The 57,671-nt window shown below is 69.8% G+C and carries 47 protein-coding genes and 1 tRNA gene (1 of these 48 running past the window's edge); 31 read left to right on the top strand and 17 right to left on the bottom strand.

Going from position 1 to position 57,671, the window contains the following annotated elements:
- Positions 1-493 precede the first annotated feature (493 nt).
- Together pyk and LPA41_RS33920 are read left to right on the top strand one after the other, a co-directional pair.
- On the top strand, positions 494-1,930 hold the full coding sequence (pyk, locus tag LPA41_RS33915) for a pyruvate kinase (RefSeq protein ID WP_229075230.1): 1,437 nt from the start codon (positions 494-496) through the stop codon (positions 1,928-1,930).
- Positions 1,927-2,805: an acyl-CoA thioesterase II gene (locus LPA41_RS33920; RefSeq protein WP_229075231.1), complete on the top strand. Its 879-nt coding sequence runs from the start codon at positions 1,927-1,929 to the stop codon at positions 2,803-2,805. Before pyk ends, LPA41_RS33920 begins: the two co-directional genes overlap by 4 nt.
- Positions 2,806-2,964: 159 nt before the next feature.
- On the opposite strand, the gene LPA41_RS33925 is transcribed toward LPA41_RS33920, so the two are convergent.
- Complete coding sequence (locus LPA41_RS33925) at positions 2,965-4,035, bottom strand: hypothetical protein (protein ID WP_229075233.1); 1,071 nt, start codon at positions 4,033-4,035, stop codon at positions 2,965-2,967.
- A 313-nt stretch (positions 4,036-4,348) separates the two neighbouring features.
- Positions 4,349-4,422, bottom strand: a tRNA-Leu gene (locus LPA41_RS33930).
- Positions 4,423-4,602: 180 nt separating this feature from the next.
- On the opposite strand from LPA41_RS33930, the gene LPA41_RS33935 reads away from it, so the two are divergent.
- The 5 genes from LPA41_RS33935 (at position 4,603) to LPA41_RS33955 (ending at position 9,536) form a co-directional block, all read left to right on the top strand.
- Positions 4,603-5,217: an ANTAR domain-containing response regulator gene (locus LPA41_RS33935; RefSeq protein ID WP_229075234.1), complete on the top strand. Its 615-nt coding sequence runs from the start codon at positions 4,603-4,605 to the stop codon at positions 5,215-5,217.
- A gap of 224 nt (positions 5,218-5,441) precedes the next feature.
- Entirely contained in the window at positions 5,442-6,731 is a 1,290-nt protein-coding gene (locus LPA41_RS33940) for a branched-chain amino acid ABC transporter permease (RefSeq protein WP_229075236.1), read from the top strand.
- A gap of 10 nt (positions 6,732-6,741) precedes the next feature.
- Positions 6,742-7,731, top strand: a complete 990-nt coding sequence (locus LPA41_RS33945; RefSeq protein ID WP_229075238.1) for a branched-chain amino acid ABC transporter permease — start codon at positions 6,742-6,744, stop codon at positions 7,729-7,731.
- Positions 7,721-8,761, top strand: a complete 1,041-nt coding sequence (locus LPA41_RS33950) for an ABC transporter ATP-binding protein (protein ID WP_229075240.1) — start codon at positions 7,721-7,723, stop codon at positions 8,759-8,761. The genes LPA41_RS33945 and LPA41_RS33950 overlap by 11 nt, the downstream gene beginning before the upstream one ends.
- Positions 8,754-9,536, top strand: a complete 783-nt coding sequence (locus LPA41_RS33955) for an ABC transporter ATP-binding protein (RefSeq protein WP_229075242.1) — start codon at positions 8,754-8,756, stop codon at positions 9,534-9,536. Before LPA41_RS33950 ends, LPA41_RS33955 begins: the two co-directional genes overlap by 8 nt.
- 1,036 nt (positions 9,537-10,572) lie before the next feature.
- On the opposite strand, the gene LPA41_RS33960 is transcribed toward LPA41_RS33955, so the two are convergent.
- On the bottom strand, positions 10,573-11,841 hold the full coding sequence (locus LPA41_RS33960) for an ABC transporter substrate-binding protein (RefSeq protein WP_229075243.1): 1,269 nt from the start codon (positions 11,839-11,841) through the stop codon (positions 10,573-10,575).
- 233 nt (positions 11,842-12,074) lie between these two features.
- Between LPA41_RS33960 and polA the strand changes: the two genes are divergently transcribed.
- Positions 12,075-14,768: a DNA polymerase I gene (gene polA / locus LPA41_RS33965; RefSeq protein WP_229075244.1), complete on the top strand. Its 2,694-nt coding sequence runs from the start codon at positions 12,075-12,077 to the stop codon at positions 14,766-14,768.
- Between the two features lie 312 nt (positions 14,769-15,080).
- Entirely contained in the window at positions 15,081-15,476 is a 396-nt protein-coding gene (locus tag LPA41_RS33970; RefSeq protein ID WP_229075245.1) for a helix-turn-helix transcriptional regulator, read from the top strand.
- On the opposite strand, the gene LPA41_RS33975 is transcribed toward LPA41_RS33970, so the two are convergent.
- The 3 genes from LPA41_RS33975 to LPA41_RS33985 form a co-directional block, all read right to left on the bottom strand.
- Positions 15,466-15,795, bottom strand: coding sequence for a DUF3140 domain-containing protein (locus LPA41_RS33975; RefSeq protein ID WP_229075247.1), 330 nt, complete (start codon positions 15,793-15,795; stop codon positions 15,466-15,468). The genes LPA41_RS33970 and LPA41_RS33975 overlap by 11 nt on opposite strands.
- Entirely contained in the window at positions 15,788-16,006 is a 219-nt protein-coding gene (locus tag LPA41_RS33980) for a DUF2945 domain-containing protein (protein WP_229075249.1), read from the bottom strand. Before LPA41_RS33980 ends, LPA41_RS33975 begins: the two co-directional genes overlap by 8 nt.
- Positions 16,007-16,091: 85 nt before the next feature.
- Positions 16,092-16,922, bottom strand: coding sequence for a class I SAM-dependent methyltransferase (locus LPA41_RS33985; protein WP_229075251.1), 831 nt, complete (start codon positions 16,920-16,922; stop codon positions 16,092-16,094).
- Positions 16,923-17,118: 196 nt separating this feature from the next.
- Here LPA41_RS33985 and rpsA point away from each other — a divergent pair, with 196 nt between their 5' ends.
- The 3 genes from rpsA to uvrB all read left to right on the top strand — a co-directional run bounded on the left by rpsA (position 17,119) and on the right by uvrB (position 22,588).
- Positions 17,119-18,756: a 30S ribosomal protein S1 gene (gene rpsA / locus LPA41_RS33990; protein ID WP_374238242.1), complete on the top strand. Its 1,638-nt coding sequence runs from the start codon at positions 17,119-17,121 to the stop codon at positions 18,754-18,756.
- A gap of 113 nt (positions 18,757-18,869) precedes the next feature.
- On the top strand, positions 18,870-20,060 hold the full coding sequence (gene coaE, locus LPA41_RS33995; protein ID WP_229075255.1) for a dephospho-CoA kinase: 1,191 nt from the start codon (positions 18,870-18,872) through the stop codon (positions 20,058-20,060).
- Positions 20,061-20,470: 410 nt separating this feature from the next.
- Positions 20,471-22,588, top strand: a complete 2,118-nt coding sequence (gene uvrB, locus LPA41_RS34000; RefSeq protein WP_229075257.1) for an excinuclease ABC subunit UvrB — start codon at positions 20,471-20,473, stop codon at positions 22,586-22,588.
- Positions 22,589-23,986: 1,398 nt separating this feature from the next.
- Here the strand turns inward: uvrB and LPA41_RS34005 are convergent.
- On the bottom strand, positions 23,987-24,322 hold the full coding sequence (locus LPA41_RS34005; RefSeq protein ID WP_229075259.1) for an antibiotic biosynthesis monooxygenase: 336 nt from the start codon (positions 24,320-24,322) through the stop codon (positions 23,987-23,989).
- Positions 24,323-24,838: 516 nt separating this feature from the next.
- On the opposite strand from LPA41_RS34005, the gene LPA41_RS34010 reads away from it, so the two are divergent.
- Entirely contained in the window at positions 24,839-25,840 is a 1,002-nt protein-coding gene (locus tag LPA41_RS34010) for a TerC family protein (RefSeq protein WP_229075261.1), read from the top strand.
- A gap of 181 nt (positions 25,841-26,021) precedes the next feature.
- Here LPA41_RS34010 and LPA41_RS34015 read toward each other — a convergent pair whose 3' ends face one another.
- Positions 26,022-26,723, bottom strand: coding sequence for a hypothetical protein (locus LPA41_RS34015; RefSeq protein WP_229075262.1), 702 nt, complete (start codon positions 26,721-26,723; stop codon positions 26,022-26,024).
- A gap of 106 nt (positions 26,724-26,829) precedes the next feature.
- Positions 26,830-28,692 carry a translational GTPase TypA gene (typA, locus tag LPA41_RS34020; protein ID WP_229075263.1) on the bottom strand — a complete coding sequence of 621 codons (1,863 nt, stop codon included), beginning with the start codon at positions 28,690-28,692 and terminating at the stop codon, positions 26,830-26,832.
- A 148-nt stretch (positions 28,693-28,840) separates the two neighbouring features.
- Here typA and LPA41_RS34025 point away from each other — a divergent pair, with 148 nt between their 5' ends.
- Entirely contained in the window at positions 28,841-29,659 is an 819-nt protein-coding gene (locus LPA41_RS34025) for a lytic transglycosylase domain-containing protein (protein WP_229075264.1), read from the top strand.
- 185 nt (positions 29,660-29,844) lie between these two features.
- Positions 29,845-30,267: an uL11 family ribosomal protein gene (locus LPA41_RS34030; protein WP_229075265.1), complete on the top strand. Its 423-nt coding sequence runs from the start codon at positions 29,845-29,847 to the stop codon at positions 30,265-30,267.
- A 116-nt stretch (positions 30,268-30,383) separates the two neighbouring features.
- On the opposite strand, the gene LPA41_RS34035 is transcribed toward LPA41_RS34030, so the two are convergent.
- The 4 genes from LPA41_RS34035 to LPA41_RS34050 all read right to left on the bottom strand — a co-directional run bounded on the left by LPA41_RS34035 (position 30,384) and on the right by LPA41_RS34050 (position 33,400).
- The gene (locus tag LPA41_RS34035) at positions 30,384-31,013 is read right to left on the bottom strand and encodes an ATP-dependent Clp protease proteolytic subunit (protein ID WP_229075266.1); all 630 of its coding nucleotides are present in this window, start codon (positions 31,011-31,013) and stop codon (positions 30,384-30,386) included.
- Between the two features lie 237 nt (positions 31,014-31,250).
- Positions 31,251-31,643 carry a roadblock/LC7 domain-containing protein gene (locus tag LPA41_RS34040; protein WP_229075268.1) on the bottom strand — a complete coding sequence of 131 codons (393 nt, stop codon included), beginning with the start codon at positions 31,641-31,643 and terminating at the stop codon, positions 31,251-31,253.
- Positions 31,640-31,981, bottom strand: coding sequence for a hypothetical protein (locus LPA41_RS34045; protein ID WP_229075349.1), 342 nt, complete (start codon positions 31,979-31,981; stop codon positions 31,640-31,642). Before LPA41_RS34045 ends, LPA41_RS34040 begins: the two co-directional genes overlap by 4 nt.
- Positions 31,982-32,224: 243 nt before the next feature.
- A complete protein-coding gene (locus LPA41_RS34050; RefSeq protein WP_229075269.1) occupies positions 32,225-33,400 on the bottom strand; it encodes a hypothetical protein in 1,176 nt (391 codons plus the stop codon).
- A 159-nt stretch (positions 33,401-33,559) separates the two neighbouring features.
- On the opposite strand from LPA41_RS34050, the gene LPA41_RS34055 reads away from it, so the two are divergent.
- Positions 33,560-34,069 carry a SigE family RNA polymerase sigma factor gene (locus LPA41_RS34055; protein WP_229075271.1) on the top strand — a complete coding sequence of 170 codons (510 nt, stop codon included), beginning with the start codon at positions 33,560-33,562 and terminating at the stop codon, positions 34,067-34,069.
- 16 nt (positions 34,070-34,085) lie between these two features.
- Complete coding sequence (locus LPA41_RS34060; RefSeq protein ID WP_229075273.1) at positions 34,086-34,775, top strand: hypothetical protein; 690 nt, start codon at positions 34,086-34,088, stop codon at positions 34,773-34,775.
- Positions 34,776-34,859: 84 nt separating this feature from the next.
- On the opposite strand, the gene LPA41_RS34065 is transcribed toward LPA41_RS34060, so the two are convergent.
- Together LPA41_RS34065 and LPA41_RS34070 are read right to left on the bottom strand one after the other, a co-directional pair.
- Positions 34,860-35,462: an MBL fold metallo-hydrolase gene (locus LPA41_RS34065; RefSeq protein WP_229075274.1), complete on the bottom strand. Its 603-nt coding sequence runs from the start codon at positions 35,460-35,462 to the stop codon at positions 34,860-34,862.
- Positions 35,459-36,175: a maleylpyruvate isomerase family mycothiol-dependent enzyme gene (locus LPA41_RS34070; RefSeq protein ID WP_229075275.1), complete on the bottom strand. Its 717-nt coding sequence runs from the start codon at positions 36,173-36,175 to the stop codon at positions 35,459-35,461. The genes LPA41_RS34065 and LPA41_RS34070 overlap by 4 nt, the downstream gene beginning before the upstream one ends.
- Positions 36,176-36,362: 187 nt before the next feature.
- On the opposite strand from LPA41_RS34070, the gene rsgA reads away from it, so the two are divergent.
- From rsgA to LPA41_RS34135, 13 genes are all read left to right on the top strand, one after another.
- Complete coding sequence (gene rsgA / locus LPA41_RS34075) at positions 36,363-37,382, top strand: ribosome small subunit-dependent GTPase A (protein ID WP_229075277.1); 1,020 nt, start codon at positions 36,363-36,365, stop codon at positions 37,380-37,382.
- Between the two features lie 136 nt (positions 37,383-37,518).
- A complete protein-coding gene (locus LPA41_RS34080; protein ID WP_229075279.1) occupies positions 37,519-39,321 on the top strand; it encodes a hypothetical protein in 1,803 nt (600 codons plus the stop codon).
- A gap of 110 nt (positions 39,322-39,431) precedes the next feature.
- The gene (gene uvrA / locus LPA41_RS34085; protein ID WP_229075280.1) at positions 39,432-42,398 is read left to right on the top strand and encodes an excinuclease ABC subunit UvrA; all 2,967 of its coding nucleotides are present in this window, start codon (positions 39,432-39,434) and stop codon (positions 42,396-42,398) included.
- Positions 42,399-42,583: 185 nt separating this feature from the next.
- Positions 42,584-43,117, top strand: coding sequence for a Rieske (2Fe-2S) protein (locus tag LPA41_RS34090; RefSeq protein ID WP_229075281.1), 534 nt, complete (start codon positions 42,584-42,586; stop codon positions 43,115-43,117).
- 122 nt (positions 43,118-43,239) lie between these two features.
- On the top strand, positions 43,240-45,300 hold the full coding sequence (gene uvrC / locus LPA41_RS34095; RefSeq protein ID WP_229075282.1) for an excinuclease ABC subunit UvrC: 2,061 nt from the start codon (positions 43,240-43,242) through the stop codon (positions 45,298-45,300).
- 119 nt (positions 45,301-45,419) lie between these two features.
- Positions 45,420-46,322, top strand: coding sequence for an RNase adapter RapZ (gene rapZ / locus LPA41_RS34100; protein ID WP_229075351.1), 903 nt, complete (start codon positions 45,420-45,422; stop codon positions 46,320-46,322).
- Between the two features lie 17 nt (positions 46,323-46,339).
- A complete protein-coding gene (locus LPA41_RS34105; protein WP_229075284.1) occupies positions 46,340-47,419 on the top strand; it encodes a 2-phospho-L-lactate transferase CofD family protein in 1,080 nt (359 codons plus the stop codon).
- A 58-nt stretch (positions 47,420-47,477) separates the two neighbouring features.
- Positions 47,478-48,458 carry a DNA-binding protein WhiA gene (whiA, locus tag LPA41_RS34110; RefSeq protein ID WP_014441726.1) on the top strand — a complete coding sequence of 327 codons (981 nt, stop codon included), beginning with the start codon at positions 47,478-47,480 and terminating at the stop codon, positions 48,456-48,458.
- Between the two features lie 288 nt (positions 48,459-48,746).
- The gene (gap, locus tag LPA41_RS34115; protein WP_229075285.1) at positions 48,747-49,745 is read left to right on the top strand and encodes a type I glyceraldehyde-3-phosphate dehydrogenase; all 999 of its coding nucleotides are present in this window, start codon (positions 48,747-48,749) and stop codon (positions 49,743-49,745) included.
- Positions 49,746-49,751: 6 nt separating this feature from the next.
- Complete coding sequence (pgk, locus tag LPA41_RS34120) at positions 49,752-50,948, top strand: phosphoglycerate kinase (RefSeq protein ID WP_229075286.1); 1,197 nt, start codon at positions 49,752-49,754, stop codon at positions 50,946-50,948.
- The gene (gene tpiA / locus LPA41_RS34125; RefSeq protein WP_229075288.1) at positions 50,948-51,739 is read left to right on the top strand and encodes a triose-phosphate isomerase; all 792 of its coding nucleotides are present in this window, start codon (positions 50,948-50,950) and stop codon (positions 51,737-51,739) included. The genes pgk and tpiA overlap by 1 nt, the downstream gene beginning before the upstream one ends.
- Before the next feature lie 97 nt (positions 51,740-51,836).
- On the top strand, positions 51,837-52,088 hold the full coding sequence (gene secG, locus LPA41_RS34130) for a preprotein translocase subunit SecG (RefSeq protein WP_229075290.1): 252 nt from the start codon (positions 51,837-51,839) through the stop codon (positions 52,086-52,088).
- A 150-nt stretch (positions 52,089-52,238) separates the two neighbouring features.
- On the top strand, positions 52,239-52,580 hold the full coding sequence (locus tag LPA41_RS34135; RefSeq protein WP_229075292.1) for an RNA polymerase-binding protein RbpA: 342 nt from the start codon (positions 52,239-52,241) through the stop codon (positions 52,578-52,580).
- Positions 52,581-52,583: 3 nt separating this feature from the next.
- Here the strand turns inward: LPA41_RS34135 and LPA41_RS34140 are convergent, their stop codons facing one another.
- Together LPA41_RS34140 and LPA41_RS34145 are read right to left on the bottom strand one after the other, a co-directional pair.
- Complete coding sequence (locus LPA41_RS34140; protein WP_229075294.1) at positions 52,584-53,180, bottom strand: GNAT family N-acetyltransferase; 597 nt, start codon at positions 53,178-53,180, stop codon at positions 52,584-52,586.
- Positions 53,155-54,147: a BTAD domain-containing putative transcriptional regulator gene (locus LPA41_RS34145; protein WP_229075295.1), complete on the bottom strand. Its 993-nt coding sequence runs from the start codon at positions 54,145-54,147 to the stop codon at positions 53,155-53,157. The genes LPA41_RS34140 and LPA41_RS34145 overlap by 26 nt, the downstream gene beginning before the upstream one ends.
- 238 nt (positions 54,148-54,385) lie before the next feature.
- Here LPA41_RS34145 and LPA41_RS34150 point away from each other — a divergent pair, with 238 nt between their 5' ends.
- Positions 54,386-57,671, top strand: the 5' portion of a protein-coding gene (locus LPA41_RS34150; RefSeq protein ID WP_229075297.1) for a fibronectin type III domain-containing protein. 2,057 nt of this gene lie beyond the right edge of the window; the window shows 3,286 of its 5,343 coding nt (coding positions 1-3,286); the start codon lies at positions 54,386-54,388; its stop codon lies off the right edge, out of view.

Below are 57,671 nucleotides of genomic sequence, written 5' to 3' on the forward strand. Positions count from 1 at the left end.
CGAGCGCAAGATATGCCTCACGCTCGCGGGTCAGACGTCGACGGCCCTGATTGACCGACCGGTCCCGGACCTCGAAGTCCATCGCATCCCCTGAACTGGGGTGTTGCGACGACTCCTAGAACCCAAGTTCCACCGGCGGGCCGTTCCGCGTTCCGGCGGAGGGCTGTTCCGCGTTCCACCGGGGGCTGTTCCGCGTTTCCACCGGCGGTCACCGGAAAGGCGTATGTCGATGGGCGCGCCACCATTTTGCGCGCCGGTGAAGTTAATTACCGAGCGTTAAGTTCCGCGGTCGTCCCGGCGTACCCGTGCGGGGGTCGGGCATGTGCCGACGGGTGCCGCAAGGCGCCCGATAAGCTGAACCCGCGGTCGCCGATGCCCGCCGGACGACGCAGCCTGCCCGTGGTGACGCGGGTTGACCTCGCCGTCGACACCCGCAGTTCATGCCGTTGCCGGGGGTCGGCCGCCGAGCCGACCGGGGAGAAGGACTAGCCTGATGGCCGTGACACGCCGCGTAAAGATCGTCTGCACGATGGGCCCTGCCACCAAGTCTCCGGAGCGGATGCTCGGGCTTGTCGAGGCGGGCATGGACGTGGCCCGGATGAACTTCAGCCACGACACCCGGGAGAACCACAAGGAGATGTACGAGCTGGTCCGCTCCGCCGCGGAGCAGACCGGCCGTGCCGTGGCGATCCTCGCCGACCTCCAGGGTCCGAAGATCCGGCTGGGCAAGTTCGCCGACGGCCCGCACCGCTGGGAGACCGGTGACCAGGTGGTCATCACCGGCGACGAGATCCTCGGCACCAAGGAGCGCGTCTCCTGCACCTACACGAAGCTGCCGCAGGAGGTAAAGGTCGGTGACCGCCTCCTGATCGACGACGGCAAGGTCGCGGTCGAGGTGACGAACGTCGACGGCAACGACATCCACGTCCTGGTCACCGAGGGCGGCCCGGTCAGCAACAACAAGGGCGTCTCGCTGCCGAACGTCGCGGTGAGCGTCCCGGCCCTGAGCGACAAGGACGAGGAAGACCTGCGCTTCGCGCTCGGCCTCGGCGTCGACCTGGTCGCGCTCTCCTTCGTCCGCGCGCCGGAGGACATCCACCTCGTCCACAAGATCATGGACGAGGAGGGCCGTCGCGTCCCGGTCATCGCCAAGGTGGAGAAGCCGGAGGCGGTCGAGCACCTCGAAGCGATCGTCCTGGCCTTCGACGGCGTCATGGTCGCCCGCGGTGACCTCGGCGTCGAGCTCCCGCTGGACCAGGTCCCGCTGGTGCAGAAGCGTGCCGTGCAGCTCTGCCGGGAGAACGCGAAGCCGGTCATCGTGGCGACCCAGATGCTCGACTCGATGATCGAGAACTCGCGGCCGACCCGCGCCGAGGCCTCCGACGTCGCCAACGCGGTGCTCGACGGCACCGACGCCGTGATGCTCTCCGGCGAGACGAGCGTCGGCAAGTACCCGGTGCTCACCGTCAGCACCATGGCGAAGATCGTCAGCACCACCGAGGCCGGCAGCATCGGCGTCCCGCGCCTGCAGCACGACCCGCGCACCCACGGTGGCGCGCTGACCGTGGCCGCCTCGCAGATCGCCCGCAACATCGGCGCGAAGGCGCTCGTCGCGTTCTCACAGACCGGTGACACCGTGCGCCGGCTCGGCCGCCTCCACTGCGACCTGCCGCTCTACGCGTTCACCCCGGTCCCCGAGGTCCGCAACACCCTCGCACTCAGCTGGGGCGTCGAGACCTTCCTGACCGACTTCGTCGAGCACACCGACGACATGTTCCGGCAGGTCGACGCGAAGATGCTGGGTCTCGGCCTGGCCAAGCCCGGCGACTACGTCGTCGTCGTGGCCGGCTCCCCGCCGAACGCGCCCGGCTCCACCAACACCCTGCGGGTGCACCAGCTCGGCTCGCTCGTCGACCCGGCGACGGTGTGACCTTGCCGGAGTCGGGACAGGCCGCCGTCGACCAGCTTCTGGATCTCCTCGATCTGAAGCAGGTCGACGCGGCCACCTTCCAGGGCGAAAGCCCGCAGACCGGCGCCCAGCGCGTGTTCGGCGGCCAGGTCGCCGGGCAGGCGCTGGTGGCCGCCGGCCGGACGGTGTCCCCGGACCGGCAGGTCCACTCGCTGCACGGATACTTCGTCCGGGCCGGCGACCCCGGCGTGCCGATCACGTTCTCGGTGGAGAACATCCGGGACGGCCGCTCCTTCTCGGTACGCCGCTCCACCGCGAGCCAGCACGGCAAGACGATCTTCTTCATGTCGGCGTCGTTCCAGGTGCCCGAAGAAGGGCTCGACCACCACACCCCGGCACCGACCGACGTGCCGGCCCCCGAGGACGTGCCCACCATGCTCGACTGGGTGGAGCGCTACCCGGAACGCATGGGCCTGCTCCGCTCCTCACCGCAGGCCGTCGACGTGCGCTACGTCGGCGTCCCCGGCTGGGTGCCACCCGGCGACCGCGAGATCGACGCCGAACAGCGGGTCTGGATGCGGATCAACGGCACCCTGCCGGACGATCCGCTGATCCACGCGTGCGCCCTGACGTACGCGTCCGACCTCTCCCTGCTCGACGCGGTCCTCTCCACGCACGGCGAGGTGTGGGGCCCGGGCGGCGTGATCGGCGCAAGCCTCGACCACGCCCTCTGGCTGCACCGCCCGTTCCGCGCCGACGAGTGGTTCCTCTACGACAGTGCCAGCCCGTCCGCCAGCGGCGCCCGCGGCCTGGCAAGCGGCCGCATGTTCACCCGCGACGGCCGGCACATCGCCAGCGCCGTCCAGGAGGGCCTCCTGCGCCGCGTCGGCGCCTGACCCACCCGGGCGCCGGCCGCTCGGCGCCTGGCCCACCGGTTGCGCTCGGCCTGCTGTTCGGGTCGGCCGGGCTCGTTGGGCGGCACCCCGCCGGTCGCGGATCCCGGCCTGGCGACTGGCCGTGAACGGATCCACCACCGGCGGGGCCGGGGACAGAACTCAGATCTTGCGCGGCGTATCTCCGTCGCCGGACCGCCCGGACCGTCCGGCCGGCGCGGTCTCGGCCGCCGCCACACCCTCCGGTGTGTCCGGCACCGCCGGCAGGTTGCCCGGCGCCGGCCGCACGGCACCGGCTCGCGGTCCGGTGATGCCGGCGTGCGCCAGCATCGTGTCCAGGTCGGCCGTGGTCCGGACCACGTGCTCGTGGTACGTGACCCCGGGCGCGGCCGGCGCCGCACCGATCGCGTTGACCTGGTGCGCCCGCTCACCGCCGTCGGCCCCGTGCTGCGCCCGCCCACCGAGGCCTGCCGCCTGCCCACCGGAGGCGGTCCCGTGCTGCGTCCGCCCACCGAGGCCTGCCGCCTGCCCACCGGAGGCGGTCGCGTCGTGTGCCCGCCCGTCCGCGGTGTCCTCCGCCCGGTGCCGGGCCCGCGGTGGCCCGGCCTCGTAGTCCGCCCGCCCCGCCGAGTACCCGGTGAGCCCGGCAGCCCGTTCCGGCGGCAGGCTGAGGGCTTCCTTGGTGCGCGTGGTGGCGGCGATCTCACGCAGCCGCAGCGAGGTGACCAGGTCGGCGACCGCGCGCAGCAGCGCCAGCGCGCCGAGGGTCACGACGATCAGGTCGGCGGTGCGGGCGAACGGTCCCGCCGAGAAGTAACCGAGGCCGGTCTCCAGGACCCCGATCGTCACGATCAGGCTCCACACCCGGTCCGCGCCGCGCGTCATGATCCCTACGGCTACGTCGACCGCGCCGCGGACCATCAGGTACCACCCCACCAGCGAGGCCGGCGTGGTGAACGTCGAGTCCGAGGTTGTCAGCAGCACCGTGCCGGTCACCGCGAAGATCACCGTGAGGCCGGCGTTCAGCCACCAGGTCCGGGTGCCGGCGAGGGCGCGCAGCAGTTCGCAGACGGCCCCGAACAGGATCATCGCTCCGGCCACCGCGGCGATGTCCGGCGGTTCCAGCCGCATCACCGTCCAGGAGATCGCCAGCCAGGCCGCCGCCGCGAACATCAGGAAGCCCCACATGCCCCCGCGTGCGGCGGTCAGGGGCGATGGACCGGACGACAACATGAGGCCTCCCGCTGAAGCTGTCCCTGTCATGACAGCATCCGGGGCACGTCACGGCCGGGTGTTCGGCGAGATTTGCCAGCCTGGCGTACGGGCTCGGGGCCGGCTTTCACCACGTGCGCGTTTTTCTGCCGTTAACACGCATGTCACGATTCCGAAATGGGTGCCGGGGAATGGGAAAGCGCGCGCGGAATGGACACGGCGATACGAACGGGTGCCGCTGACGGTGCGACGCGGGTGTCAGGCCCGAGAGGGGCCGCAGGTCCCGGAGCAGGCGGCGAACCGTCGATCCGGACCGATGAATAACGCGGTTTTGTGCCCCCGGTGGGATTCGAACCCACACTGTATGGTGTTTGAGACCATCTTCTCTGCCGGTTGGAATACAGGGGCGCGGCCACTCATCATGTCATGACGACCGGGGTTGCGACACCGCCGGTCGGGGCATGACTGACACCGGCGTGAGAGGGTCACGCCAGGATGAGTCCCCGACAGCCTACCCACTAGGCTTAGGGCGGCGACACCCACATACCGGGGTGTCGCGACATCGACGTTCTGGGGGTAGGAGTTTCCGTGGCCGACACGCAGGCTGGTGCCGAGCGCAAGCGGGTGCTCATCGCCGAGGACGAGGCCCTGATTCGTCTTGACCTCGCCGAGATGCTGGTCGAGGAGGGCTACGACGTGGTCGGCGAGGCCGGCGACGGCGAGACCGCTGTGCGTCTGGCCGAGGACCTCAAGCCCGACCTGGTCATTCTGGACATCAAGATGCCGATCATGGACGGCCTGGCCGCTGCCGAGCGGATTGCGGGCGGCCGGATCGCGCCGGTGGTCATGCTCACCGCTTTCAGTCAGCGCGAGCTGGTCGAGCGGGCACGTGAGGCCGGCGCCATGGCGTACCTGGTGAAGCCGTTCCAGAAATCCGACCTGGTGCCGGCGATCGAGATCGCGCTCTCGCGGTACTCGGAGATCGCCGCCCTGGAGTCCGAGGTGGCCGGTCTGACCGATCGCCTGGAGACCCGTAAGTCGGTGGAGCGCGCCAAGGGTGAGCTCATGACGAAGTACTCGATGACCGAGCCGCAGGCGTTCAAGTGGATCCAGCGGACCGCTATGGATCACCGGATGACGATGCGTGAGGTCGCCGACCGGATCATCCAGGAGTCCGAGGAAGGCACTCCCGAGGCCGGCTGAGCTCTGCCTGGCCCGGGCGGTCGCAGCCCCTCTCGCAGGGCACCCGGAGCCGATCCGGCGGCCCTGTCGAGCCACTGAATCGCTATTGGCCCTTGACGAAAAGTTGAGGCTGCGTAACGGCTTTGTTACGGGCGTCACCTCCGCTCCTGAGCAAGCTATGATCCCCGCCAGTCCTTCGCGAGACGTCTGGCGGGGATTTCTGCTGCTAAACACAAGGAGCATCGTTGCGTAGAGCCGTGATCATCTTCACGGCCGTTCTCGGTTTTCTGTTCGCTTCCCTGGGTCTGGGTGCCACGAGCGCTCTGGCCGAGGGCGAGACGTTACAGGGCACGTTGATCAATGCCGGTCAGCCAGTGACCGGCGTAGTTATCAAGGTGGCGGACGAGGGCGGCACTCCGGCCGGTGAGGCAACTTCTGGGGCTGACGGCAAGTGGTCAGTCGCGGTCAGTGGGCCTGGCACCTACAAGGTCGACCTCGACACCGCGACGCTCCCGCAGGGTGTGGTCGTCACGACCGGCCGGTCCAGTCTGACGTTGCCGGTTTTCGAGGGCGCCGCACGTAACGTGCTGTTCCCGCTCGGCCCGGCGGCCGGCGCACCCGGCGCCCCCGACCCTGACGAAGGCGGGACCTCGAACCTTTCGCGGGTTCTCGACCTCGTCTACACCGGTATCCATTTCGGTCTGATCATCGCGCTGGCCGCACTCGGCCTCTCGCTGATCTTCGGCACCATGGGCCTGACCAACTTCGCGCACGGCGAGCTGGTCACGTTCGGTGCGCTGGCCGCCTTCCTGCTCAACGTGACCGTCGGGTTGCCGCTCGAGCTCGCGGCCGTACTCGCCGTGGTCCTCGGTGGCGCGTTCGGTTACTTCCAGGACAGATTCTTCTGGGGCTGGCTGCGCAACCGCCGCACCGGCCTGATCGGCATGATGATCATCTCGATCGGTGCCGCTCTGATCCTGCGCTACACGTACCTGTTCTTCTTCCGCGGTGACACGCGGCAGTTCGCGCAGTACGTCGCGCAGCCCGGCATCGACCTCGGCCCGATCTCGGTCGCGCCGAAGAACCTGCTGATGGACGCGATCGCAATCGTGGTCCTGGTCGTGGTCTCGCTGGCCCTGATCAAGACCCGGCTCGGCAAGGCGACCCGCGCGGTGTCGACCAACCCGGCACTCGCCGCCGCGTCCGGCATCAGCGTCGACTCGGTCATCCGGCTGGTCTGGACGATCGGTGGCGCGCTCGCCGCGCTCAGCGGTGTGATGCTCGCGGTCTTCCAGGGCATCAACTACCAGATGGGCTTCCAGATCCTGCTGCTGGTGTTCGCCGCGGTCACCCTCGGCGGTCTCGGCACGGCGTTCGGCGCCCTGCTGGGCAGCATGGTGGTCGGCCTGGCCACCCAGCTGTCCACGCTCTGGATCCCGACCGAGCTCAAGAACGTCGGCGCCCTCGCGGTGCTGATCGTGATCATCCTGATCCGGCCGCAGGGCATCCTGGGCCGCCGCGAGCGGATCGGCTGAGGAGGCCCCGATGAACTGGGACATCATCTTCGGCGTCTCCATCGAGTCGCTGATCAACGCAACAATGATCGCGTACGCACTGGCCGCGATCGGCCTGAACGTGCATTTCGGTTACACCGGCCTGCTGAACTTCGGTCAGTCGGCGTTCCTCGGTGTCGCCGCGTACGGCCTCGCCATGACGGTGTCGACCTTCGGTCTCCCGTTCTGGACCGGCATCCTGGTCGGTCTGGCCGGCGCGGTGGTGCTGGCGCTGCTGCTCGGTATCCCGACACTGCGCCTGCGAGCCGACTACCTGGCGATCGTGACCATCGCCGCCGCGGAAATCGTCCGCCTGCTGTTCCGCTCGGTATCCCTCAGCGAGTGGACCGGTGGTTCGGACGGTCTGCAGCGGTTCTCCGACGACTTCTTCACGATGAACCCGTACAGCTCCGCGCTGGAGATCGGGATCGTCAGCTTCGACGAGCGTGAGCTCTGGGTGATGACGGTCGGCTGGTTGCTGATCGCCATCTCGCTGCTCATCGTGTTCCTGTCCATGCGCAGCCCGTGGGGCCGGGTCATCAAGGCGATCCGCGAGGACGAGGACGCCGTGCGGAGCCTCGGCAAGAACGTCGTGTCGTACAAGATGCAGTCGCTCATCCTGGGTGGCGTGCTCGGCTCGCTCGGTGGCTTCATCTTCGCGCTCAGCCGCGCGGCCGTGCAGCCGGACACCTACGGCACCGAGTTCACGTTCTACATGTACACGATCGTGATCCTGGGCGGTGCCGCCCGCGTCTTCGGCCCGGTCGTCGGGTCGATGATCTTCTGGTTCCTGCTCGCGTTCATCAACGCGCTGCTGCCGTCCCTGATCTCGGAGGGTTACATCCCGAGCTGGTTCATGGACGCGAACCAGGCGGGTGCGGTCGGCTTCATCCTGGTCGGCCTCGGCCTCGTACTCTTGCTGATTTTCCGCCCGCAGGGCATCTTCGGCGACAAGAAGGAGGTCATGCTCGATGGCCGATGACGTCACCGTCCCGCCCGGCGTGGCCCGGGCGCGGGAAGCGCTCAAGGACGTTGCGCACGAACCCGGAGCCGCCAAGCCGGACCCGATCCTGATCGCCGACAAGGTGGTCCGCCGCTTCGGTGGTCTCACCGCCGTCTCGGTCGACCACATCGAGATCCAGCGTGGCGCGATCACCGCGCTGATCGGCCCCAACGGCGCCGGCAAGACCACGTTCTTCAACCTGCTGACCGGTTTCGACCGGCCGGACGAGGGCGACTGGAAGTTCAACGGCAAACCCCTCGCGGGTGTACCGGCGCACAAGGTCGCGCGGCAGGGCATGGTGCGGACCTTCCAGCTGACCAAGGCCCTGTCCCGTTTGTCGGTCATCGACAACATGCGGCTCGGCGGCACCGGGCAGAAGGGCGAGTCCTTCTGGCAGTCCCTGATCCCGGCGATCTGGAAGAAGCAGGAACAGGAGATCACCGAGCGGGCCGACGACCTGCTCGCCCGGTTCAAGCTCGACGCCAAGCGCGAGGACTTCGCGGGCAGCCTCTCCGGCGGCCAGCGCAAGCTCCTCGAAATGGCGCGGGCCCTGATGGTGCAGCCCGACATGGTCATGCTGGACGAGCCGATGGCCGGCGTTAACCCGGCCCTGACGCAGTCCCTGCTCGGCCACGTGAAGAGCCTGCGCGAGGACGGCATGACCGTGCTCTTCGTCGAGCACGACATGGACATGGTCCGCGACATCAGCGACTGGGTGATCGTGATGGGCCAGGGCAAGGTGATCGCCGAGGGTACGCCGGACACGGTCATGGCGGACCCGCGCGTGATCGACGCCTACCTGGGCTCGCACCACGACGGCACCGAGCACGACGCCGCCGAGGTGGCAGCCGAGGTGGACGCGCCCGCCGCGTCCCCGGCCGCTGCGGTGGCCGCGGATCAGGCGCCGGGCGCGGTGGACAAGCCGGGCACGGTCGACAAGCCGGGCGCGGTCGCGGCGGACAAGCCGGGCCCGGTCGCCAAACCGGAGGGAGACAAGGCCGATGAGTGACGCAACCTCCAGCAACGAGATCGAGGGCCGGGGCGAACACCTGGCCGCCGCCGAGGGCGCGCTGGTCCGCTGCGACGACCTGATCGCGGGCTACCTGCCCGGGGTCAACATCCTCAACAGCTGCGACCTGTACGCCAAGGAAGGCGAGCTCGTCGGCATCATCGGCCCCAACGGCGCCGGCAAGTCGACCCTGCTCAAGTCCCTCTTCGGCCTGGTGAACATCCGATCCGGGCAGGTCACCCTGCGCGGCGAGGACATCACCAACGTCAAGGCGAACAAGCTCGTCGCCAAGGGCATCGGCTTCGTGCCGCAGACCAACAACGTCTTCGGAACCCTCACCATCGAGGAAAACCTGGAGATGGGTACGTTCCTGCGGCCGAAGCGCTTCAAGGAGCGCTTCGACTTCGTGGCAGGCCTGTTCCCCGCCCTCGGCACCCGGCGCAAGCAGCGGGCCGGTTCCCTCTCCGGCGGCGAACGGCAGATGGTCGCGATGGGCCGGGCCCTGATGATGGAGCCCAGCGTCCTGCTCCTCGACGAGCCGTCCGCGGGTCTGTCGCCGGCCATGCAGGACGAGGTCTTCTTCCGCACCAAGCAGATCAACGACACCGGCGTGACCGTCATCATGGTCGAGCAGAACGCCCGTCGCTGCCTCCAGATCTGCGACCGCGGCTACGTCCTGGACCAGGGCCGCAACGCCTACACGGCAAGCGGCCGCGACCTGATCCACGACCCGAAGGTGATCGAGCTGTACCTGGGCACCCTCGCCCGGGCCTGACAGTTCACGGGGCCGTCGCAACAGGACGGCCAGGAGTTCGGCGAAAACGCCCGGCCGGGGTCATCCCGGTCGGGCGTTTCGCGTGGCCGGCCGTTTCCGGCTCCGGCAGCGAGACGTCCGGGGCTGCGCCTGAACTCCAGCGTGGCCGGGAACCCTGTCGCGCGGCTCACGACAGCAGGCGCCGCCTCCACCCCCACCACCACCACCGCCCACCGCCGCCGCCGCCGCCCGCCGCGGCCCTCAGTGCCGGCTGTCACTGGTGGTTGTTTGGGGGCGGTGGGGGCAGCCGTGGGTGACAGCTGGTTCGGTCGGCTGTCACCCACGGTTGTTCGAGAGCGGTTTTGGCAGCCGTAGGTGACAGCTGGCGGCGTTGACAGTTGGTCCGGGTCGGCTGTCGCTGGTGGTTGTTCGGGGGCGGTTCGGGCAGCCGTGGGTGACAGCTGGTTCGGTCGGCTGTCACCCACGGCTGTTTGGGAGCGGCCCCGGCAGCCGTAGGTGACAGCCGGCCCGGCCAGCTGTCACCTACGGTCGGGAAGGCCTGCGGCCACCGTGGACACCAGCCGGGCCACCGCGATTCACGACGATGCCGCCCCACCCACTCGATGCCGGGAGCGGCTTACTCACCTCCTGCGGCACAAGATCCAACCTTGCGTGCGGGAGAGGGCTCAGGCGGCCGTGAGCGGGACTGAAGGCTACGACCGTGGGTGAGGCCACCCAACGAGGCCTCAGCGTCGGTGGAAGCTCGCAGTGGTGCCTTCCGCCTCGTCTGGCCGGACCCGGCGGGCCACGGACAAGCGGACCGGGAGAGACGGGCCGGAGAGGCGGACCGGGAGAGACGGGCCGGAGAGGCGGACCGGGAGAGACGGGCCGGGAGAGACGGGCCGGGAGAGGCGAAGCGTGAAAGGCGAAGCGTGAAAGGCGAGGCACGAAAGGCGGAGCGTGAAAAGGCGAGGGCCCGGCCTGACGGCCGAGCCCTCGCGGTGAAGCTGGAGCCGGATCAACGGCTCAGGTGGTGCGACTTACCTGGGAACGTCGATCAGCCGTCGATCTTGCCGGTCTGGTAGGAGACGTTCTTGTAGGTGTTGTCGGCGCCGTACTGGTAGATGCCGATCGTCGCCTCGGCCGGGTCACCGGCGTCGTTGAACTGGATCGGGCCGCTCACACCGTCGTAGTCGATGTCCTTGCCACCGGCCAGCGCTTCCTTGCACTGCTGGAAGGTGGTGCACTTCTCGCCGTCCTTGCTGACCGCGACGAGCTGCTTCGAGTAGTCGCCGGGGGCGTCGCTCTTGGCGGCCTCGGCAGCCAGGGCGATCAGGACCGCGGCGTCGTAGGACTCGGCGGCGTACGAGTAGTCCTTCAGCGCCGGGTCGACCTCGAGCAGGCGCTTCTGGAACTCCTCGCCCGCGTTCGCGCCCGGCAGGGTGCCCTTGGCGCCCTCGAAGGTGCCGTTCGGGAACTCGGAGCCGTAGTTCGACAGGTTGCCGTCGACGAAGTACCACTTCTTCGCCTTGGCGGTCAGGCCGGCCTCGACCAGCTTGGGGACGATCTTCTTGGTCTCGTCGAAGCCGATCAGGATGATCGCCTGCGGGTTGGCCTGCTTGATCTTGCCGATCTCGGCGGAGAAGTCGGCGGCCTTGGGGTCGTAGACCTCCTCGGCGACGACCTGGCCGCCACCGCTCTCGATCGCGGCGCGGGCGCTCTTGGCGAGACCGGTGCCGTACGCGTCCTGCAGCACCAGCATGCCCACGGTCGCGTTGCCGTCGGCGACCACCTGGTCACCGAGCACGCGGCCCTGGAGCACGTCCGGCGGGGCGGTCCGGAAGTAGAGGCCCTTGTCGTTGTACGTGGTGAACTGGTCCGACGTGTTCGCCGGCGAGATCTGGACCACGCCCGCACCGGTGATCTTGTCGATCACGGAGAGGGAGACCGAGGAGGAGGCGGCGCCGATGATGCCGTCGACCTTCTCGGAGAGCAGCTTGTTCACGGACTGGCTGGCGATGTCGGTGGAGGTGTCGCCGGAGTCGGTGTCGCTGACGACGACGTCCTTGCCCAGGACGCCACCGGCGGCGTTGATCTCCTTGGCGGCCAGGTCGACGCCGGCGAACTCGGGCGGGCCGAGGAAGGCGAGCGAACCGGTCTGCGGCAGCAGGGTGCCGATCTTCAGCACACCGTCTCCGGCAGCGGCCGCGGGAGCCGAGGTCGAGTCGCCCTCGGGCTCGTCGCTGGAGTTAGAGCACGCGCCCAGGGCAAGGCAAGCGGCACCCAGCACGGCGACGCTGCGCCATGCGAAGTTGCGGCGGATCATTAATTCTCCTTTGTCCAGCGCGGTGGGTGCGTGTGTGGGCCCCCACTGCCATGACGCTGATGCTGAGGAAACTTAATGAGCAGAAGACCTCGGCACTAGGGTCAAACCAGCCCTGCAACAGGACAGTTGCGTATCCGTAACCTTCCGCATGTGTCAGACGATTGCCTGTGACGGCCGGCCGGTCGGGGCGGTGCACCCGGGATTGTCGTACCCGGCGACTAGAGTTCTCCGACGTGAGCGACGCTGCCCAGACTCCCCGCCTCCTGCTGCTCGACGGCCATTCGCTGGCCTACCGGGCCTTTTTCGCGCTCCCGGTGGAGAACTTCAGCACACACACCGGTCAGCCGACGAACGCCGTCTTCGGCTTCACGTCGATGCTCATCAACATGCTGCGCGACGAGAAGCCGACGCACATCATCGTGGCCTTCGACGTCTCGCGGATCTCCTTCCGGACCGAGCTCTACCCGGAGTACAAGGCGACCCGCTCGGAGACGCCGAAGCCGTTCCAGGGTCAGGTCAGCCTGATCAAGGAGGTGCTGGAGGCGCTGCGCATCCCGGTGGTGGAGAAACCGGGCTACGAGGCGGACGACGTCCTGGCCACCCTCGCCTGCCAGGGCCGAGAGGCCGGCATGGAGGTGCTGATCTCCACCGGCGACCGGGACGCGTTCCAGCTCGTCGACGACCGGGTCACGGTGCTCTACCCGGTGCGGGGCGTCTCCGAGGTGCGGCGCACGACGCCGGCCGTGGTCGAGGAGAAGTACGGTGTGCCGCCGCACCTCTACCGGGCGAAGGCGGCGCTGGTCGGCGAGGACAGCGACAACCTGCCCAAGGTGCCGGGCGTCGGTGACAAGACCGCCGCCAAGTGGGTCAACGAGTTCGGCGGCCTCGACGGCGTGATCGCGAACGCTGACAAGATCAAGGGGAAGGTCGGCGAGAATCTGCGCGCCAACCTGGCCGGTGTGATGCTCAACTACCAGGTCAACAAGCTGGTCACCGACCTGGAGCTGCCGCTCGCCGTGTCGGACGCCCGCTGGGCCGGGTGGGACCGCGAGGCGGTGCACCAGCTCTTCGACGCCCTGGAATTCCGGGTGCTGCGCGAGCGCCTCTACTCCTACCTCGAGTCGGTGGAGCCGGAGGCGGAGTCCGGTTTCGAGCTGGAGGGCCGGTTGCTGCGCTCCGGCGAGGTGGCCGGCTGGCTGCGCGAGAACGCCGGCACGGCCCCGGTCGGCGTGGCGGTCACCGGCCGGTTCGGCCGCGGCACCGGCGAGCTCACCGGCGTCGCGGTGGCCACCGCCGGGGGTCTGGCCGCCTGGTTCGACCCGGCCGCGCTGGACGAGAACGACGAGCGTGCCGTCGCGGCCTGGCTCGCCGAGCCGTCCCGGCCCAAGGTGCTGCACGACGCGAAACCGGCCCAGCTCGCCTTCCGGGCGCACGGCTGGCAGCTGGCGGGCGTCACGGTGGACACCGCGCTCGCGGCCTACCTGGCCAAACCGGACCAGCGAGCCTACGACCTGACCGACCTTGCCCTGCGCTACCTCAAGCGCGAACTGAAGGTCGACGCCCCCGAGGACGGCCAGCTCGCCCTCTCCTTCGACGGTGCCGAGGACACCGCCGCCGAGGAAGGCGTGATGCTGCGCGCCCGGGCCACCCTCGACCTGGCCGACGTGCTCACCGCCGAGCTGTCCCGCGACGGCGGTGAGTCGCAGCGGCTGCTCGCCGAGGTGGAGCAGCCGCTCTCGGTGGTGCTCGCCGAGATGGAGAGCCGGGGCATCGCCGCGGACACCGAATACCTCTCCGAGCTGGAGTCGCACTTCGCCGCCGAGGTCAAGGCGGCACAGCAGGCGGCGCACGAGGTGGTCGGCCGGGAGTTCAACCTGGGTTCGCCCAAGCAGCTCCAGGAGATCCTCTTCGTCGAGCGGAACCTGCCCAAGACCAAGAAGATCAAGTCGGGGTACACGACCGACGCCGACGCCCTGCAGAACCTGTTCGCGCAGACCGGCGACCCGGTCTTGGAGCACCTGCTGCGGCACCGTGACGTGGCCAAGCTGAAATCCACGGTGGACGGGCTGCTCAAGTCGGTCTCCGACGACGGGCGGATCCACACCACGTTCAACCAGACCGTGGCCGCGACCGGCCGGCTGTCGTCGACCGACCCCAACCTGCAGAACATCCCGATCCGCACCGAGGAGGGCCGGCGGATCCGCCGTGCCTTCGTGGTCGGTCCCAGCCACGAGCAGCTGATGACCGCCGACTACAGCCAGATCGAGATGCGGATCATGGCGCACCTCTCCGGCGACGACGCGCTCATCGACGCCTTCAACTCGGGCGCCGACTTCCACGCCGCCACGGCGTCGTCGGTCTTCCACGTCGGGCTCGACGAGGTGAGCGCCGACCAGCGGCGCAAGATCAAGGCCATGAACTACGGCTTGGCGTACGGGCTGAGCGCTTTCGGTCTCTCCAACCAGCTCACCATCTCCAACGAGGAGGCGCGCGGGCTGATGGAGGAGTACTTCAAGCGGTTCGGCGGGGTGCGCGACTACCTTCAGTCCGTGGTCACCCAGGCCACCAAGGACGGGTTCACCGCGACCATCCTGGGGCGCCGGCGCTACCTGCCCGACCTGACGAGTGACAACCGGCAGCGGCAGGAGATGGCCAAGCGGATGGCGCTGAACGCGCCGATCCAGGGCTCGGCCGCCGACATCATCAAGATCGCGATGCTGCGGGTGGACGAGGCGCTCAAGGAGTCCGGCCTCGCCTCCCGGATGCTGCTCCAGGTGCACGACGAGCTGGTCTTCGAGGTCGCCGCCGGCGAGCTGGAGCAGCTGCAGGAGCTGGTCCGCCGCGAGATGGGCGGCGCCTACCCGCTCTCCGTGCCGCTGGAGGTCTCCATCGGCGTCGGCCGCGACTGGAACGGCGCCGACCACTGACCTTCGGCCCCGCCCGCGCAGGGCGGGCGCCGGGTCAGGGCTGCGTGGGAGCAGGGCGGGCGCCGGGTCAGGGCTGCGTGGGAGCAGGGCGGGCGCCGGGTCAGGGCTGCGTGGGAGCAGGGCGGGCGCCGGATCAGGCCCCGGCCCACGCGGGGTCTGCGCCGCATCAGGGCTCCGCCTGCGGCAGTGCTGGGGCCGCGGGTTGCCGGGCCGCGGGGCCGGGCTGCGGGTTGCCGGGCCGCGGGGCCGGGCACGCCACTCGGACGGGTGGTCGGTCCCGCACGTCTTGCGGTGATCTGCCACTCTGGTCCGATGCCGAGTGGATCGATGTCGATGGAGATCACCCCGACGGAGCCGGTCCGGGCCTCGCCGGTGCTGTCGCTCATCGCTCAGGTCGGTGGCGCCACCCTGGTGCGCGGCGCCCTCGAAGCCGACCGGGCGAGCGTCATCGCCGGCATGTTCAAGGCGCTCGGCGACCCGGTCCGCCTGCGCCTGCTGTCGATGATCGCGTCGTCGGCCGCGGGGGAGGTCTGCGTCTGCGACCTGAGCGGGGAGTTCCCGCTCACCGGCCCGACGATCTCGCATCATCTGCGGATCCTGCGCGAGGCCGGGCTGGTGGACTGCGACCGCCGCGGCACGTGGGTCTACTACCGGCCGGTCCCGGACACGCTCACCCTGCTCGCCGACGTGCTCGACGTCACTTCTTGAGCGGGTCGTGGCCCCAGTTCATCAGGGAGTGACGCCAGCGGGTGTCGCGGACGTCTCCGTCCGGGCGCTGGGCGAGGTGCCGGTGGACGTAGCCGACCACCTTCCGCATGTGCTCCTCGTCGCTGTCGGTGAGGTCGGCCTTCTTGGTGCCCAGAATCTTGACGATCTTCCGGCCGGAGTCGTGGCCGACCGACTCGGCGCCGGCCGAGGACTTCTGACCGACCGCCTGGGACTCGTCACTGTCCAGCCATGCGCGCAGCTCGGCGGGAGTCATGTTGACCGCGTCGCGGAACTCGGCGTACACGTCGGAGTCAGCCATGCCGCAGCGACCCCGGCTTGTGCACCGCCTCGCGCCCGGTCTTGTCGCTCTTGACCTTGTACTGCGGCTCGTCCGGCGAGGCGGCGACGGTCCGCCCGGCGGCCTCGGTCCGCTTGGTGATCTTCTGCTCGACCGTGCCGTGCACGTTCTCGCCGTGACTGCGCCAGGTCACCTTGTCGCCCTTTTTCAGGCTTTTCTCCGCGTCGCTCATACCCTGTCGGATACCCGCAGCCCGCCCACGAAAACGACGTGACCAGCAAGAGAAAGACGTGCCCGGCAAGGAACCTGAGGACTGCCTACCCGGCGGGCTTGTCGCAGACGAAGATCGCGGTCCCCGGGAAGAACCGGCCCCGCAGCGGGCTCCACTGCCCCCAGATCCCGTCGTGCCCCTCCGGCCACTCCGGTTCGACCAGGTCACGCAGCACGAAACCGGCCGCCACCAGCTCGCGGATCCGGTCGCCGAGCGTGCGGTGCTGCTCCAGGTAGGTGACCTGCCCGTGCTCGTCGCGTTCGACGTAGGGGGAGCGGTCGAAGTACGAGTTGCGGACCACGAGACCCGACTCGTCCGGCTCGTCCCAGAACGCCCACCGCATCGGGTGCGTGACCGAGAACACCCAGCTGCCGCCGGGCCGCAGCACCCGGGCGACCTCGCGCATCGCGGCGGCCGAGTCGGCGACGAACGGGATCGCGCCGAACGCCGTGCAGACGATGTCGAACGACGCGGTGCGGAACGGCAGGGCCAAAGCGTCGGCCTGGACGAGCGGTACCCGTACGCCGCTCCGCTCCGCCGCCTCACCCGCATGCCGCAGCATGCCCGCGGAGAGGTCCATGGCGATCGGCCGGGCGCCTTCCCGGCGCAGCCACCGGGAGGCTGCCGCGGCGCCGGCACCGAGTTCCAGGATCTGCTTCTGCTGTACGGGTCCGAGCAGGCGCGCGTCGGCCTCGCGGAGACGTTCGGGGCACCAGACGAAGTCCACGTCGCCGAGGAAGGCGCCGTGCTCGTCCTGATAGTCGTCGGCGTCGAGGTCCCACCAGGTGCGGTTGGCCTGCCGCGCCTCGGCCTCGGTCACGCGCCGGCGGGCGGCCGCGGGGCGCGACGATGTCTCTGCGGCAGGGATCTCGGTCACCCGGTCACGGTACGACAGGCGCGTCGGCTGTCACGATTCGGCCTATATGGGTCATCATGGCAGGTTCCGGCCAGCCAATGTGCCGCGCTACTCAGGAGGGCTTGCAACCTGTGGTAATGCGCACGGTAAGCTAGTCGATGCGCTCGCGGATCGTGTGCCTCGGCAGGGAGCAGGTTCCGTGGTCGCCGGTCTCGGCATGATCGACTCTGATGATCAGACTGGCTTTCGGGTTGGTCCTGACGCTCGTTCGTGCCGCTTCCGGTGGCAGTTCCGTCGAGCGCGGGAGACACCACGAATCCATCCGTTCGGAGCAACTGTCCACATGACGAGCAGCATCGAGGCCACCTCGAGCGCCAACAAGGTCACCGTCGACGATCTCGGGTCCGAGGAAGCATTCCTCGCCGCCATCGACGAGACCATCAAGTACTTCAACGACGGCGACATTGTCGAAGGCACCGTCGTCAAGGTCGATCGGGACGAGGTCCTGCTCGACATCGGCTACAAGACCGAGGGCGTCATCCCCTCGCGCGAGTTGTCGATCAAGCATGACGTGGACCCCGCGGAAGTGGTGTCGGTCGGTGACCACATCGAAGCCCTCGTCCTCACCAAGGAGGACAAGGAAGGTCGCCTGATCCTCTCGAAGAAGCGCGCTCAGTACGAGCGGGCTTGGGGCACGATCGAGAAGATCAAGGAAGACGACGGCGTCGTCCGCGGTTCCGTCATCGAGGTGGTCAAGGGTGGCCTCATCCTCGATATCGGCCTCCGGGGCTTCCTCCCGGCGTCCCTCGTCGAGATGCGTCGTGTCCGGGACCTTCAGCCCTACGTCGGCCGCGAGCTCGAGGCGAAGATCATCGAGCTGGACAAGAACCGCAACAACGTGGTTCTGTCCCGCCGCGCCTGGCTCGAGCAGACGCAGTCCGAGGTTCGCACCGAGTTCCTCAACAAGCTGCAGAAGGGCCAGGTCCGCAAGGGCGTCGTGTCCTCCATCGTCAACTTCGGTGCCTTCGTGGACCTGGGTGGCGTGGACGGCCTCGTGCACGTCTCCGAGCTCTCCTGGAAGCACATCGACCACCCGTCCGAGGTTGTCGAGGTCGGCCAGGAGGTCGAGGTCGAGGTGCTCGACGTCGACCTGGACCGCGAGCGCGTCTCGCTGTCGCTGAAGGCGACCCAGGAAGACCCGTGGCGTCAGTTCGCCCGGACCCACGCGATCAACCAGATCGTGCCGGGCAAGGTCACCAAGCTCGTCCCGTTCGGTGCGTTCGTCCGCGTCGACGACGGCATCGAGGGCCTGGTGCACATCTCCGAGCTGGCCGAGCGTCACGTCGAGCTGCCCGAGCAGGTCGTCCAGGTCGGTTCGGACGTCCTCGTCAAGGTTATCGACATCGACCTCGAGCGTCGCCGGATCTCGCTGTCGCTCAAGCAGGCCAACGAGAACTTCGTCGAGGGCGAGGAGCACTTCGACCCGACCCTCTACGGCATGGCCGCGACGTACGACAACGAGGGCAACTACATCTACCCGGAGGGCTTCGACCCCGAGACGGGTGAGTGGCTCGAGGGCTTCGACAAGCAGCGCGAGACGTGGGAGAAGCAGTACGCCGACGCCCGCGAGCGCTGGGAGGCCCACACCAAGCAGGTTCAGGCGAGCCGTGAGGCCGACGCCGAGGCCGCGCTCAACCCGGTTCCGGCCGGTGGCGTGACCTCTTCGTCGTCGACCTCCACCTCGTCCTCGAGCTCGTCGGCGCCGGCGCGCGCCGCCGAGGAGCCCGCGGGCACCCTGGCCACCGACGAGGCTCTCGCGGCTCTGCGCGAGAAGCTGGCCGGCGGCAAGAACTGAGGTAATACCCCGTAAAGGCCGTCCCGACTTCGGTCGGGGCGGCCTTTCCCCGTTTCCCGGGTTTTCCGCGGGCAGGCACTGACGTCGATCGAGGGCACCGCGATACTGGTTCCATGCTGAGGGTGGGACTGACGGGCGGGATCGGTGCAGGCAAGAGCGCGGTGGCCCGGCGGCTCGCGGAGCGGGGCGCGGTGATCGTCGACGCCGACGTGCTGTCCCGGGAGGTGGTGGAGCCCGGCACCGACGGGCTCGCCGAGATCGTGGCGGCGTTCGGGGCGGGCGTGCTCACCCCCGACGGCGCACTGGACCGGCCGGCGCTCGGCGCGAAAGTCTTCGGCGACGAGACGGCCCGCCGGACACTCGAGCAGATCATTCATCCGCGGGTGCGGGCCCGGACGGTCGAGCTGACCGCGGCCGCGGCACCGGACGCGACGGTGGTCAACGACGTACCGCTCCTGGTGGAGACGGGGCTGGCTCCCTCGTACCATCTGGTGATCGTCGTCCTTGCGGACCGTGACCTGCGCATCCGCCGTCTCACCCAGTTGCGGGGCATGACGGCGGCGGAGGCCGCCGCCCGGATCGACGCACAGACCGACGACGAGCGCCGCCGCGCCACCGCCGATGTGATCCTCACCAACGACGCGGACCTCGCCGCGCTGCACGCCCGGGTGGACGCGCTCTGGCGCGAGCGGCTCGTCGAGTTCGAGCGGAACCTGCGGCTGCGCCGCTCCGCCCCCAAATCCGGTGCGCTGCACATCCTCCCGCCCGACCCGGAGTGGCCGGCGCGCGCCGCGCGGCTGATCGCCCGCATCCGGCACGGCCTGGGCGACGGCGTCGGCGTGCACCACATCGGGTCGACCGCGGTGCCCGGCCTGCCCGCCAAGGAGATCATCGACCTGATGCTGAGCGTCCGGACGCTCAGCCAGGCGGACGCCCTGGCCGACCGGCTCGCCGCGATCGGCTTCCCGCGCCGCCCCGGTGAGTGGTTCGACAACGCCCGCGGCCTGCCCGGGATGACCTGGCCGAAACGCCTGCACGGCTGCGCCGACCCCGGCTACGAGGTCAACCTCCACGTCCGGGTGGCGGGCTCGCCGGGCTGGCGTTTCGCCCTGCTGATGCGTGATCACTTGCGCGCGGTGCCGGCGGCGCGGGACGCCTATGCCGCGGCCAAGGCGGCGTGGGCGGAGAGGTTCGAGGACCGGATGGGGTACGCGGAAGCGAAGGAACCCTGGTTCGACCAGGAGGCGCGGGCCGCCGACGACTGGGCGGAGGAGACCGGGTGGCAGCCGCCGGACTGGTCGTGACGGGTTCCCGCGCGCCGGCGCCGCTGTCGCTTTTCGGCGTAGCTGTCACTTTCCGGGTGCCTTGCGCCGCTGTCGTTCTTTCGGGTGTGCTGCGGCGCTGTCGCTTTTTCGGGTGACAAGCTCTCGCGGCGGCCGGTCTGCGCCAGGCGCGACCCACCACGGGTGCGCGGACCCGGGGTTGTCCCCGAGGCGCATCAACCACGGTGCGGCACGGCGGCTCTGTGATCCGCACGGTGCCCGCGGCCGCCGCGAGCGGCCTACCCGCCCAGGGTAAGCGGCCGTGTAAAGCCCGACAATGCCGACGACTGGTGCGGAATGTGCACCCTGCGCACACCGTCCCGTCCCGCGCTTCGCCCAGGGCCGAACCCGGGTCCGGAAACTTGTCGTACCCCCGACGTACGGTGGTGGACATGGCGCTCGACATCCCACGACTCGACGGCCGGTTCGAGGTCGTCAGCGACTACCAGCCCGCCGGTGACCAGCCCGCCGCGATCGACGAACTCGAGCGACGGGTTCGCCGCGGCGATCGGCACACTGTCCTGCTCGGCGCCACCGGCACCGGCAAGAGCGCCACGACGGCCTGGCTCATCGAGCGGCTGCAGCGGCCGGCGCTCGTGCTCGCGCCCAACAAGACGCTCTGCGCCCAGCTCGCCAAGGAGTTCCGCGAGCTGCTGCCGAACAACGCGGTCGAATACTTCGTCAGCTACTACGACTACTACCAGCCTGAGGCCTACATCGCTCAGACCGACACCTACATCGAGAAAGACTCCTCGGTCAACGAGGAGGTCGAGCGGCTCCGTCACTCGGCCACCATGTCGCTGCTGACCCGCCGCGACACGATCGTGGTGGCCACGGTCAGCGCGATCTACGGTCTGGGCACGCCGCAGGAATACATCGAGCGCGCCGTCAAGGTCAAGGTCGGCGGGGAGCTCGACCGTGACAAGCTGCTGCGCCGGCTGGTCGACATTCAGTACGCGCGCAACGACATGGCCTTCCAGCGGGGCACGTTCCGGGTCCGCGGCGACACGCTCGAGATCATCCCGGCCTACGAGGAACTGGCCGTGCGGATCGAGCTGTTCGGCGACGAGGTGGAGAAGCTCTACTACCTGCACCCGCTCACCGGCGAGGTGGTCCGCGAGGTCGACGAGCTGGTCATCTTCCCGGCGACGCACTACGTGGCCGGTCCGGAGCGGATGGAGCGGGCGATCCGCGACATCGAGGCCGAGCTGGAGGAGCGGCTCGCCGAGTTCGAGCGACAGGGCAAGCTGCTCGAGGCGCAGCGGCTGCGGATGCGCACGGCCTACGACATCGAGATGATGCGGCAGGTCGGTTTCTGCAACGGCATCGAGAACTACTCGATGCACATGGACGGCCGATCGCCCGGTGACCCGGCCTACACGCTGCTCGACTACTTCCCGGACGACTTCATCACGGTCGTCGACGAGTCGCACGTCTCGATCCCGCAGATCGGCGGGATGTATGAGGGTGACGCCTCCCGCAAGCGGATCCTGATCGAGCACGGCTTCCGGCTCCCGAGCGCCGCCGACAACCGGCCGCTGCGCTTCGACGAGTTCCTGGAGCGGGTCGGCCAGATGGTCTTCCTCTCGGCCACGCCCGGCCCGTGGGAGATGCAGCAGGCCCAGGGCGAGTTCGTCGAGCAGGTCATCCGCCCGACCGGCCTGATCGACCCGCAGGTGGTGGTGAAGCCCACCAAGGGCCAGATCGACGACCTGATGCACGAGATCAAGCTGCGCACCGAGCGGGACGAGCGGGTCCTGGTCACCACGCTCACCAAGAAGATGTCGGAGGACCTCACCGACTACCTCCTGGAGAACGGCATCCGCGTCCGTTACCTCCACTCAGAAGTCGACACGCTGCGCCGGGTGGAGCTGCTCAAGGAGCTGCGCAAGGGCGACTACGACGTGCTGGTCGGCATCAACCTGCTGCGTGAGGGTCTCGACCTGCCCGAGGTTTCGCTCGTCGCCATCCTGGACGCCGACAAGGAGGGCTTCCTGCGCAGCGGCCGGTCGCTCATCCAGACCATCGGCCGCGCCGCGCGAAACGTCTCCGGCGAGGTCCATATGTATGCGGACAAGATCACCCCGTCGATGCGTGACGCGATCGACGAGACCGACCGCCGCCGGGCCAAGCAGATCGCCCACAACGAGGCCCACGGCATCAAGCCGCAGGCCCTCCGCAAGAAGATCCACGACATCCTGGACGACATCTACCGCGAGGCCGAGGACACCGACGACGCGGTGAGCGGCCCGATGGTCGGCGGCGCCGGCCGCCAGATGTCCCGCGGCAAGGCCCCGGTGCCGGAAACCCGGTCCAAGGCCCGTGCGGGCGCCGGCCCAGCCCGCGAGGGCATGGCCCGCGCCGAGCTGGCCCAGCTCATCCAGGACCTGAGCGACCAGATGCTCGCCGCCGCCCGAGAGCTCCAGTTCGAGCTGGCCGCCCGCATCCGCGACGAGGTCTCCGAGCTGAAGAAGGAACTGCGCGGCATGGACATGGCCGGCGTGAAGTAACCCCACCCGGACGGGCCGGACCCACCTGGCCCAGCGGCGGCTGACCCCGCCGCTGGCCGGCCGTGCCCGGCCCGTCCGGATGGCGGCTCGGCCGTCGCGTCCCGGGCGGCGACTCGCCTGAGGCTTCCCCGGGCCGTGGCTCGTTCGCGGTTTTCCCGGGCCGTGGCTCGCCTGCGGCTCTCGCGGGCGGCGACGCGCTTGCGGCTTTCCCGGGCCGTGGCTCGCTTGCGGTCTTCGGGCTGCAGCTCGCTTGCGGCTTTCCGGGCGGCGCGCTTGCTCGGCGGATGGCGTATCCGTGAGCCGCTCGGGCGCCTTACTCGTTACCCGCTCCGATGGCCGGCTCGCTTCAGTGAGCCGGAGCCCATCCTCCTCGTTGCGGCCGGTGCGTAACCATGCTGTCCACCGGTCGCGGGAAGCCGCCAGCAATCCGGTATCGCCCGTCCGGCCGGGCACCTCGACCCTCGCGAGTACCCCGGGTGTCGAATGTCAGGCGCCCGGGTCCGGCTGTCGCTGGTGGTTGCTGAGGCTGCTCTCGGGCGACCGTGGGTGACAGCTGGTTGAGCTGGCTGCCGTTGGTGGTTGCGGGGGCTGCTTTGAGGCGACCGCGGGTTACAGCTGGTTGAGCTGGCTGCCGTTGGTGGTTGCGGGGGCCGCTTTGGGGCGACCGTGGGTTACAGAAGGGCGGTTGGCTGTCACTGGTGGCTGGTTTTCGCCGGCCAGGGCAACCGTGGGTGACAGCTGGTTGAGCTGGCTGTCGCTGGTGGTTGCCTGGGGCGTTCTGGGGCGACCGTGGGTGACAGCCGGTCGGCCGGCCGTCGCGGGTGGCTGCTGCGATCGCTCTTGGGCGACCACCAGCCCAAGCCGGCGCCAACCACGAGCTGGCTGTCGTTTGACGGCCGACAAGCGACGAAAGCCGAGCCGTCGAGCAGGGGTCAAGATTCCGCTGGCTGGGCCGAGCCGGCGAACGTTCTTGGTCAACGCATCGGCTGGGATGGGCTGGCGCCCGCGCGGCTGGCTGGGCCGACCCGGAAGGGCTTGCGGCTCGCTTGTGACAACGGTCGGGGTGAGCCTGCGGCTCCCTGCTCACCCGCAAGCAGGACGGCCCCGAGCAAGCGGCCGGTGCAGCGCCAGCCGAGAAGAGCAGCAACGCAGCCGAGAAGAGCAGCAACGCAGCCGAGGAGTGCATCGGCAGCCGACAAGCGGAGCAGCGCGAGCATTGAAACGGAGCAGCGCCAGCTTTCAAGCGGAGCCGCGCCAGCCGAGAAAACAGCAGCCCCGCCGAGGAGTGCGACGCCAGCCGACAAGAGCAGGCGCAGCCGAGAAAGAGCAGCCACGCCCAATCGGAGCAGGCCCCGAGCCAAGGGTGCGGCCCCAGCGAGCCCCCGGACCACCGCCAGGTCAGGCAGCGAAGAAGTCGTGGTCCGGGTCGGGGCGGTTCCCGGCCGGGGCCACGTCGGTGAAGAACTCGGCCACCGGCGGCTGCGCCAGTGCGCTGGCGATCAGGGCCCGCCACTGGGCGAACCGTTCGGTGTGGCGGAAGTTTTGTTCGTGGGCCGCGATGCTGTCCCATTCGACGAGCAGCATGAAGCGGTTGGCGGATTCGGCGCCGCGCTGGACCCGGATGGACCGGCAGCCGGGCGCTCCGGCGATGATGGGGCGGGCGAGCTGGTACGCGTTCAGGAAGTCGTCGGCACGGCCCGGCAACACGTCGATGAGCATGACTTCGAGAACCATGCCCCAAGCGTCGCATACACACCAGATGGCAGTCTTACGAGGATGCCTTGGGAACTGTACGGGTTCGCCGGGAAACTCCCTGTCGCCGGGGCTAGCCTGAGGTGAAGCGACGAACTGCGGAGGAACCTCGGGTAACGGGCGGACGGCGAGCGTGATGATCGATGAAAACGCGAGTCCCGCCACTCTCTGGTCTCCCGGTGTGCCGTTCGGGGGCGGGATGCGCAACAATGGCAGCCGTGGGAGGGGAGTATTCCCCCGCTCCGGTCTCGTCAGCACGGAACGCCTCCTCGGCGGTCCCGGGACCGGTGGTCGCGGATCGTTCCGCGGCGGAAGAGACCTCCGACAGTCGCACGTCGCTGCCCTCACTTGCGGACGAGCCTCGGTCATGAGTCCCGTTCCCCGGTTTTCGGCACGAGACCAGGCGTCTCGATCTCGGATCCGGGGTATTGCTGATTCGTCGACAAGGCTCGCCTTTGAGTGTGTGCAGCGACGACCCGTGTCTGCCGGAGGTTCTCGTTGAACGTTTCCGCCTGGGTTTGGGGCATCACCCTCGTCGCCCTGATCGCCGTCCTCGCCGTTGATCTTCTGATCATCGGGCGCAGACCGCACGAACCCAGCATGAAGGAGGCCGGCACCTGGGTCGGCTTCTATGTCGGCCTGGCGCTTCTGTTCGGCGTCGGTGTCTGGGTGACGGCGGGCGGTCAGTACGCCGGTGAGTTCTACACCGGCTGGCTCACCGAGTACTCGTTGAGTGTCGACAACCTCTTCGTCTTCGTGATCATCATGGCGCGCTTCGCCGTGCCCCGGCATCTTCAGCAGAAGGTGCTCCTGATCGGCATCGTGCTGGCGCTCGTGATGCGCGGCGCGTTCATCGCCGCCGGTGCCGCGCTGATCTCGCAGTTCTCGTGGGTCTTCTACATCTTCGGCGCGTTCCTGGTCTACACGGCGATCACGCTGGTGAAGAACGGCGAGAACGACGAGGACGACTTCAAGGAGAACCTGCTGATCCGCTGGGCGAAGCGGGCCCTGCCGATCTCGCCGTCGTTCGGCGACGGCCGGTTCAGCGTCGTCACCGAGACCGGCAAGCGGCTCTTCACGCCGATGCTGATCGTGATGATCGCGATCGGCACCACCGACCTGATCTTCGCGCTGGACTCGATCCCGGCGATCTTCGGCATCACCAAGGAGCCGTACCTCGTCTTCACCGCGAACGTGTTCGCGCTGATGGGTCTGCGCCAGCTCTTCTTCCTGCTCGGTGGTCTGCTGCAGCGCCTGGTGTACCTCAACATCGGCCTGGCCGTGGTGCTCGCGTTCATCGGTGTGAAGCTTTTCCTCGAGGCGCTGCACACCAACAGCCTGTCGTTCATCAACGGCGGCCACGGTTTCCACTGGGCCCCGGAGATCCCGATCTGGCTCTCGCTGCTGGTCATCCTGGGCACGCTGGCCATCGCCACGGTCGCCAGCCTGGTCAAATCCTCCCGGGACCGCAAGAAAGAGCTGACCAACTCCAGCCACTGACAGAGCCTTCTCGGGTACGGGCGGAGCACGGTCCCCGGGAGTGGCGCGAACGAACGACCGTGGGCCCGGGCGACATCAGTCACCCGGGCCCACGGTCGTCCGCGGCTCAGTCCGGCGGCGTTGCTCAATGAGGCGGGCGGCTCGGTCCGGCGGCGCGGCTCGGTCCGGCGGCGGCGGCGGTTCAACCTTCGGTCTGCGGCATCTGTTCGAGCTGTTCCCGCATCATCTGCTCGAACCGCGGGTTGTAGGAGCAGATCGCGGCCCGCGGCCGGCTGCTCTCGGCGATCACCTGGTCGCCGGCGACGATCCGGCACGTCACCTCGTCCGTGTCCGAGGAGATGGCTTTGAGCGTGACCCCGTACTCGATCTTCTCCAGCGTCATGCTCGTGGACCAGGGCGCCGGGATCGGGTCGTCGGCCGGCTTGCCGCCGATCGGTTTCGCCGCCGTGAGGTCGGCGTCCCACGCGATCTGCCGGACGGTGCCGCTGCGCGACTCGACCTCGAGACGCAGCCGGTGCGGGCCGGGCCCGAGCGACGGCGCCGCACCCGGCGTCAGCTCCAACCGCCCGTCAGGCCCCGCGTCGGCGGCGGGGCCAGCGTCGGGGTCAGCGGCTGCGGGGTCAGCGGCTGCGGGGTCAGCGGCGGAATCAGCGGCGGCAGGGTCAGCGGCGGAATCAGCGGCTGCGGGGTCAGCGGCGGCACCAGCGGCGGCGGCGGAATCGGAGCCGGCGGCGCGGGTGGGGCCGGCCGGATCGGGGTTGGTGGTGGCGACGTACGTCGCGGCGGCACCAGCGGCGACGAGTACGGCCGTCGCCGCCAGCAGGTAGATCCGTTTGCGGGGGCGGGCGGGCGGTGAACCCGCCGGGGAATCGAGGTCGATCACCGCGACAGGGTAAATGATCTTGCTGTTCCGGGGGTGCCCGCGCGGACCCTGGATGCGGCGACGCCCTGCCCGGCGGGGAGCCGGGCAGGGCGTCGGAGCGGACAGGTTACTGGTGCTTGCGGCGAGCCGCGGCGCGACCGCGCGCGTTCTGGTCGAGCACCACCTTGCGGATGCGGATGGCGTTCGAGGTGACCTCGACGCACTCGTCCTCGCGGCAGAACTCGAGCGACTGCTCCAGCGACAGCTTGCGCGGCGGGATCACCTTCTCGGTGTTGTCGGCGCTCGCGGCCCGCATGTTGGTGAGCTTCTTCTCCTTGGTGATGTTGACGTCCATGTCGTCCTCGCGCGAGTTCTCGCCGACGATCATGCCCTCGTACACCTCGGTGGTCGGCTCGACGAAGAGCTGACCGCGCTCCTGCAGGTTGATCATCGCGAACCCGGTGACCGCGCCGGCGCGGTCGGCGACCAGGGAGCCGTTCTGGCGGGTGCGGAGCTCGCCGAACCACGGCTCGTGACGCTCGTACAGGTGGTGCATGATGCCGGTGCCGCGGGTCTCGGTGAGGAACTCGGTGCGGAAGCCGATCAGGCCACGCGCCGGGACGAGCCACTCCATGCGGAGCCAGCCGGTGCCGTGGTTGATCAGCTCTTCCATCCGGCCCTTGCGGGTGGAGAGCAGCTGGGTGATGGCGCCCATGTACTCGTCGGGGGCGTCGATGGTGAGCCGCTCGACCGGCTCGTGCACCTTGCCGTCGACGGTCTTGGTGACCACCTGCGGCTTGCCGACGGTCAGCTCGTAGCCCTCGCGGCGCATCTGCTCGACCAGGATGGCGAGCGCCAGCTCACCACGGCCCTGGACCTCCCAGGCGTCCGGGCGGTCGGTCGGCAGGACGCGGAGCGAGACGTTGCCGATCAGCTCCTTGTCGAGGCGGTCCTTCACCATGCGGGCGGTGACCTTGGCGCCCTTGACCCGGCCGACAAGCGGCGAGGTGTTGGTGCCGATGACCATCGAGATGGCCGGCTCGTCGACGCTGATCAGCGGCAGCGGGACCGGGTTCTCGGCGTCGGCGAGGGTCTCACCGATCATGATCTCCGGGATGCCGGCGACGGCCATGATGTCGCCGGGACCGGCGCTCTCGGCGGGCTTGCGCTCCAGGCCCTCGGTGATCAGCAGCTCGGAGATGCGTACGTTGCTGATCGTGCCGTCGGTCTTGCACCAGGCCACGGTCTGGCCCTTGCGGATGGTGCCCTCGTGCACGCGGCAGAGCGCGAGACGGCCGAGGAACGGCGAGGCGTCGAGGTTGACGACGTGCGCCTGGAGCGGGGCGCCCTCGGTGAACTTCGGGGCCGGGATGGTCTCCAGGATCGTGCTGAACAGCACCTCGAGGTCGTTGCTGTCCTCGGGGACGGTGCCGTCCTTGGGCTGGGTGAGGGAGGCGATGCCGTCGCGGGCGCACGCGTAGACGATCGGGAACTCGATCTGGTGCTCGTCGGCGTCGAGGTCGAGGAAGAGCTCGTACGTCTCGTCGACGACCTCCTTGATCCGGGCGTCCGGGCGGTCCACCTTGTTGATGATCAGGATGATCGGCAGCTTGGCGGCGAGCGCCTTGCGCAGCACGAACCGGGTCTGCGGCAGCGGGCCCTCGGAGGCGTCCACGAGGAGGGCGACGCCGTCGACCATGGTGAGGCCGCGCTCGACCTCACCACCGAAGTCGGCGTGACCCGGGGTGTCGATGATGTTGATGGTGACCGGACCGCCCTCGGCGGGCTGGTAGCTGATCGCCGTGTTCTTGGCGAGAATGGTGATGCCCTTTTCCCGCTCCAGGTCCATGGAGTCCATGACGCGGTCGGCCATCTCGCCGCGCGCGTGGGACTGGCTGCCCTGGCGCAGCATGGCGTCGACCAGGGTGGTTTTGCCATGGTCGACGTGAGCGATGATGGCGACGTTGCGTAGGTCGGTGCGGGTCTGCATGGAGCTATTGTCCCCGGTTCAGGTTGCCGTTCGTGACACGGGGTCAAGTCCAGAACCTTGTGCTCTTTTGGTCGGTTTTACGGTCAGCGCCGGACGTCCGGTGACTGTTAACGTCCACCCCGACACACGTCGGGGGAGGGCTTCATCAATGAATGCCGGGCTACGGGTACGACTCGTGTGCGCCGCGTTGGCGCTGGTGGTGACGGGCGGATGCGGTCTGGCCGGCGCCGCCGAGGACGACCGGGCGGTCGCGCCGGTCGCCGCGACGCCGTCGGCGGGGGCCACGCCGGCCGAGGAGTCGCCGTCGGCGGAGGTGACCGACGAGCCCGTCATCGAGGAGACGCCGTCGCCGAAGCCGTCGAAGACCTCGAAGAAGCCGAAGCCGAGCAAGACGTCGGCCACGCCGACCGAGGACCCCTTCAACTTCGAGCTGCCGCCCTGTGCGGAGCGGGACGGCAAGGCGGTCTCCCGGGCGAAGGTGAAGTCCGCGCTGAACGCGGCCGCGACGAAGACGTACTGGCCGGGGTCGGCGCCGAAGCTGAAGGTGCCGTCGGACCTGATCCGCGCGGTGGCCTGGCACGAGAGCGGCTGGCAGTCCAACATCGTCAACTGCGACGGCGGGTACGGGCTCATGCAGGTCATGCCGGACACCGAGTCGTTCATCAACCAGCGGTTCGAGAAGTCGTACGACTCCCACGACTACCGGCAGAACGCGATCCTCGGCGCCAACTATCTGGCTTGGCTGACCAAGGCGTTCGGCGACGCGTACTTCAAGAAGAACTACAGCCTCAGCCCGTCGAAATGTAAGTCGGACACGTCGCTCTGCCTGCTCAACATGGTGATCGCCGGCTACAACATGGGCCGAGGCTCGGTGGACGAGGGGCATGCGAACGGAGAGCTGGTCAACCCGGAGTACGTTCACCTGATCCGCGCGAACATGCGCGAGTGTGACTGCGACAGGTTCTGAGCAGGGGCGGTCCCGGTGTCCCCGGGGCCGCGAGCTACACTGGTGGTAGAACCCGAGACCCCCTTTGTTCAGCCGTTTTGACCCATCGGTCGCGGCGGTAGTAGGGTCTCGGGGTTGTCGTGTGTCGTTGATGCTGGCGAGCTGCGTTGTCTCGGCCCGCAGCTCACCCTAAGGAGCCTTACCCGATGCCTCCCAAGAAGAAGACCCATGAGGTAACCCTCGCACTTGAGGCGGGTAACGCCGCGATGGTCGACCTCGGTAAGATGCTCGGTCCGACCGGCGCCAACATGCGTGCCGTCAAGGTCGAGTACGACGAGGCCACCGCGAAGAACCGCGGCGAGATCATCCCGGTCATCGTCTCGGTCTACGAGGACCGCAGCCACACGCTCGCCTACAAGACGCCGCCGACCAGCTTCCTCATCAAGAAGAGCCTCGGCATTCCGTCCGGTGCGGCGAACCCGCTGACCACGACCGTCGGCACGCTCAGCGCCGACCAGGTCAAGGAGATCGCGGAGCGCAAGCTGCCCGACCTCAACGCGAACGACCTCGACGCTGCCATCCAGATCGTCAAGGGCACTGCCCGGTCGATGGGTGTCAAGGTCGCCTGAAGCGCCTGAGAAGAGCGGGTCCCGGTGTGCCGGGGCCCGCTCTTCTGTCTTTCCCGGATGAAGGTCTTTCCCGGACGAAAGCTTCTGGACGAAGGGCTTTCCCGGACCGGAGCCGGTCAGCGGCCCTTGGGGTTGATGACCTCGCTGATCAGGCCGTACTCCAGCGCGTCGGCCGCGCTCAGGCTGCGCCCGGTGGAGAGGTCGTCCTCGACCCGGCTGCGTGGCTGCCCGGTGATCTCGGCCAGCCGGACCACCGCCTCCTCGAGCTCCCGCAGGTGCTGCCCGGCCGCCGCGGCCACCTCGTCGGCGGTGCCGGTGACGCCGGCGGCGCGGGGTTCGGCGAGTTTGAAACGCGCATGACGGTACGCCGCCCGTTTGTCCGCGGCGGCCAGCACCGCGAGGACCGCCCCGCCGGCCTCCGAGGTGACCAGGGCGTGCACCGGTGCGGTCAGCGCGTCGATCACGTCGATGACGGACAGTGCCGCGCTGAGGTCGCCGCCGGGGCTCGCCACGTGCAGCTGCACCGGCTCCGGGCCGGCCGAGTCCAGGGTCAGCAGGGCCGCCGCCACACCGGTCGCCGTCTCGGTGGTCAGCTGGCCGCGCAGCATCACGATGCGCTGGTCGAAGAGCCGTTCCTCGAGCCAGCCGGGCAGTCCCGGCCCGGCGCCGGGAAGGTGCGGCTGCCACTCGGGCTGCGGGTGCGGTGGTGGGAACCCCCACCGGCTCGGATCGTGTCGCAGGTTCACCGGCTACCTCCCGTGCTCGGCGGTTCCTGCCAGCGTAACCACCCCGGCGCCGCACGGACGGCGCGGCGGGCCCGGCAAAGACTCAGCGGCGTGGCGGGGTCCGGTGAAGACTCGGCGGCGTGGCGGGGTCCGGTAAAGACTCATGGCCGCCCCGAAGCGATTCAGGACAGCCATGGTGTCGAAGCTGATGTACAGGGGCGCCGCGGCCGCCTCGTGCGGGAGGCGGGGCGGTGCCGGTCAGACGCTGCGGATCTGCAGCAGCGTCGCCAGACGGGAGAGAAGCGGCCGCGCCTCCAGGTGCAGGCGGGCGATGTTCAGGTTGCCGTCACCGATCACCGCCAGCAGGGCCAGGTCCCCGATCGCGTAGACCGAGAGGTAGCCGTTCTGGTTGTGGATCGTGACGTCCGAGAAGCCGCCCTGGTTGAGGACGGCCCCGGTGGTCCGGCTGATGCCGTGCGCACCGGCGGCCAGGGCCGCCACGTCGTGCGGTTCCGGACCGGTTGTCTGGTCGTGCAGGACGAGGAGGCCGTCGACGCCGGCCACCACGCAGCCCAGCACACCGGGCACCTGGTACCGCAGGTGGGCTAGTTCCGCGTAGACCGGCTTGTACGTGTCGCCGGGGGCTGTCATACGTCGAGGTCCTGCTCGATCTTGCGCAGCTGGTGGCGGGCCAGACCCAGGTTGGCGCGGCTCTTGTCCAGCGAGATGTAGAGGAAGAACGACTCACCGTGCCGCTTGTTCTGCAGCAGGCGGATCAGGTGGTACTGGGTGTCGAGCGTGATGAGGATGTCCTCGATGCCGTCCTGCAGGCCGAGCATCTCGAGGGTGCGGACCTTGGCCCGGATCACGTCGGTGTTGCCGGCGGCGGCGATGTTCATGTCCATCGTCTGGCCGCCGCCGAGGATGCCCAGCGTGAGGCCGCTGGTGTAGTCCACGAGAGCGACACCGATAGCGCCCTCGATGCTCATCGCTTCCTTGAGGGCAGTCTCGATATTCACTACGGGTGCTCCGTTCCAATTACCTTCGGGGGACCGCCGACATGATCGGCGACGCCAACCTTGACACGCACAATTTGCTCAAGCACTCAACTAATACGGACTCCGGCCGAAGGATAACGATCATCGGGCGGATGCACCGACAGGGGTAGTCCAAAAGACCAGGAACGTGTCGTCTCGAAGGATGGACAAGCCCCGTTCGCCTTTCAGGCGATCTCAGAACGAACGGTGCCAAGTCATCGTGAGGTAGACACTGGTGAGCGCGGTGACCAGCGCCAGGCCACCGACCACCACGAACGGCACGGTGCGGTTGCGGCTGCGCCCGATCGCGTACGCCACCGGCAGCAGCAGCGGAAACGCCGGGATCAGCATCCGGGCCTTCGCCCAGTAGAACCAGTCACCGGTCAGCGCGATGAACACGATCACGCCGGCGTAGACCAGCAGCGGCCACGGCAGCCGCTCACCGATCGCCACCACCAGCAGCGCGACGCCCAGCAACAGCACCAGGGTGACCTCGGCCATCTCGAGCGACGTCTCCCGGTCCAGGACCATGTTCGCCATGGTGGTCAGCGTGTAGCCGCCGCCGTCGAAGCCCATCCGCCAGGTGTCGTTCTGCACATGGAAGTAGCCGTCGGCGCGGCCCAGCCGGGCGCCGACCCAGGCCATGTACCCGACCAGGCCGAGCGGGGCCAGCACGCCGGCGAGCCAGGCCCGCCACTGCCGCGGTTCGCGGACCACCGTGATCAGTGCCGCCAGTCCGACCGCGGCGATCACCGCGGCGCCGGTCGGCCGGGTCAGGCCGGCGAGCAGGCAGAGCGTGCCGGCGGTCAGCCAGTTGCGGCGGAGCAGGGCGAGCAGCGACCCGGCGGCCAGGGCGGTGAAGAGCGGCTCGCTGTAGCCCATCGAGAGCACCACGCCGTGCGGGACGACCGACCAGAGGGCGGCGAGCAGGATGCCGGTCGTCCGGTCGCGCAGGTGGGTGCCGAGGGCGTAGAGCGCGACGGCGGCGGCCAGGCCCGAGGTCCACGCGACGAGCAGCAGGGCGGTGCCGATGTGGATCGGCAGCACCAGGTCGACGGCCGCCGACAGCTGCGGGTAGAGCGGGAAGAAGGCCAGGTTGGACGGCTCCGGCAGGCCCTTGTCGGTGAACGTGACGACCTGGTCGTACCCCTTTTCGGCGACCTCCTGGTACCAGCCCGCGTCCCAGGCGAGCAGCAGCTCACGCCAGGTGGGCGTCTTCTCGTCCCGGCGGGCGTAGAAGATCAGCACGAGTACGTTGAGGATCCGCAGCGCGGCGTAGAGGCCCATCGCGGCGGCGGCGCCGGTCAGCCAGTGGGCGGTCTCCGGGCGGAGACGGCGGGCGGTCGGCGCGGCGGCCACGGCCGTGGTCACGGGCTGCTCCTCGGGACATTCGTGATCATGATGGTCGGTCGCGCACCGTACCAGCGCGGCAGGCGACCGCCCGGATCGACCCGGACGAAATTGTCGCTCCGTGCAACCTCGGTGGGACGGGAGTCGTCAAGGGGGCGTGAGAGCGAAGGAGGGGCACGTGTGAAGAGCGAGCGAGACGAGCAATTCCACCGCTTCGTGGCGACCCGGCGATCCGGGTTGGTGCGGACGGCGACTCTGCTCACGGCCGGTGACGCCCACCTGGCCGAGGATCTGGTGCAGTCCACGCTGACGAAGCTCTACGTCGCCTGGCCGGCGTTCCAGCGGGCCGACAACCCGGACGGATACGTGCGGCGGACGCTGGTGAACGCGTTGACGGACGAGCGGCGGCGGTGGTGGCGGCGGCGGGAACGCCCGATGGCCGAGGTGCCCGACCGGGCCGCGGCGGAGATTCCCTCGGGGGACATCTCGGACGGACTGCGGGCGGCGCTGGGCGAGCTGCCGCCACGGATGCGGGCGGCGCTGGTGTTCCGCTACTTCTACGACCTCGACGTCGCCGACACCGCCGACGCCCTCGGCTGTTCCGAGGGCACGGTGAAGAGCCAGACCGCCCGAGCCCTGGACCGGCTGCGTGCGGTCATCGGCGACAACCCGTCCCTGGCACTGCGCTGACTACGGAGAGATGACCATGACGAACCTGTACGACGGGCTCGAGCGGATCGCCGGTCCCGGCACCGCACCGACACCTGACCAGATCGAGGCCGACATGGCCCGCGGCCGCCGCGCCCTGCGCCGCCGCCGTTCCTTCCAGGCCGGTGGCGCCTCCGCGTTCGTGGTCGCCGCGGCGGCCGCAGCCGTCGCGTTCGCCACCACCGGGACACCGGCGAACGACACGCCGCTGGCGGCCCCGCCCGGCGTCACCGCGCCCGCGAGCATCGCCACCAAGCTCGTCGCCTACCAGGGCGAGCAGCCCGACGCCTTCGAGATCGACCGGGTGCCGGAGGGCTGGGTGCTGCAGAACTCCGACCAGGGCGGCCTGGTGCTGGCACCGGAGGGTCCCCTGGCCGACCCGTCGACCGGCCCGGATGGTGCCGCCAACAGCGACCCGCACAGCTTCGTCGGCAAGATCGCGGTGATGCTCCAGGAGGACGGCGCGCCGGCCGAACTGGGCGGCAAGAAGGTCGAGGTCGGCGGCAACTCCGGCGTACTCACCAAGATGCGCGATCAGACCGACGGCTCGACCCTGTTCCTGCGGGTCCCGGACCGGGGCCACCTGGTCATCCAGGTCTGGGACGGCCTCGGCTGGGGCGAGCAGCAGGTGCTGGAGTTCGCCGCCGGCATCCACGTCAACGAGAACGCCACGAAGAGCGTCGGCTGACCTTCCGCACCGACCGGCGCACGGGCCGGCGGAAGAGGGAGACCGGAGCAGTTGAGGTGCCCCGGTCTCCCTCGGCCCATGGTGTCACCAGCCGCGTGAGCGCCACTCGGGCAGCTGCGGGCGCTCCGCGCCGAGAGTGGAGTCCTTGCCGTGCCCGGGGTGGAACACGGTGTCGTCGCCGAACCGGCCGAACAGCTTGCGTTCGACGTCGTCGATCAGCGACGCGAAGTTCTTCCGGTTCCCCCGGGTGTTGCCCACGCCACCGGGGAACAGGCTGTCACCGGTGAAGAGATGATCCCGGTACGCCAGCACGATCGAACCCGGCGTGTGCCCGACGATGTGGATCACGTCGAGGGTGACACCACCCACCCGTACCCCATCGCCGTCGCGCAGCGTGCCGGTCACCACCGGGATCCCGTCCGCGTCGTCGGTGTGCGCCAGCGAGGCCGCACCGGTCGCCCGCACCACCTCGTCCAGCGCCACCCAGTGGTCCTGATGGCGGTGCGTGGTCACCACGCTGCGCAGGCCGCCGTCCCCGATCAGCTCCAGCAGTGTGGACGCGTCGTTCGCGGCGTCGATCAGCACCTGCTCGCCGTCGTGGGCCAGCAGGTAGGCGTTGTTGTCCATCGGGCCGACCGAGACCTTCGTCATCGTCAGGCCGCCGCCGAGATCCTGCCGGTCGCTCATTTCCACCTCGCGGGTTTCGGTAGCTCTCCGTCTCCGGAGACGGTCAGATCGGCGCCGTCCGCCCGGCCGGCCAGCCACGCGGCGAGGCTTTTCGTCGGCCCGCCGACCACCGGCGGCCCGTCGCCGCCCGTCACCGGCCCGCCGATCGTCAAGGGATGCTCCAGGCCGAGCGGGCGCAGCACCATCGGTGGCGCGTCCGCGGGCGGGGCCGTCACGATCTCGCGGAGCAGGCGCAGCGCGAACGCGTCCGACCAGTCCGCCGGGGTGTAACCCTGCGCCAGGTCGACGCGGTGCACCTCGACCTCGCGCAACCGGGCCCACGGCACCCCCGCCGCGGACTGCCGGATCGGCGGCAGCGCGACCGCCCACGCCGGCGCCGGCATCGCGGCCGCCGCGTCGGCGAACCGCTCGTGCGCGGCACGCAGGTCCTCGATCTGCTCGGCCAGCGGTCGCCGGCAGCCGGCGTCGATGCCCTCCTGCCGGGCGTCCGGCGTCGGGTACATCGCGGCCGGCTCGCCCGTGCGGGCCGCGACGAGCAGGTTGGTCAGCGCGTCGGCGTTACGCGCCAGATGGGTCAGGACATGCCCGACCGTCCACCCCGGCAGGCCGCACGGCTCGGCGATCACGCCGGCCGCCCAGCCCTCCGCGTCGCGCAGCAGCGCCTCGGTGGACTCCTCCACGTCGGTCATCAGGACCAGCGGATCCATGGTCACGAACCGACCCTATCCGAATTCGCTTTCGTCCCGGTGCCGGCGACCGTACCGTCGTTGCCAGACGCGCAGATCGACCGAATCCTGCGGAGGAGGTGAGGAACGTGCAGTTCGTCGTCGTCACGTCTTTTCACCCGGGGGCCTTCGCCTGACGAGTCAGGCAGCCCACCACGACCGTAAAGGGTTCTCCATGTCGTACGACCTGTCCCAGCTGGGCTGGGACGAGACTTTCGCATCCGCGTTCCGGCCGTTCGACCGGGCCGACGCGATCCCCGGGCGGGTCCTGCGGTCCGACCGCGGCATCTGCACCGTGCTCACCGCCACCGGCGCCACCCGGGCGAGCCTGGGTGGCGGCGTCCTGCTCGACGCCGCCCGCGACCCCGCCGGCCTGCCCTGCTCCGGCGACTGGGCGGTGCTGCGCCAGTGGCCGGACCGGCGCACCACCCTCGAACTGGTGCTGCCCCGGCGCACCACCTTGATCCGCCGCACCGCCGACAAGGACGCCTCCGGCCAGGTCCTCGCCGCCAACATGGACGTCGTCGCCGTGGTCGAGCCGATCCATCCCGAACCCGACGACGCCCGGGTCGAGCGGCTGCTCGCCCTGGCCTGGGAGTCCGGCGCCCGGCCGGTGCTGGTCCTCACCAAGTGCGACACCACCGGCGACCCGGAGGCGATGGCCCGCCAGCTCGGCGAGCTGGCCCCCGGCGTCACCGTGCTGCCGGTCAGCGTGCGCACCGGCGCCGGCGTCGACGCGGTCCGCGAGCAGATCGGGCCGGGCCGCACCATGGCGCTGCTGGGCCGGTCCGGCGCCGGCAAGTCCACCCTGGCGAACGCGCTGGCCGGCGCCGCCGTCATGCCGGTGCAGGCGATCCGGGACGCGGACGGCAAGGGCCGGCACACCACGGCGTACCGCAATCTGGTCACCCTGCCGGCCGGCGGGGCTGTGATCGACACCCCGGGCATCCGGGGCGTCGGCCTGCTGGACACCGGTGCCGGCCTGGAACGGGCGTTCGCCGACGTGACGGACCTGGCCACCCGCTGCCGTTTCGACGACTGCCGGCACGAGTCGGAGCCCGGCTGCGCCGTCCAGGCCGCGCTGTCCGCCGGTGCGCTCACCGCCCGCCGGCTGGCCAGCTGGCGCAAGCTGAGCCACGAGGTGCGGGTGGAGAGCGGCCGCCGGTCGGCCCGGCTGGCGCGGCGCGCGCACTGACCGGTGGTGGGGGCTGCTCAGCCCGTACACCATGGGGGTGGAGCCGGGGAAGCACGCAGCGTGAGCATGTCTCGGGGACGGTCGCCGTCCGGGCGGCCGTCCGGGCCGGCGGCGGGACTCTGGCAGAATTCGCCCGGTGCGTGCGCCGGAGGAGATGATCGAGGAGCCCGTGGCGACTGCGGAGGGTGACACCACCGCGAAGGCCCCGGGATGGCGGCGGATCGACCTCTGGGTGCCGCTGGGCTACCTGGCGCTCGCGATCCTGGTGACGATCCGGCTCTGGATCGACCCGAACGGCCGTGTGCTGGCCAGCAACGACGACGACCACGGCGTGTTCCTCTTCGTGCTGGCGCACGCCGAACGGGTGATCTTCGACGGTGCCGCGCCGTTCTTCACCGATCGGCTGAACGCGCCGGTCGGGGTGAACATGATGGCGAACACCTCGATCCTCGCACTGAGCCTGCCGCTCGCCCCGATCACCCACTTCTTCGGCGGTGGCGTGTCGGTCGCGCTGCTGATCACGCTGGGTCTCGCCGGCACCGCCTACGCCTGGTACTGGGTGCTCTCCCGGCACTTGGTCCGCAGCCGGGTCGCGGCGGCGATCGGCGGGGTGTTCTGCGGGTTCGCGCCGACCATGGTGTCGCACGCGAACGGGCACGTGAACTTCGTCAACCAGTACGTCGTGCCGTTCATCGTCTGGCAGGTGCTCCGCCTGCGTGAGCCCGGCCGGGCCCGCCGCGGCGGCATCGTCCTGGGCCTGCTGATCGTGCTGCAGTGCTTCATCAACGAGGAGACGCTGCTCTTCACGGCGCTCACCCTGGGGGTGTTCGTGGTCGCCTACGCCGCGATGGCCCCGCAGGTGGCGCGGGCGCTGTGGCGGCGCTTCGCGGCCGGTCTCGCGGTGGCCGCGGCGACCGCGTTCGCGCTGCTCGCGTACCCCCTCTGGTACCAGTTCTTCGCGCCCGGCAACTACCACGGCCAGCCGTTCGCGCCGACCGATTACGTCACCGACCTGGCGTCGCTGGCCGGGTTCGCCCGGCAGTCGCTGGCCGGCAACGCGGCGCTGACCCGGGAGATGAGCGTCAGCGCGACCGAGGACAACACGTTCTTCGGCCCCGCCGGCCTCGTCATGATCGTGGTGGCGACGGCGATGCTGTGGCGTTCGGTGGCGGCCCGGTCGGCGGCCGTGGCAGGTCTGGTGCTGCTGCTCATGTCGTTCGGCCCGGAGCTGCGCGTGCTCGGCCACGACACCGGGATCCCGCTGCCGTTCGGGCTGATCAGCCACGTGCCGGTGATCGACCTGGTGAGCGTCACCCGGTTCGCGATGGTTCCGGCCACGATCGCCGGCGTACTGCTCGCGCTCGCCACCGACCGGATCGGGTCATACCCGGCGAGGCGCCGCCGCTGGTTCCAGGTCGGCATGGTGCTGGCGCTGGTGCCGCTGATCCCGAAGCCGCTGCCGGTGGTCGAGGGCGACCCGCTGCCGCCGTTCCTCACCCAGGGCACCTACAAGGAGTACGTGCCGGACGACCGCACCCTGGTCACCGTGCCACTGCCGGAGGTGACCACCGGGCGGACCGGGATGCGCTGGGCGACGCTGATGAACTTCGACTACGCGACGCCGCGCGGTTACTTCATGGGCCCGGCCGACCCGCCGCACGACGACACCGGTTCCTGGCACGCGCCGGCGCGGTTCACCTCGGACCTGCTGTGGCGGGTCCGGGAGTACGGCCGGGTGCCGGTTCTGACCGACGCCGACCGGCAGAAAATCACCGCGGATCTGGTGTACTGGCGGGCGGCGGTGGTGGTGCTGGTGCCCGGCAGCCGGAACGGTACGGCCCTGCGTAGCGTGCTTGTCGACGCGCTCGGCGAGCCGCGGCTGGTCGGCGGTGTGGAGATCTGGGACGTTCGGAGTCTGCCGGTTCCCCCCAAGGAGTGACCGGGAATGTTCGCCATCTGCCAGACGCTTCACCGAGGTCGACAGAAAATGTCGTACCCCGTGGCTAGAGTGGCTGCTCGACTTCAAACACCTGTACGGAGAGGCTGGCAGTGGCCGACCGACTGACAATCCGTGGCGCTCGCGAACACAACCTTCGCGACGTCAACCTGGACCTGCCCCGAGACGCCATGATCGTCTTCACCGGGCTCTCCGGTTCCGGCAAGTCCAGCCTCGCGTTCGACACGATCTTCGCGGAGGGGCAGCGGCGTTACGTCGAGTCGCTCTCGTCGTACGCGAGGCAGTTCCTCGGTCAGATGGACAAGCCGGACGTCGACTTCATCGAGGGTCTGTCGCCGGCTGTCTCGATCGACCAGAAGTCGACGAACCGCAACCCGCGCTCCACCGTCGGCACGATCACCGAGGTCTACGACTATCTCCGGCTGCTGTTCGCGCGCACCGGCACCCCGCACTGCCCGGTCTGCGGCGAGCGGATCAGCAAGCAGTCACCGCAGCAGATCGTGGACCGGGTCCTGGCGATGGCCGAGGGCACCCGGTTCATGGTTCTGGCGCCGGTGGTCCGCGGCCGCAAGGGCGAATACGTCGACCTCTTCGCGGAGCTGCAGGCCAAGGGCTATGCCCGGGCCCGGGTCGACGGCGTGGTGCACCCGCTCACCGAGCCGCCGAAACTGAAGAAGCAGGAGAAGCACACCATCGAGGTGGTGGTCGACCGGCTCAGCGTGAAGGCGGCGAGCAAGCAGCGGCTGACCGACTCGGTGGAGGCGGCGCTCGGCCTGGCCGGCGGCATCGTCCTGCTCGACTTCGTCGACCTGCCGGAGGACGACCCGGAGCGGGAGCGGCGCTTCTCCGAGCACCTGGCCTGCCCCAACGACCACCCGCTGGCGATCGAGGACCTCGAGCCCCGGGTCTTCTCCTTCAACGCGCCCTACGGCGCCTGCCCCGAGTGCACCGGCCTCGGGACGAAGAAGGAGGTCGACCCCGAGCTGATCATCCCGGACGAGGAGGCCACCCTCCGCGACGGCGCGATCCAGCCGTGGTCCGGCGGCACCACCCAGGAGTACTTCCTGCGCCTGCTGGAGGCTCTTGCCGAGGCGGAGAGCTTCAGCGTCGACACACCGTGGCGGGCCCTGCCCAGCCGGGTGCAGAAGACGATCCTGCACGGGTCCGACGACCAGGTCCACGTCCGCTACCGCAACAAGTACGGGCGGGAGCGCTCCTACTACACCGGCTTCGAGGGCGTGGTGCAGTGGATCGAGCGGCGGCACAACGACACCGAGAGTGACTGGTCGCGCGAGAAGTACGAGGGGTACATGCGCGACGTGCCCTGCAAGGTCTGCGGCGGCGCCCGGCTCAAGCCCGAGGTGCTCGCGGTCACCGTGGCCGGCAAGAACATCGCCGAGGTCTGCAACCTCTCGGTCGGTGAGTGCGCCGAGCTGCTGGCCGGGCTGGAGCTCGACGACCGGCAGAAGATGATCGCCGAGCGGGTGCTCAAGGAGATCAACGCCCGGCTGCGGTTCCTGGTCGACGTCGGTCTCGACTACCTGTCGCTGGACCGCGGCGCCGGCACCCTCTCCGGCGGTGAGGCGCAGCGCATCCGGCTCGCCACCCAGATCGGTTCCGGCCTGGTCGGCGTCCTCTACGTGCTGGACGAGCCGTCGATCGGCCTGCACCAGCGCGACAACCACCGGCTCATCGAGACGCTGGTCCGGCTGCGCAACCTGGGCAACACGCTGATCGTGGTGGAGCACGACGAGGACACCATCCGCACCGCCGACTGGATCGTCGACATCGGCCCGGGCGCGGGGGAGCACGGCGGGCACATCGTGCACAGCGGCACGGTCGACGGGCTGCTGGCGAACGAGGAGTCACCGACCGGCGCCTACCTGTCCGGCCGCAAGAGCATCCCGGTGCCGGCGACCCGGCGCCCGCAGACGCCCGGCCGCGAGGTCGTCGTGCACGGCGCCCGCGAGCACAACCTGCGCAACCTCACGGTCCCGTTCCCGCTCGGCCAGTTCATCGCCGTGACCGGGGTCAGCGGCTCGGGCAAGTCGACGCTTGTCAACGACATCCTGCACACCGTGATGGCGAACCAGATCAACCGGGCCCGGCTGGTGCCCGGCCGGCACACCAAGGTCACCGGCCTGGAGAACGTCGACAAGGTGGTCGGCGTCGACCAGTCACCCATCGGGCGGACGCCGCGGTCCAACCCGGCCACCTACACCGGTGTCTTCGACCACGTGCGGAAACTCTTCGCGGAGACCGCCGAGGCGAAGGTGCGCGGCTACGGCCCGGGCCGGTTCTCCTTCAACGTGAAGGGCGGCCGCTGCGAGAACTGCTCCGGCGACGGCACCATCAAGATCGAGATGAACTTCCTGCCGGACGTCTACGTCCCGTGCGAGGTGTGCAAGGGCGCCCGGTACAACCGGGAGACCCTGGAGGTGCACTACAAGGGCAAGACCATCTCCGAGGTGCTGGAGATGCCGATCGAGGAGGCCGCGGAGTTCTTCTCTGCCCTCCCGGCGATCCACCGGCACCTGCGCACCCTGGTCGACGTCGGCCTGGGCTACGTGCGGCTGGGCCAGCCGGCGACCACTCTCTCCGGTGGTGAGGCGCAGCGCGTCAAGCTCGCCTCCGAGCTGCAGAAGCGGTCCACCGGCCGGACCGTCTACGTGCTCGACGAGCCGACCACCGGTCTGCACTTCGAGGACATCCGCAAGCTGCTGATCGTGCTCAACGGCCTGGTCGACAAGGGCAACACGGTGATCACGATCGAGCACAACCTGGATGTCATCAAGACCGCCGACTGGCTGATCGACATGGGCCCGGAGGGCGGGCACAAGGGTGGTCTGGTGCTGGCCACCGGCACCCCGGAGGAGCTGGCCGAGGTGGCGGAGAGCCACACCGGGCAGTTCCTGCGGCCGATGCTGGGCCTCACCGGCAAGCCGGCCGGCGCGCCGGCCGCGCTGGGGCGGGCCGGCAAGGCCAACGGCGCTCCGGCGGCGGGCAAGACCGCCGCGAAGACCCGGGCCGTCCGGGCCAAGGCCAAGGCCGCGGTCTGACCCGATTCAGCAGAGTCTCAGGTGACTCATAGGCACGCCGCCCGGCCGGGACCCTAGTCTCGACCGGGCGGCGTGTTCCGGCATGAAACCGGTCGCGATCGGTGAACTGATCGCGAGTCCGGCCGCGTATGTAGGGGCGAATCCGCGTGAATGCCGTGCGGAAACCAGTACTGGGAGGGCTACACATGACCGACGTGCAGACGAGGACCGACGCCGAGGAGAGCCAGGCGGGCCGCACGGGCGGCACCCCGACCCGGCGCGGTGTCCTGGTCGGCGCCGGGGCGCTCGGCGCCACCGCGGTCCTGGCTGCCTGCGGCACCGACGGCAGCGGCACCAACCCGAACGGCACCGACTTCGACAGCGACCCGGCACCGGCCGGCAGCACGACCGCGGGCGGCGGCACCGGCGACGGCGGCGGTGACAGCGGTGGTTCCGGCGGTGCCGTGCTGGTGTCGGCCGCCGAGGTGACCGTGGGCGGCGGCGTGATCACCGACAACCTGGTGGTCACCCAGCCGACCGAGGGCCAGTTCAAGGCGTTCAGCAAGATCTGCACCCACCAGGGCTGCGAGGTCAGCGAGATCAAGGACGGCCAGATCATCTGCCGCTGCCACAACAGCTTCTTCTCGATCAAGGACGGTGCGCCGACCTCCGGGCCGGCCCAGCAGCCGCTCTCCGAGACGAAGGTGAAGCTGGACGGCGACAACGTGGTGCCAGCCTGACGCCGATCACCCGCGGCCGGCCCTGAGGGACTCGGGCAAGGGCCGGAGGCCCGGCGCCGTGGCGGCGGCACCGAGCCTCCGGTCGGGCAATTCTGTCAGTCCCAGGCACTACTGTTGGAGATGTGCCAGACCCGTCCACCTATCGCCCCGCTCCGGGTACCATCCCGGACGCACCGGGCGTCTACCGCTTCCGTGACCCGTCCGGCCGGGTGATCTACGTCGGCAAGGCGAAAAGCCTGCGTAACCGGCTCAACTCCTACTTCGCCGACACCTGGTCGCTGCACGCACGCACCCAGCAGATGGTGACCACCGCCGGCAGTGTGGACTGGGTCACGGTCGGCACCGAGGTCGAGGCACTGCAGCTGGAGTTCTCCTGGATCAAGGAGTTCGACCCGCGCTTCAACGTCAAGTACCGGGACGACAAGTCGTACCCGTTCCTGGCCGTCACCCTCAACGAGGAGTTCCCCCGCCTCCAGGTGATGCGCGGCGCCAAGCGCAAGGGGGTGCGCTACTTCGGGCCCTACTCGCACGCGTGGGCCATCCGCGAGACGCTCGACCTGCTGCTGCGGGTCTTCCCGGCGCGCACCTGCTCGGCCGGGGTCTTCAAGCGGCACGGCCAGATCGGGCGGCCCTGCCTGCTGGGCTACATCGGCAAGTGCGCGGCGCCCTGCGTCGGCCAGGTCGATGCCGAGCAGCACCGGGGCATCGTCGACGACTTCTGCGATTTCATGGCCGGCCGGTCCGACACCTTCGTGAAGCGGCTGGAGCGCGAGATGCTCCAGGCCTCCGAGGAGCTGGAGTTCGAGCGCGCGGCCCGGCTGCGCGACGACATCGCCGCCCTGCGCCGGGCCATGGAGAAGCAGGCCGTGGTGCTCGGCGACGGCACCGACGCCGACGTGGTGGCCTTCGCCGAGGATCCGCTCGAGGCGGCCGTGCAGGTCTTCCACGTGCGCGACGGCCGGGTCCGCGGTCAGCGCGGCTGGGTGGTGGAGAAGGTCGAGGACCTCACCACCGGTGACCTGGTGCACCACTTCTGCACCCAGATGTACGGTGAGTCCTCCGGCGAGACCGACGTGCCCCGCGAGCTGCTGGTGCCCGCCCTGCCGGACGACGCGGAGGCGCTCGCCGAGTGGCTCAGCCAGCGCCGGGGCAGCCGGGCCGGGCTGCGGGTGCCGCAGCGCGGTGACAAGAAGTCGCTGATGGAGACGGTGTCCCGCAACGCCGCCGAGTCGCTGCAGCGGCACAAGCTGCGCCGGGCCGGCGACCTGACCACGCGCAACAAGGCGATCGAGGAGATCGCCGAGGCGCTCGGGATGGAGTCGGCGCCGCTGCGCATCGAGTGTTACGACGTCTCGCAGATCCAGGGCACCGACGTGGTCGCGTCCATGGTCGTCTTCGAGGACGGCCTGGCCCGCAAGAGTGAGTACCGTCGTTTCGCCGTGCGCGGCAACCCGGACGGCAGCGGCACCGACGACCTCTCCGCGATGACCGAGGTGATGCGGCGGCGGTTCGCCAGGTTCAAGGCACAGCCCGGTGCGGACGCGCCGCGCGACCGGCCGGAGTCCGACATCGCCGACGAGGCCGCCGACGACAAGCTGCACGGTTACGAGCCCGAGCCCGAGCCCGAGCCCGGTGCCGAGCCCGGTGCCGAGCCCGGTGCCGAGCCCGGTGCCGAGCTGGGGACCAAGGAGCTGCCCGGCGTCGACCCGCTCACCGGCAAGCCGCGCCGCTTCGCCTACCCGCCTCAGCTCGTCGTCGTGGACGGCGGCCAGCCCCAGGTGAACGCGGTCGCCGCGGTCTTCTCCGAGCTCGGCATCACCGACGTGGCACTGTGCGGGCTGGCGAAGCGGCTGGAGGAGGTGTGGCTGCCGGGTGAGGACTTCCCGGTGATCCTGCCGCGCACCTCGGAGGCGCTCTACCTGCTCCAGCGGGTCCGGGACGAGGCGCACCGGTTCGCCATCACGTTCCACCGGCAGCGCCGGTCGAAACGGATGACGGCGTCCGCGCTCGACGACATCGCCGGCCTGGGCGAGGTGCGGCGCAAGGCGTTGCTGCGCCACTTCGGGTCGCTCAAGCGCCTGGCCGCGGCCACCCCGGAGGAGGTCGCCGAGGTGCCGGGCATCGGCCGGCGCACGGCGGAGACGGTCCTGGCCGCGCTGCAGGGGGAAGCTTCCGGGGCCTGACCTCGTTGAGTTGGCGGACAGGCTGTCCGGCGGCCGGTGGGCCGCCCGTCGGCCTAGGATGTTGTGTCCGCTCGGGTGAAGCGGGCGAAGCGATGCGGGAGGCGTGGGTGACGGAAGCGATGCCGGACCTCGGATCCGACAATGTGGTGGAGCCCGACGAGGCCGGTACCGACCTGGTGGTGGTGACCGGACTCTCCGGCGGCGGGCGCAGCACGGTGGCCCGCGCCCTGGAGAACGTCGGCTTCTACGTGGTCGACAACTTGCCGCAGGCCCTGATGCTGGAGATGGCCGAGCTGGCGTTCGCGGCCGGCGGCGCGGCCCGGCGCACCGCGATGGTGCTCGACGTGCGCAGCCGGGCCTTCTCCACCGACCTGGCCGGTGCGGTCCGCGAGCTCAAGGAGCGTGGTTTCTCGCCGCGTGTGGTGTTCGTGGACGCCGACGACGAGGTGCTGATCCGGCGGTTCGAGTCGGTGCGGCGCTCGCACCCGTTGCAGGGCGACGGGCGGCTCGCCGACGGGATCGCCGCCGAGCGCAAGCTGCTCGAGGAGGCGCGCGACCAGGCCGATGTGATCATCGACACCAGTCACCTGAACGTGAACCAGCTCCGCCGCCGGGTCGAGGAGCTGTTCAGCGGCGACGACTCGCGGCGGCTGCGGATCACGGTGCTGTCCTTCGGCTTCAAGTACGGCCTGCCGCCGGACGCCGACTACGTGCTGGACGCCCGGTTCCTGCCGAACCCGTTCTGGGTGCCGGAGCTGCGCGAGCACACCGGCCTGGAGGAGGGTGTCAGCAGCTACGTCCTGGGTCAGGAGGGTGCGTCCGACTTCGTGGGGACCTACGCCGGCCTGATCGCGGCGACCGCGCCCGGCTTCGAGCGGGAGGGCAAGCGTTACCTCACCGTCGCCATCGGTTGCACCGGTGGCAAGCACCGCAGCGTCGCCATAGCCGAGGAGCTCACGTCGCGGTTGTCCGGGATGCGGCTCTCCGCGCATACCTCGCACCGCGATCTGGGGCGCGAGTGACGGCATCCGGGGCGCGAGTGACGGCGGCGGCCCCGATCCGGGTTGTCGCGTTCGGCGGCGGGCACGGCCTGAGCGCCTCGCTGCGCGCCCTGCGGCACTGCGCCCGCGACCTGCCGCTGGACATCACCGCGATCGTGACGGTCGGCGACGACGGTGGGTCGAGCGGCCGGCTGCGTGCCGAGCGGGACGCGTTGCTGCCACCGGGTGACCTGCGGCAGGCCCTGGCGGCGCTGGCGGCCGACCACCCGACCGCCCGGCGTACCGCGGCCCTGATGCAGCACCGTTTCGCGGCGATGCCCGGCCGGGAGGCCGCCCGGGTGGCGGTGCCCGCTCAGGGCGCCGGCAAGACCGCTCCGCTCCCGCTGGATCGGATCACCGTCCGGGGCCCCCGGGTGGAGCGCCGCGCCGACCGGTCCAAGGACTCGCTGGCCGGTCACGCCGTGGGGAACCTGCTGCTCCTCGGCCTGATCGAGATGCTCGGCGACCCGGTGGCGGCGCTGGACCACGCGGCCGAGATGGTCGGCGCGCAGGGCCGGGTGCTGCCGATGGCCCGGCACGCGGTCGGCATCGAGGCGGACGTGTCCGGCGGCGAGGGCGAGCCGGTCACCGTGCGCGGGCAGCACTCGGTGGCGGTGGCGGACGGCCGGGTGACCGCGTTGCGGCTCGTCCCGGCGGACCCGCCGGCCTGCCCGGAGGCGATCGCGGCGGTGAGCCGCGCCGACTGGCTGATCTTCGGGCCGGGCAGCTGGTACACGAGCGTGCTCCCGCACCTGCTGGTGCCGGAGCTGGCGGCGGCGATCGTGGCGAGTCCGGCCCGCCGCCTGGTCACGCTGAACCTCAGTGCGGACCGGGAGACGTCGGGCCTCTCCACCGCCGACCACCTGGCGGCGCTGCACTGGTACCTTCCGGAGCTCCGGGTGGACGCGGTGCTGGCCGACGCCAGATGGGCGGGTGAGCCGGAGCCGGTCCGGGCGGCGGCCCGGGAGCTGGGTGCGGAGCTCGTTCTGGCACCCGTCGCCGTCGCGGACGGCAGCCCACGGCATGATCCTGAGTCGTTGGGAGTTGCACTGGTGCCAGTATTGGGCGCCGCTCGTTAGTCAGTGGCGTAGTGCGGCACACCCTGTTCACGATCCGGCGCATGAGGTGACGAAGACGATGGCTATGACGGCAGCAGTCAAGGACGAGCTGAGCCGGGTCGACGTACCCAAGCCCTGCTGTCGCCGGGCCGAGATGGCGGCTCTGCTGCGTTTCGCCGGCGGCCTGCACATCGTCTCCGGGCGGGTCGTGGTGGAGGCGGAGCTGGACACCGGCGCGGTCGCGCGGCGGCTGCGGCGGGAGATCGCGGACGTCTACGGGTACCCGAGCGAGGTGCACGTGCTCGCCTCCGGCGGCCTGCGCAAGGGCAGCCACTACATCGTCCGGATCGTCAAGGACGGCGAGGTGCTGGCCCGGCAGACCGGTCTGCTGGACGTGCGCGGCCGCCCGGTCCGCGGCCTGCCGCAGCACGTGGTGAACGGCAACGTCTGCTGCTCGGTGGCGGCCTGGCGGGGCGCGTTCATGGCGCACGGCTCGCTGACGGAGCCGGGCCGGTCAAGCGCCCTGGAGATCACCTGCCCGGGCCCGGAGGCCGCTCTCGCCCTGCGCGGCGCGGCCCGGCGGATCGGGATCACCGCGAAGGAGCGCGAGGTGCGCGGCGTCGACCGCGTGGTGATCAAGGACGGCGACGCGATCGCCGCGCTTCTCACCCGGATCGGGGCGCACTCCAGCGTGCTGGCCTGGGAGGAGCGGAGGGTACGCCGTGAGGTGCGCGCCACCGCGAACCGGCTGGCCAACTTCGACGACGCGAACCTGCGCCGTTCCGCCCGTGCGGCGGTCGCGGCGGCGGCCCGGGTCACCCGGGCGCTGGAGATCCTCGCCGACGACGCGCCGAACCACCTGACCTCGGCCGGCCGGCTGCGGCTGGAGCACCGGCAGGCCTCGCTGGAGGAGTTGGGCGCGCTGGCCGATCCGCCGCTCACGAAGGATGCGATCGCCGGCCGTATAAGGCGTCTGCTCGCCCTCGCCGACAAGCGTGCCCGCGATCTCGGCATCCCCGACACCGAGGCGGCCGTCACACCGGAGATGATGGCCTGCTGAGCAGGGAGTGACCTTCGGCCCGGTCCGGACCGGTACCCAATTTAGATAACGTTCAGGTCGCGCCCCGCCGCTTCGCGGTCCTGCGGTCTCGGATAGGGTCACTGGTGACGGCGACGGTGCCGGCAGTTCGGCCGAACCCCCCGCTGTGACGCCGCCAGCCACGGCTGCGGCGGTCCACGCTCTTTCGGGCGCGGCGGCCGGGCGCCCTTGTGCCAGCCCTCACCACGGCCGGCATGCAGACCCTCCGCCGGTCGCAGAACCCGGCGGACCGAAACGAGGAGACCACCTGTGACCATCCGGGTTGGCATCAACGGCTTCGGCCGTATCGGTCGTAACTTCTTCCGGGCGGTTCTCGCGTCCGGCGCCGACATCCAGATCGTGGGCGTCAACGACCTGACCGACAACGCCACTCTCGCCCACCTGCTGAAGTACGACAGCATCCTGGGCCGTCTGGGCCACGAGGTGAAGGCGACCGCCGACGAGATCACCGTTGGTGGTCAGACGTTCAAGGCGTTCGCCGAGCGCGACCCGAACAACCTGCCCTGGGGCGACCTGGGCGCGGACGTCGTCATCGAGTCGACCGGCTTCTTCACCGACGCCAGCAAGGCGAAGGCGCACGTCGACAAGGGCGCGAAGAAGGTCATCATCTCGGCGCCCGCCAAGAACGAGGACATCACGATCGTGATGGGCGTCAACGACAACCTGTACGACGGCGCGAAGCACACGATCATCTCGAACGCTTCCTGCACCACCAACTGCCTCGCCCCGATGGCGAAGGTCCTGAACGACAGCATCGGGATCGAAAAGGGTCTGATGACCACGATCCACGCCTACACCCAGGACCAGAACCTCCAGGACGGCCCGCACAAGGACCTGCGTCGCGCCCGTGCCGCCGCCCTGAACATCGTGCCGACCTCGACCGGTGCCGCGAAGGCCGTCAGCCTGGTGCTGCCGGAGCTGAAGGGCAAGCTGGACGGTTACGCGCTGCGGGTGCCGATCCCCACCGGCTCGGCCACCGACCTCACCTTCACCGCCGCTCGCGAGACGTCGGTCGAGGAGGTCAACGCCGCGATCAAGGCCGCGGCCGAGGGCCCGCTCAAGGGCATCCTGGTCTACACCGAGGACGAGATCGTGTCGGCCGACATCGTCACCGACCCGGCCTCCTGCATCTTCGACGCCGGCCTCACCAAGGTCATCGGCAACCAGGTCAAGGTCGTCGGCTGGTACGACAACGAGTGGGGTTACTCGAACCGCCTCGTCGACCTGGTCAAGCTGGTCGGGGCCTGATCTCTCTTGAAGACTCTCGACGACCTGCTCGGCGAGGGTGTCTCGGGTCGGCGCGTGTTCGTGCGCGCCGACCTGAACGTCCCGTTCGACAAGAGCAACCCGGGTGTCATCAGCGATGACGGCCGCGCCCGCGCGGTGCTGCCGACGCTGATCGCCCTGCGTGACGCGGGCGCTCGCGTGATCGTGGCGTCCCACCTGGGCCGCCCGAAGGGCGCGCCGGATCCCAAGTTCACCCTCGCGCCGGTCGCTACCCGGCTGGGCGAGCTGCTCGGCTCGCCGGTGGTCTTCGCTGAGGACACCGTCGGCGCCTCCGCGTCGGCCGCTGTCGAGGCCCTGCAGGACGGCCAGGTGCTGCTCCTGGAGAACCTGCGGTTCAACGAGGGTGAGACCTCGAAGGACGACGCGGTCCGCGGCGCGTTCGCCGACCAGCTGGCCGCGTTCGCCGACTTCTACGTGGACGACGCGTTCGGTGCGGTGCACCGCAAGCACGCCTCGGTCTACGACGTGCCGGCCCGCCTGCCGCACTACGCCGGTGGCCTCGTGCTCAAGGAGGTCGAGGTGCTCCGTAAGGTCTCCGAGACCCCGGAGCAGCCCTATGTGGTCGTGCTCGGCGGTTCCAAGGTCTCCGACAAGCTCGCCGTGATCCAGGCGCTGCTGCCCAAGGTGGACAAGCTGCTGGTCGGTGGCGGCATGTGCTTCACCTTCCTCAAGGCGCAGGGTCACGAGGTGGGCAAGTCCCTCCTCGAGACGGAGATGATCTCCGTGTGTGCCGACCTGCTGGCGCAGGCGGACGGCCGGATCGTGCTGCCCGTCGACGTGGTGGCCGCGACCGAGTTCTCCGCGGACGCCACGCACGACGTCGTGGACGTCTCGGAAATCCCGGCGGACCGGCTCGGCCTGGACATCGGCCCGCGCTCGACCGAGCTCTTCGCCTCGGCGGTGGCCGGCGCGCGGACCGTGTTCTGGAACGGCCCGATGGGCGTCTTCGAGCTGGCGCCGTTCGCGGCCGGCACCCGGGGCGTCGCCGAGGCCATCACCAAGATCGACGGCTTCTCGGTCGTCGGCGGCGGCGACTCGGCCGCGGCCGTGCGCACGCTCGGCCTGGACGAAACGGCGTTCGGACACATCTCCACCGGCGGGGGCGCGTCCCTGGAGTACCTCGAAGGCAAGACGCTGCCGGGCGTCGCCGCTCTGGAGAAGTGATGGGTGACGTGACCCGCAAGCCGATCATCGCCGGCAACTGGAAGATGAACCTCAACCACTACGAGGCGAACCTTCTGGTGCAGAAGCTGGCCGCGAGCCTGACGGCCGCGCAGCTGGAGGCCGTCGAGGCCGTCGTGCTGCCGCCCTTCACCGATCTGCGCACCGTGCAGACCGCGATCGAGGGCGACAAGCTGGCCATCGCCTACGGCGCGCAGGACATCTCGCAGCACGCCTCCGGCGCGTACACCGGCGAGATCTCCGGTGCCATGCTGGCGAAGCTCGGCTGCACCTACGTGGTGATCGGGCACTCCGAGCGCCGCGAGTACCACAACGAGACCGACCAGCTGATCAACGCGAAGATCAAGGCGGCGTTCGCAGCCGGCCTGACCCCGATCTTCTGCGTCGGCGAGGGTCTGTCCGTCCGTGAGGAGGCCGCGCACGTGGGCCACTGCACGGCGCAGGTCGACGCGGGGCTCGAGGGCCTCAAGGAAGACCAGATCAAGCAGATCGTCATCGCGTACGAGCCGGTCTGGGCGATCGGCACCGGCAAGACCGCCACGCCGGACGACGCGCAGGAGGTCTGCGGTGCCATCCGGGCACGGCTGACCGAGAAGTTCGGCGCCGACGTGGCGGGCGCGGTACGCATCCAGTACGGCGGCTCGGTCAAGGCGGCGAACATCGCTTCGATCATGTCGCAGCCGGACGTGGACGGCGCACTGGTCGGCGGCGCGAGCCTGGACGCCGAGGAGTTCGCCTCCATCGTGCGCTTCCCGGAGCACGTCGCCCGCTGATCCGAGGGCAGAACGCGCGTGCCCGGCCGGTCAGATCGGCCGGGCATTCGCTATTGTGGGACCGCTGCTGTGCCCTTCGAGAGGAATGAACCCGACCATGCCGATCGGATTCGCTTACACGTTGATCGTGTTGCTGATCATCACCAGCATTTTGCTGACCCTGCTGATCCTGCTTCACCGGGGCAAGGGCGGCGGCATGTCGAGCATGTTCGGCGGTGGCGTCACCTCCAGCCTGGCCGGTTCCTCGGTGGCGGAGAAGAACCTGGACCGCTACACCGTGCTGGTGGGCATCATCTGGTTCGCCTGCATCGTCGGCCTCGGCTTCTGGCTCAAGCTCGCCATCGCTTAGTAACTTCCTGTAGCGGCCTCGGGGTCGTACAATCTGCCGCGCGGCCGGTTTTTCCGGCCGCGCGGTTTTTTGTCCTCGCCGTCCGATTTTTGAGTGATCTCGAAGCAGAGTCGACGGCTTCCGAGGCCCCTCGAGACAGGAGTGACGTCCGTGTCCAGTGGCAGCGCTATCCGTGGCAGTCGTGTCGGGTCCAGTCCGATGCGACCCGACGAGCGCACCGAACCCGCACCGCGCCGGCAGATCACGTACTTCTGTGCCGCCGGCCATGACAGCCAGATCTGGTTCGCGGCCGAGGTCGCGACGCCGGAGACGTGGGACTGCCCGCGCTGCGGTCAGCCGGCCGGCCTCGACCGGTCGAACCCGCCGGGGCGGCTGCGCGCCGAACCGTACAAATCTCATCTGGCCTATGTGAAGGAGCGCCGCAGCGAGGAGGATGCCGCCGCGATCCTCGCCGAGGCGCTGGCGAAGCTGCGGCAGCGCCGCGGCGAGTGACCCTCAGGTGATCGGGCTGGTGTCCCGGCCGAGGAAGAGCGCCCCGGCGTCCGCCACCTCGATGTCGTGGAACCCCAGCCGGTGGTAGAAGGCGTAGGCCCCGTGATTCTCCGGGGCCATGCCGAGGTGCACCCGGGGCACACCGGCGGCCCGCAGACCGTCCAGGAAGGCGGCCATCAGCGCCCGCCCGAGTCCTTTGCCCTGGGTCTGCGGCAGCAGGTCGATGTGCAGATGGGCCGGGTAATCCGCCAGTTCCGGCATCAGCATCCGCTCCGGGTCGCGGTGCAGGGCCAGCATCGACTCGTCGCGCGGATCACCGTCGGTCAGCCGGCCGGCGGTGGCCGGCAGCCACTGAGCCCGGTACCACCGCACGAACGCGGCGGTGTCCGCGGTGCCGAGGATGTAGCCGAGCACGGTGCCGTCACCGGCGTCGACCACATAGGCGTGCTCCGGCTCACGTGTCACATAGGGCACCGCCCAGATGTCCCCGAGCAGGCGGTCCGAACTGTGGAGTCCGCGCGCGTCCTGCCCGGCTGCGCCGGTGCGCACACAGATGTCGTAGATCGCCTCGAGGTCACTGGGCCGGTAACTGCGGATCATCGCTGCAGTCTAGGAGAGCGTGCACGGCCTGATGCGCGCGCCGCAACCGCGCCCCGGGTTCGATGCCGAGGTCGTCGGCGAGGCGCCTACGGATCGTGGCGAACTGGCGTAGTGCGGCGGCCCGGTCGCCGTCCGCGGCGAGCGCCTCGATCAGCCGGGCGTGCAGCCCCTCGTGATGGTGCTCGGTGGCGGCCAGCTCCTGCAGGTCGCGGATGGCAGCCTCGGGGCGCCCGGTTCGGGCCGAGGCGTCGGCGTACGCGATGACGGCGTCCACCCGCCCGCGGGTGAGTGCCGCCGCGGCGGGGTGGCGGCACAGGCGTTCCTGGCTGCCGGCTGCTACCGGTCCGCGCCAGCAGCTCAGGGCCTCCGCCCAGAGCCCGGTCGCCTCGGCGTCGCCGGCGGCGGCCCGCGCCCGGCGGACGAGCCGGGTGAACCGTCCGGCGTCGACCAGGTCGTCGTCCATCTCCAGTTGGTACCCGCCGCGCAGCCGGCGCAGCACCCCGCCCGGTGACCGCGGCGCCTCCTGCGGTGCCACGAGCCGGCGCAGCCGTCCGGCCATCGCCTGCACCTGACCGAGGCAGCTCCGCGGTGGCCGGTCGCCCCAGAGCACGTCGACAGTCTCGTCCTGGGACACGAACTCGTTGCGGCGCAGCGCCAGCAGCCCCAGCAGGGTGCGCTGGGCCGGCGGCCCGAGTTCCAGGTCGATACCGAGGCGGCGGGCGGTGACCGGCCCGAGGACGCCGATCCGTAGCCGGCGTTCCACAGCGACGGTCAGGAGCTGCCGGCGTTCGGTGTCGGTGAGGCTCAGCGCCGAGGCCAGCCGGTCGACGGAGGCCGGGCGAGGGTGGTCGACCCGGCCGTTCTCGATGTCCCGGACCGCGCGGACGCTGATGCCGCTGCGGTCGGCGAGCTCGTCCTGGGTGAGGCCGGCGCGCATGCGCAGGCGCCGCAGGATGGAAACACTCATGACGGCTCCCGTGTCGTCTTGCACCCCGTGTGCGGCACCGAACGGTCAAGTGCCTCCGAGTCTGCCGGATCTTCTGCCGGTCGTCGATGCCGGATCGGGAGCCGAAGCCGATTTATGCAGGTCGATGCGGTGTGGTGGCGATGTCCGCCCCGCTCCGATCTTGATGATCGACGCTGGAAAATTCCTCCGGTCTGCGATCTATGGTGCGCACGGTGATCTATCCGGAGGCGGTGCGGCAATGAGGTACGGACGTTGGCGGGCTCGATGGGGCGCGGGGGCCCTGTCGGCCGCGTTGGTGGCGGCCGGGCTGGCGGTGACCGGCCCCGCGCCGGCCGTCGCGGGCACGATCCGGAATGCGGGTGCGCCGGGCGCACTCCCGGGCAAGTACATCGTCGACGTGGTCGAGTCGGTGCCCGGCTCACAGATGAGGGCCACGGCGAAGAGTCTGGTCGAGGAGCACGGCGGGACCGTCGAGTACGTCTACGAGGCGGTCGTCGGCGGCTTCTCGCTCACTGCCACCGAGGAGCAGGCCCGCGCTCTCGCGGGTGACCCGGCGGTGAGATCCCTCGACCAGGCCGTCGTGCTGGACCAGGCGGACACGCAGGAACTCGCGCCCTGGCACCTCGATCGACTCGACCAGCAGGAGTGGAACACCACGGAGGGCACCGGGGACGGGCGCTTCAGCCACGGGTTCTCCGACGTGCCGATCTACGTGGTGGACAGCGGCATTCACGTCGAGCATCCGGAATTCGGCGGCCGGGCCACCAAGTGGTTCAACGCGACGTCCGCAGCGGATGTCGACTGCAGCGGACACGGCACCGCGGTGGCCGGAGCAGCCGCGAGCGCGAAGTACGGGGTGTCCAAGCGCTCGCCGATCCGATCGGTGAAGGTGCGGGACTGCACCGAGCAAGGAAGCACTGACGCCGTCCTCATCCGGGGGCTGGAGCAGATCCTCGCGGCCACCACGACGCAGAGCATGCTGCCCGCGGTGGTGAACATCAGTTTGCAGAGCAAGACCGGCGTGGTGCCGGTCATCGACCGCGCCGTGACCGATCTCGTCGACGCCGGCTTCGTGGTCGTCACGGCCGCCGGCAACGACGGCCTGAAGGGGGTCGACGCGTGTGACCGGTCGCCGAGCCGGTCCAGCCGCACGAATGCGGGCGTCATCACGGTTGGCGCGACCGACAGGTACGACCGGCGGGCTGATTTCTCCAATGCCGGCCCGTGCGTGACGATCTGGGCTCCCGGTGAACAGATCCGGATCCTGTCGTCCAGCGGTGAGGGCGTGACACAGGACGAAGGGACGTCCCTTGCTGCGCCGCAGGTCGCCGGCGCGGCCGCCCTGGTCCTCGCGAAGCACCCCACCTTCACGCCGGCTCAGGTGAGGTCGGCGCTGCTCGCCGACGCGCTCACCGTCGACCCGCCGCTGGACCCGGCCAACGCCTCGACGTCCCGGCTGCTGCACCTCCCCGGCCCCGATCGTCCCGGCCTGCCGTCCAGCTCGAATCTCAACGACCTGTTCAACAGGTACGGCGATCTCGGCGGCCACTGGACCGGCGGCGACGAGACGATGTCGGCGGACCTCGGCAACGGCAAGGCGGCGTGGTTCTTCGGCGACACCATGATGGGGAAGGTCAACGCCGACCGCAGCCGCCCACCGGGCCAGCCGATGATCAACAACTCGGTCGTGATCCAGGAGGGCGACACGCTGACCAGGACGCTGCACCGCGGCACGGCCGAGCAGCCGGAGTCGTACGTCGGCGCCAAGGTTGACACCGACGACCTCGGCTGGTGGCCGGGGGAGAGCCGGCGCAACGGGAACACGCTGGAGGTCTTCTACACGCAGGTGAAGCGGGGCGGCGACGGCGGCGCGCTCTCCTACCGGACGGCCGGCCGGTCGATCGCCAAGTTCGCGGTGCCGAGCATGGAGCCGATCGGTGAGCCGGTGTCGCTGAAGCTGCACGCCGACTACAAGGTCGGCTGGGGCGCGGCGCTCGTGGACGGTACCGACGGCAAGACTTACATCTACGGCACCCACCGGGTCGGCGAGGTCGACAGCCTGTACGTGGCCCGGACCCCGCAGGGCACGCTGGCGGACACCTCGACCTGGGAGTATCTGACCAAGAACCAGGCAACGGCACAGCAGTGGTCATCCACGGAGACCGACGCCGCACCGATCATGACCGGCATCGGCGCCGGCTTCAGTGTGAAGCAGGTCGGCGGACAGTACGCCCTGGTCACCATGGACACCAGCGAGATCTTCAGCAACGAGGTCGTCGGGTACTTCGCGAAGGACCCGGCCGGACCGTTCACCCACCAGACGTCGCTGTACTCCGCACCGGAGCCGGCCGCACACCAGGGCGCCTGGGTCTACAACGCCCGCATGCACCCGGAGCAACGCGGCTCGAGCGGTGACACGATGGTGGTGTCGTACAACGTCGGCAGCTTCACCCCCGGCGCCTGCGACGCCGACGTGCACCTCTGTCGTCCGCGTTTCGTCACGGTGAAGCTCCAGCCACCGGCCGCCGGTCATCTGCTGCCGAATGCGCCGCAGAACGTCGTGGCGACGCCGTCGAACGTGGTCGCCACCAAGCCCGGTGACACGAAGGTGACTCTGACCTGGGAGCCGAACCCGTCGGCTGCCACCGGGCTGAAGTATTGGATCTATCAGCGCAACAGGCTCGACGCCACGAGCCAGTTCACCCGCGCGCACAAGGCGGTGACCGCGCGGAGCGTCCAGATCGACGTGAGCCGCAGTGGCACCTACGAGTTCAAGGTGTCGGCCGAGAACTCCGCGGGCGAGGGACCGCAGTCGTCCGTCGTCACCTCGCAGGTGCTCGTCGCCAGGCCGGCCGCGCCCGCGAATCTGGTGGGTACCGCGGGCGACGACCTCACGGCCGACCTCAGATGGGATCCCGTCACCGCCGCCGGCCTGGTGAAGTACAACGTGTACCAGCGCAACGTGACCGCGGGCGAGTCCGCGTTCAAGCTGAACGCGGCGGCGAACGTCGACGGCAGCACCGCGACGGTGGACGGTCTCCTCGCGGACAACGTCTACGAGTTCCAGGTGAAGGCGACGAACGGCGTCGAAGGGCCGGCCTCCAACACGGTGCGTCTGACGGCTCAGGCGGGGGCACCGGCGGCGCCGCAGGGCCTGACCGCCACGCAGAACCAGGACGGCACGATCCAGCTGAACTGGCGGGCCTCGGCGCCGGACGCCTGGTACTGGGTCTGGACCAAGGACGTGACCGACGACCCGGACCTCACCACGGGCTTCACGCGGTCGACGTACCCGATCAGCAGCGGCACCACCTTCACCGCCGGTTACCTCACCGCAGGCAACAAGTACGCCTTCTACGTGACGGCGATCGGCAAGTACGGCACGGACAGCCCGGCGTCCAACATCGCCCAGCAGGTGGCCCGGATCGCGCCGCCGCCCGCGCCGGCGAACCTCACCGCGACGCCGAACGACGACGGCACGATCAAGCTGAACTGGACCAGCTCGGGGCCGGAGATCTGGTACT

The sequence above is a fragment of the Actinoplanes sp. DH11 genome, assembly GCF_020873875.1.
In the GTDB taxonomy this organism is placed as follows: Bacteria; Actinomycetota; Actinomycetes; order Mycobacteriales; family Micromonosporaceae; genus Actinoplanes.

Coding starts and splice junctions, on each gene's coding strand:
- whiA (WP_014441726.1), top strand. CDS start 47,478: ATGGCTATGACGGCAGCAGTCAAGGACGAGCTGAGCCGGGTCGACGTA.
- LPA41_RS34145 (WP_229075295.1), bottom strand. CDS start 54,147: ATGAGTGTTTCCATCCTGCGGCGCCTGCGCATGCGCGCCGGCCTCACC.
- rsgA (WP_229075277.1), top strand. CDS start 36,363: ATGTCGTACGACCTGTCCCAGCTGGGCTGGGACGAGACTTTCGCATCC.
- secG (WP_229075290.1), top strand. CDS start 51,837: ATGCCGATCGGATTCGCTTACACGTTGATCGTGTTGCTGATCATCACC.
- LPA41_RS34030 (WP_229075265.1), top strand. CDS start 29,845: ATGCCTCCCAAGAAGAAGACCCATGAGGTAACCCTCGCACTTGAGGCG.
- LPA41_RS33925 (WP_229075233.1), bottom strand. CDS start 4,035: ATGTTGTCGTCCGGTCCATCGCCCCTGACCGCCGCACGCGGGGGCATG.
- pyk (WP_229075230.1), top strand. CDS start 494: ATGGCCGTGACACGCCGCGTAAAGATCGTCTGCACGATGGGCCCTGCC.
- LPA41_RS33980 (WP_229075249.1), bottom strand. CDS start 16,006: ATGAGCGACGCGGAGAAAAGCCTGAAAAAGGGCGACAAGGTGACCTGG.
- LPA41_RS34065 (WP_229075274.1), bottom strand. CDS start 35,462: ATGAGCGACCGGCAGGATCTCGGCGGCGGCCTGACGATGACGAAGGTC.
- typA (WP_229075263.1), bottom strand. CDS start 28,692: ATGCAGACCCGCACCGACCTACGCAACGTCGCCATCATCGCTCACGTC.
- uvrB (WP_229075257.1), top strand. CDS start 20,471: ATGGCGCTCGACATCCCACGACTCGACGGCCGGTTCGAGGTCGTCAGC.
- LPA41_RS34005 (WP_229075259.1), bottom strand. CDS start 24,322: ATGGTTCTCGAAGTCATGCTCATCGACGTGTTGCCGGGCCGTGCCGAC.
- LPA41_RS33975 (WP_229075247.1), bottom strand. CDS start 15,795: ATGGCTGACTCCGACGTGTACGCCGAGTTCCGCGACGCGGTCAACATG.
- LPA41_RS34025 (WP_229075264.1), top strand. CDS start 28,841: ATGAATGCCGGGCTACGGGTACGACTCGTGTGCGCCGCGTTGGCGCTG.
- LPA41_RS34090 (WP_229075281.1), top strand. CDS start 42,584: ATGACCGACGTGCAGACGAGGACCGACGCCGAGGAGAGCCAGGCGGGC.
- LPA41_RS33945 (WP_229075238.1), top strand. CDS start 6,742: ATGAACTGGGACATCATCTTCGGCGTCTCCATCGAGTCGCTGATCAAC.
- coaE (WP_229075255.1), top strand. CDS start 18,870: ATGCTGAGGGTGGGACTGACGGGCGGGATCGGTGCAGGCAAGAGCGCG.
- LPA41_RS33970 (WP_229075245.1), top strand. CDS start 15,081: ATGCCGAGTGGATCGATGTCGATGGAGATCACCCCGACGGAGCCGGTC.
- LPA41_RS33950 (WP_229075240.1), top strand. CDS start 7,721: ATGGCCGATGACGTCACCGTCCCGCCCGGCGTGGCCCGGGCGCGGGAA.
- LPA41_RS34140 (WP_229075294.1), bottom strand. CDS start 53,180: ATGATCCGCAGTTACCGGCCCAGTGACCTCGAGGCGATCTACGACATC.
- rapZ (WP_229075351.1), top strand. CDS start 45,420: ATGCCGGACCTCGGATCCGACAATGTGGTGGAGCCCGACGAGGCCGGT.
- LPA41_RS34045 (WP_229075349.1), bottom strand. CDS start 31,981: ATGAGCATCGAGGGCGCTATCGGTGTCGCTCTCGTGGACTACACCAGC.
- LPA41_RS34040 (WP_229075268.1), bottom strand. CDS start 31,643: ATGACAGCCCCCGGCGACACGTACAAGCCGGTCTACGCGGAACTAGCC.
- LPA41_RS34060 (WP_229075273.1), top strand. CDS start 34,086: ATGACGAACCTGTACGACGGGCTCGAGCGGATCGCCGGTCCCGGCACC.
- LPA41_RS33960 (WP_229075243.1), bottom strand. CDS start 11,841: ATGATCCGCCGCAACTTCGCATGGCGCAGCGTCGCCGTGCTGGGTGCC.
- rpsA (WP_374238242.1), top strand. CDS start 17,119: ATGATCGACTCTGATGATCAGACTGGCTTTCGGGTTGGTCCTGACGCT.
- LPA41_RS33955 (WP_229075242.1), top strand. CDS start 8,754: ATGAGTGACGCAACCTCCAGCAACGAGATCGAGGGCCGGGGCGAACAC.
- tpiA (WP_229075288.1), top strand. CDS start 50,948: ATGGGTGACGTGACCCGCAAGCCGATCATCGCCGGCAACTGGAAGATG.